The organism is Streptomyces sp. NPDC050145 (assembly GCF_044460245.1).
Classification (GTDB): Bacteria; Actinomycetota; Actinomycetes; order Streptomycetales; family Streptomycetaceae; genus Streptomyces.
Genome location: NZ_JBITJS010000011.1, coordinates 53,647 through 108,567 on the forward strand (window position 1 = coordinate 53,647; position 54,921 = coordinate 108,567).

Here is a 54,921-nt window from a genome sequence, read left to right on the forward strand (position 1 = left end):
GCCGTCCGGGCATGAGGTCAGCCCGCCGACTCGGCCGCGTGCGGGCTCAGGACGCCCAGCGACACGAGGACGAACAGGGCGATGCCGAGCGCGATCCGGTAGTAGACGAACGGCATGAAGCTCTTCGTCGAGATGAACTTCATCAGCCAGGCGATGATCGCGTAGCCGACGCCGAACGCGATGACCGTGGCGAAGATCGTCGGCCCCCACGAGACATGGCCGCTCTCCGTCGCGTCCTTCAGCTCGAAGACGCCGGAGGCGAGCACGGCGGGGATGGCCAGCAGGAACGAGTAGCGGGCCGCGGACTCGCGCGTGTAGCCGAGGAAGAGGCCGCCGCTGATGGTCGCGCCGGAGCGGGAGACGCCCGGGATCAGTGCCATCGCCTGGCACAGGCCGTAGATCAGACCGTCCTTGACCGACAGGTCCTTGAGCTCCTTGCGGGAGCGCACGGCGCGATGCTTGCCGCCCAGCTCGTCACGCGCCGCGAGCCGGTCCGCGATGCCGAGCACGACACCGAGGACGATCAGCGTCGTCGCCGTCAGGCGCAGATCGCGGAACGGGCCCTCGATCTGGTCCTTGAACGCGAGGCCCAGCACGCCGATGGGTATGGAGCCGACGATCACCAGCCAGCCCATCTGGGCGTCGTGGTCGCCGCGCAGCGTCTTGTCGGTGAGCGACCTGAACCACGCCGAGATGATGCGCGCGATGTCCTTGCGGAAGTAGATCACCACCGCGGTCTCGGTGCCGAGCTGGGTGATCGCCGTGAAGGCGGCCCCCGGGTCGTGCCAGCCGGCGAACGCGGCGGTGAGCCGCAGATGGGCGCTCGACGAGATCGGCAGGAACTCTGTCAGCCCCTGGACGAGTCCGAGAATGAATGATTCGAACCAAGACATGGAGGAGAGACGCGATCCAGGTGACGGGACGGAAGACCGGTCCCGCGATCGCGGTCCGGGCACGGCGAGGCGCACCCGCATGGGTCGCGGGCGAACGCGGGGGCAGCGTAGCGCCCGAAAATGACGGGCTTCCCACGGGGTCGTGTCCCCCGTGCGCGGACCCGCCCCGAGTGTCCGGAATGTGCAGTCGGGTGTGGGGGTGCGCGGTCAGGCGGCCTCGGGGCCCGAGGTCGTCCAGCCCGGTGCCTGCGGGTGCGCCCGCAGGTCCTCGTGGCGCACCGCCTCACCGCACTCGGCGCAGGTCACGACGGGCCGCAGGTCGTGCCCGCAGCCGTGCTCGATCACCATCGGGCGGTCGTCGCGCAGATGGCGGTCGCCCCAGGCCATGAGTGTCATCAGTACCGGTTCGAGCTCCAGGCCGGCCCGGGTCGGGCGGTACTCGAAGCGCTGCGGCCGTTCCTGGTAGGCGACCTTCTCCAGGATCCCGGCCTCGACGAGCCGCTTGAGGCGGGCGGCCAGGATGTCGCGCGGCGCCCCGATGTTCCGGACGAGCCGGTCGAAGCGCCCGTTGCCCAGGCACACCTCGCGGAGCACGAGCAGGGAGTGCTTCTCGCCGACCACGGCCAGGGTGTCGGCGATCGAGCAGGGGCGGGGGTCCTTGGCGGCGGCTGGCATGCGCCCAGTGTAGGGGCCGCCCAAGAGAGGGTTTGATTTTCCAACGTGCGGAGCTATGGTGAGTCCGGATTTCCTACTCACGCGTAACCGCACACGCCCCGGAGGCCCGAGCCATGCGTGACGCCGTCATCGTCGAAGCCGTACGCACCCCGATCGGAAAGGGCAGGCCGAGCGGCGCGCTCGCCCACGTCCACCCCGTCGAACTCCTCGCCCACACCCTGCGCGCCCTCGTCGACCGGACCGGGGTCGATCCCGCGCTCGTCGACGACGTCATCGGCGGCACCGTCGACCAGGTCGCCGAGCAGGCCATGAACACCACCCGCTACGCCGTCCTGTCCGCCGGCTTCCCCGAGACCGTGCCCGCCACCACGGTCGACCGGCAGTGCGGCTCCTCCCAGCAGGCGGTCCACTTCGCCGCGCAGGGCGTCCTGTCCGGCGCCTACGACATGGCCATCGCCTGCGGCGTCGAGTCGATGAGCCGCGTACCGATGTGGTCCAACGTGCCCGAAGGCGCCGACCCCTTCGGCCCCGGCGTCGCCGCGCGCTACCCGGAGGGCCTCGTGCCGCAGGGCATCAGCGCCGAACTGATCGCCGCGAAGTGGGGCCTGTCCCGGGAGCGGATGGACGCGTACGCCGTCACGTCCCACGCGAAGGCCGCGGCCGCCTGGGACGCCGGACTGTTCGACGCCGAGGTCGCCCCGCTCGACGGCGTCGCGCGCGACGAGTCCGTCCGGCCCGGCACCTCGCCCGAGGTCCTCGGCGGACTCAAGCCCGCCTACTACGACCCCGCGTTCGAGGAGCGGTTCCCCCAGATCACCTGGAACGTGACCGCGGGCAACGCCAGCCCGGTCAACGACGGGGCCTCCGCCCTGCTGATCACCACCAGCGAGCACGCGGCCCGGCTCGGACTGCGCCCGCTGGCCCGGCTGCACTCCTTCGCCGTCACCGGCTCCGACCCGCTCCTCATGCTGACCGGCGTCGTGCCCGCCACGGAGAAGGTGCTGCGCCGCGCCGGACTCGACCTCGGCGACATCGACCTGTTCGAGGTCAACGAGGCCTTCGCCGCTGTCGTCCTCGCCTGGCTGCGGGAGACCGGCGCCGACCCGGCCCGGCTGAACGTGCACGGCGGCGCCCTCGCGCTCGGCCACCCCCTGGGCGCCAGCGGGGCGCGCCTGATGACCACGATGGTGCACGCGCTGCGCGCCCGCGGCGCCCGCTACGGACTGCAGACCATGTGCGAGGCCGGGGGACTCGCCAACGCCACGATCGTCGAGGCCCTCTGAGCCCGCCGGTTCAGACCCCGGACGGCTCGCCGGCGCGGACCCGGTGACGCAGGGCGTGGCGCTTGCGCCAGGCGACCACCGCGCCCCCCAGCATCGTCACCACGATGAACCCCGTCGACACCAGGAACACGGGGGAGGTGGGCGTCGCGGCGGTGGCGCCCGCGACCACGTACGCCGCCGTGTTCGGGATCGACCCGAGGCCCGTCGCCACCAGGAACGGCGTCCAGCCCATGCGGGACACCGAGGCGCAGTAGTTCGCCGCCCAGAACGGGACACCGGGGAACAGCCGGACCGCCAGCATCGACCGGAAACCGTGCCGGCTGAGCTGGCCGTCCGCCGCCTTGAGCCAGCGCCCGCGGAGCAGCGGCCGCAGCGCGTCCTGCCCGAGGATCCGGCCCAGTCCGAAAGCGATCCCCGCGCCGAGCACCGTCCCGCCGATCGCGCCGACGAGCCCGAGCGCGGACCCGAACAGCGCGCCCGCCGCCAGACTGATGAAGGGCCGCGGCACGAACGCCACCGTGCACAGCCCGTACGCCACCGTGAACAGGACCAGCGCCGCCGCACCGTCCACCTGCGGCGGCCAGCCCCGCTCCAGCAGCCGCTGCGGCTCGAACAGCAGCACCGAGGTCGCCCCCGCCGCGAGCAGCATCACCAGGAGCGACAGCCGTGACCAGGGAGAAAGGAGCACCCTGGTGCAGCGCGTGGTGAACCCGGCGGGACGGGCGGGGACGGTCTCGAACATCCGGGGAGAGTAACCGACCCCTCCGTAAGATCGCCGTAGGGTGAGTCTCATCCGGCACGTCCCACCTGCCGGGTCCCATCGCCCAGGGGGATCGCGATGTCCGTCCTCACGCCGCCGCCCAGCGCGCTCGCCGACACGATCCTGTCCCGGCTGCCCACCGCGTACGAGGCCGTCGCGGACCCCGAGCGCGCGGCCGCGATGCGCGCCTACATGAAGGACGTCGCCCCCTTCCTCGGGCTGCCCCAACCGGTGCGCAAGGAACGGACCCGGGCCGTCCTCGCCGGCACGCCCCGCCCCGACGAAGGCGACCTCACCGCCGTCGCCCTGCGCTGCTGGGCACTGCCCGGGCGCGAGTACGCGTACTTCGCCGTCGACTACCTGCGCCGCCACACCGGCCGCCTCACCTCCGCCTTCCTGCCCGTCGCCCGGCACCTGATCACGACCGACCCGTGGTGGGACACCGTCGACCTGCTCGCCGCCCACGTCGTGGGCGCCCTCGTCGCCGCGGACCCGGCGCTCACCGCCGTGATGGACCGCTGGATCGCCGACGACGACATCTGGCTCGCCCGCACCGCCCTGCTGCACCAGCTCCGCCGCGCGGACACCACCGACACGGAGCGCCTCTTCGCGTACTGCCTGCGCCGGGCGGGCGACACCGAGTTCTTCCTCCGCAAGGCCATCGGCTGGAGCCTGCGGGAGTACGCGAAGACCGACCCCGACGCCGTGCGGGCCTTCGTCGCCGCGCACCGGGACGTGCTCGCGCCCCTGTCCGTGCGCGAGGCGCTCAAGCACACCGGCACGTGACAACTCCCGCGCCCGGCGCGGAAAATCATTCGACGCCCGCAGCCGGGTCGGCGATGATCTGCCTCATGTTCCGGCACGCCTTTCACGCAGCTACGCCCGCAGTCGCGGGCGCTGCTCGGGCTGCCGTCACCCACTTCCTCGCAGCAGCCGTCGACGGCGCGCGAAGCTGACCCTCTCCGGACATTCCGGCGGACCCCGCAGGGGGAGGGTCGGTACCGCTCAGGGGTCCCCGCCTCACCCAGGAGGCTTCACTTTTTCTGTTCCGGAAGGGACCACCCAGTCATGCCCAAGACGGCATACGTGCGCACCAAGCCGCACCTCAACATCGGCACCATGGGCCACGTCGACCACGGCAAGACCACACTGACCGCCGCCATCACCAAGGTCCTCGCCGAGCGCGGCTCCGGCACCTTCGTGCCGTTCGACCGCATCGACAAGGCGCCCGAGGAGGCGCAGCGCGGCATCACCATCAACATCGCGCACGTCGAGTACGAGACCGACACCCGGCACTACGCGCACGTGGACATGCCGGGCCACGCCGACTACGTCAAGAACATGGTCACGGGCGCCGCCCAGCTGGACGGGGCCATCCTCGTCGTCTCCGCGCTCGACGGGATCATGCCGCAGACCGCCGAGCACGTGCTCCTCGCCCGGCAGGTCGGCGTCGACCACATCGTCGTCGCGCTCAACAAGGCGGACGCCGGCGACGACGAGCTCACCGACCTCGTCGAGCTGGAAGTGCGCGAGCTGCTCTCCGCGCACGGGTACGGCGGCGACTCCGTCCCCGTCGTCCGGGTCTCCGGGCTGCGCGCCCTGGAGGGCGACCCGCGCTGGACGGCCGCCGTCGAGGCGCTGCTCGACGCCGTGGACACGTACGTGCCGATGCCCGAGCGGTACGTGGACGCGCCGTTCCTGCTGTCGGTCGAGAACGTGCTGACGATCAGCGGGCGCGGCACCGTCGTCACCGGGGCCGTCGAGCGCGGGCGCGTCCGGGTCGGGGACCGCGTCCGGGTGTACGGGGCCGAGTCCCTCAAGGACGCGGAGACCGTCGTCACCGGCGTCGAGACCTTCGGCAAGCCGATGGAGGAGGCGCAGGCGGGGGACAACGTGGCGCTGCTGCTGCGCGGGGTCCCGCGGGACGCCGTCCGGCGCGGGCACGTCGTCGCCGAGCCGGGCAGCGTCCGGCCGGCGCGGCGCTTCACCGCGCAGGTGTACGTGCTCTCCGCGAAGGAGGGCGGGCGCAGCACGGCGCTCTCCACCGGGTACCGGCCGCAGTTCTATCTGCGGACGGCGGACGTCGTGGGGGACGTCGACCTCGGGGAGGCCGCGGTCGCCCGGCCCGGGGAGACGGTCACGATGACCGTCGAGCTCGGGCGCGACGTGCCCCTCGAGGCGGGGCTCGGCTTCGCGATCCGGGAGGGCGGGCGCACGGTGGGGGCCGGCACCGTGTCGGCCGTACTGATGTAGGGGGCGGCTGTAGAGGGCGACGCCTTCTGGAGGGGGCGTGGGGCGGTGCGGCCCCACGCCTTCGCCCTCCGGGGGACCGGCACAATAGGGGCGTGAGTGAACCTGAGGTCGAGGCCATACCCGTCGGTCGTGCTGTCGAGTACGGCTTCGCCAAGCTGATGCCCGATGTCGACCGGCGGCGGGCCTGGTTGCTCACGGTGGACGGCGCCCCGCAGTCGTACGTCGACCTCGACGAGCCGGCGCATCTGGAGTTCGAGTACGCGCGGCGGCTCGGGCACGTCCTCGACTGTGCCGGTGACGAGGGCCGCGCGCTCGACGTGCTGCACCTCGGCGGCGGCGCCCTCACCCTGCCCCGCTACGTCGCCGCCACCCGGCCGGGCTCCCGGCAGGACGTCGTCGAGGCCGACCGGGGGCTGCTCGCGCTGGTCGCCGAGCAGCTGCCGCTGCCCGCCGGCGCGGGTGTGACCGTGCACGGGGACGACGCCCGCGCCTGGCTCGCCGCGGCGCCCGACGACGCGGCCGACGTGCTCGTCGCCGACGTGTTCGGCGGCTCCCAGGTGCCCGCCCATCTGACGACGCTCGCCTACGCGCGGGAGGCCGACCGGGTGCTCAGGCCCGGAGGGGTCTATGCGGCCAACCTCGCCGACGGCGCCCCGTTCGCGTTCCTGCGGTCCCAACTGGCCACGTTCGCCGAGGTGTTCGCCCACCTCGCGGTGATCGCCGAGCCCGCCGTGCTGCGCGGGCGGCGGTTCGGGAACGCGGTGCTGATCGCCTCGCAGGAGGAGATCGACGTGGCCGAGCTGGCCCGGCGCACGGCACGGGACGCGTTTCCCGCGCGGGTCGAGCACGGCCCCGGGCTGCGCCGCTTCATCGGGGACGCGCGGCCCGTGACGGACGCCGACGCGGTGCCCTCGCCGCTGCCCCCGGGCGGCTCGTTCAGCGTGGGGTGAGCTCGGCGGGGTCCGCGGGCTCGCCGGCCTTGACCGGTTCGGGCTCGCGGCGCCGCAGGTTCCGTACGTCGGGCACGCACAGGACGGCCGCCGTGGCGAGCACCACCAGGGCCGCGCAGCCCCACAGGGCGGGGGAGCGGCCGAAGGCCGACTCGGCGGGGCCGGCCAGCGCGGTGGCCAGCGGCACCATCGCCACCGAGCCGAACCAGTCGTAGGCCGAGACCCGGGACAGCTTCTCCTCGGGTATCTCCTGGTGCAGCGCGGTGATCCAGGAGACGCCGAAGATCTCGATCGTGACCCCGCTGACGAACATGACGGCCACCAGGGCCGGCAGCGGCACGGGGACCGCCAGCGCGGCGGAGGGCAGGGCCAGCGAGAAGACGGCCACGGAGCCGGCGAGCAGGAGGCGCTTCGGTTTCCAGCGCATCATGAGCAGGCCGCCGAGGATCGTGCCGGCGCCGAACGCGCCGAGCGCCAGACCCCAGGGGCCGGCCCCGCCCAGCTCGTCCCGGGCGACCAGGGGACCGAACACCGACTCGGCGGCGCCGACGACGGCGACCACCACCGAGAACTGGGCGATGACCGCCCACAGCCAGGGGCGCCCCACGACCTCCCGCCAGCCGTCGCGGATGTCCGCGAGCAGTCCGCCGCCCGGTGCGCGCGCCGCGATGTGGCCGATGTCGAGGAACGCCCGCAGCCCGCCCGCCACCGCGAACGCCGCCGCGTCGAGCGCGAGCACCCAGCCGGGGCCGAGCGCGGCGACCATCGCCCCGCCGAGCGCGGCCCCGCCGACGGCGGCGCCGGACATGCCCATCCGGAAGAGCGCGAAGGCGCGGGACGCCTGCTCGCCGGAGACGGAGGACATGAGCATGCCCTCGGCCGCCGGGTTGAAGAACGCCTGACCCGTGCCGCCGAGGGCGCTGAGCGCCAGCATCTGCCACAACCGCGGATCGCCCTGGAGGACGAGCAGGGCGAAGGCGCCCTGGGACAGGAAGTTGAGGGCGTTCGCGGCGACCATGACGTGGTGGCGCGGCAGCCGGTCGGCGACCGCGCCGCCCACCAGCAGGAAGACCACCAGGAACAGGGTGCGGGCGGCCGCGACCAGGCCCACGTCACCGGCGTCGCCGCCCGCGTCGAGCACGGCGAACGCGGAGGCGATCAGCGCGCCGTGCGAACCGAGCGTCGTGATGAACGCCGACACCGCGAGCAGCGTGTAGTTGCGCCCCGCCCAGGCGGGCCTGCGCGGACGTCGTGGCTGGTGGGGCGGGGCGGCGGCGGCGTCGGTCACTCAGGGACTATCGCCGCCGCACACCCGTATCGACAAGCCGGTTCCCGGCCGAGCACCGGCCGGGAGCGGTCGTGCTACTGGGCCTCGGGGTCCTCGTAGTAGCGCACGGAGTTGAGGATCTTCGTGATCGTCGCGTCCGACAGCTCGTTCTTGACGCCCTTGGCGGCCCACAGATCCCAGGAGACGAAGTCGCCGACGCCGTTCTGGAAGGCGAAGACCACGGCCTTGCCCTCGCTGGCGCACTTGCCCTTCTTGGGGGAGCCCTCGGAGTGTGCCTTGATCAGGCTGCCCTTGATGCCCTGCGCGTTGGTGAAGTCCTTGGGCTTGTCGACCTTGACCGCCTTGATGGACGGCTCGGTGTAGCCACCGTAGATCCACCACGGGATGCGGTTCTGCGCGGCTTCCTTGGCGGTCTTCGCGCCGTTCTCACCCCGGGTGCCGACGCCGGACAGTGAGGTGTCCTCGTCGCGGCCGTCCTTGTCGGAGTCCTCGGTGCACCACTTGGACTGGAGCTCGGCAGGAGCGGAGACGGTGGTCATCCCGTGCTCCTTCTTGCCGTCCTTGCCCTTGTAGTCGTACTCGAAGCCGATGATCTGGTCCGAGCCGCTGGTGCTGACCTCCCAGCCCTGCGGCACGTCGAACACCGTCTTGTGCTTGGTGTTCACGACGGGCTGCCAGCCGGCGACGACCGGCCGCACCTCGTTGTCCCCGCCGCGCGGGTTCCCCGCGGACGCGCTCGCGCTCGGCTCCTGGCTCTTCGGGGCGGACGCCGAGGCCTTGGGCGACTTCTTCGGACCACCCTTGGCGTCGTCGTCCTTGTCACCGCCGAGGACCAGGAAACCGGTCACACCCGCGGCCACGACGACGGCGGCCGCGGCGACGATGGCGACGATCTTCGTCTGGTTCCCGCCGCCGCCCTTCGGCGCCTGGGGCGGACCCATCGGCGTCGTCGGCGCGTTCCAGGCAGGCTGTTGCTGCTGCTGGTACGGGTTGGGCTGCTGCTGGTACCCCGGCTGCTGATAGGGGTTCGGCTGCTGGTACCCCGGCTGCTGATACGGGTTGGGTCCCGGCTGATTCGGGTCCTGCGGGTTCTGCTCGCCCCCGGGCGGCTGCGTTCCTGGCCACATGGCCGTCAACGATAGAGGGTTCCGGGGCCACGGATGTCCCCACCCGGTACCGGACGTGCAACGTTCCGGCGGACGAAGGTGGCGCGGCTGGGGCATTTGGGGACGCCGGCGAGGGGATGGCCAAGCTGGCTACTCGTGGGTAACCTTCGGGCATGAGCGCAGACCAGATGTCCATCGGCGACATGCTCGCCGCCACCGTGCCGATGGCCCGCACGCTGAACCTCGAGTTCCAGGAGACGACGCCCGACAAGGCCGTCGTCTCGCTGCCCGACCAGGCGGACTACCACAACCACGTCGGCGGCCCGCACGCCGGCGCCATGTTCACGCTGGCCGAGTCCGCGAGCGGGGCCATCGTCCTCGCCGCCTTCGGCGACCAGCTCTCGCGCGCCGTGCCGCTGGCCGTCAGCGCCGAGATCGCCTACAAGAAGCTGGCCATGGGCCCGGTCACCGCGACGGCCACCCTCGGCCGCCCGGCCGCCGACGTCGTCGCCGAGCTGGACGCGGGCGGGCGACCGGAGTTCCCCGTCAGCATCGCCATCACGCGCGCCGACGGTGCCGTGACCGGCGAGATGACGGTGGTGTGGACCCTGCGGCCCAACAGCTGATCCGGACCGAACAGGCCGAACAGGTAGGCTTCCCGAGGCGCGCGGCACAGGGGGCGCGCACCTCGGGGAGACACCGCACCGGCACGGGAGGCGACGGCGTTGCACGTCCAGGAATGGCTCGACACGATCCCGGCGGTCGCCATCTACGCCTTGGTGGCGGGCGTCATCGGCCTGGAGAGCCTCGGCATCCCGCTGCCCGGTGAGATCGTCCTCGTCTCCGCCGCCCTGCTGTCCTCGCAGCACGGCGACGTGAACCCGGTGGTGCTCGGGGTGTGCGCGACGGCCGGCGCCGTGATCGGCGACTCCATCGGCTACGCGATCGGCCGCAAGGGCGGCCGGCCGCTCCTCGCCAAACTCGGCGCCAAGTTCCCGCGGCACTTCGGGCCCGCCCACGTGGCCACCGCGGAGCGGTCGTTCGAGAAGTGGGGCATGTGGGCCGTGTTCTTCGGCCGCTTCATCGCCCTGCTGCGCATCTTCGCCGGCCCGCTGGCCGGCGTCCTGCACATGCCGTACTGGAAGTTCCTCATCGCCAACTTCCTGGGCGGCGTCGTCTGGGCCGGCGGCACCACGGCCGTCATCTACTACATCGGCGTCGTCGCCGAGGACTGGCTCAAGCGCTTCTCGTACCTGGGGCTCGGCGCGGCGGTCCTCATCGGCATCGCCTCGATGCTGATCGTCAAGCGCAAGGCGACGAAGGCCGCCGCCAAGGCCGAGGCCGCCGCCGAGGCGGAGTCCGGGCCGGAGCCGGTGGCCGCGGGCGAGTGACGCCCCGCCGTACCGGGCCCCGGCCCCCTCGGGCCGGTCAGCTCGCGTCCGCCGCCTTCTCGTGGACCTCGCGGTGGGAGCGGGCCAGGTCCACGTAGACCGTGCCGTTGAAGGTCACGCCCTCGCGCTCCTCCTGCGTCAGCTCGCGCCGCACCTTCGCCGGCACGCCCGCGACCAGCGAACCGGGCGGGACGACCATGCCCTGCGGGACCAGCGCCTGCGCCGCGACCAGCGAGCCGGCACCGATCACCGCGCCGTTGAGCACCGTCGCGCCCATGCCGACCAGGCAGTCGTCCTCGATGGCGCAGCCGTGCAGGACCGCGTTGTGCCCCACCGAGACGCGCTCGCCGATCGTCACCGGGAACCCGGCGTCGACGTGCACCGTGCAGTTGTCCTGGATGTTGCTGTCCGCGCCGAGCGTGATCGGTTCGAACTCCGCGCGCAGCACCGCGCCGTACCAGACGCTCGCCCCGGCGTGCAGCGTGACGTCGCCGATCAGCGTGGAGTTGGGCGCCGCGAAGGCGTCCTGGTCCAGCTTCGGTTCCTTGCCGCCGAACCCGGCGATGAGTGCCTCGTGGGCCATGCGATTCTGCTCCTTGCGAGTCGTGCGTGCTCTGCCTGCGTCGCGCCTGGAGCGAACCGTACCCGTGGGGTGAAGATCACAGGCCGTCGAGGTGGGGGAGCGCCGTACGGGTGAGTAACGTGGCGCCGTGCCAAAGAACCGGAACGTGTTCTCGTCGGGCCGGCGGGCCGCCCGGGGCGGGCTCGCCCATCGCGCCGTGCAGGCCGGCTGGCGGTGGGCGCAGCGCCGCGGCGCGGTCACGGCCGAGCAGCCCGGCGGCTACCGGTTCCGCGCCATCGGCCACGGCACCAAGCTCGCCTTCCCGCAGGGCACCGTCTTCGGCGAACCGTGGATCCGGCTCGGCGCGCACTGCATCATCGGCGAGCAGGTCACCCTGACCGCCGGGATGATGCCGGACCTCGACCTCGGACCCGACCCGATCCTGACCCTCGGCGACGGTGTCGTCATCGGCCGCGGCGGCCACGTCGTCGCCGACACGACGGTCACCATCGGCAGCGACGTCTACATGGGCCCGTACGTCTACATCACCTCCACCAATCACTCCTACGACGACCCGCACGAGCCCGTCGGACGCCAGTGGCCCCGCATGGAGCCCGTGGAGATCGGCCCCGGCTGCTGGATCGGCACCGGCGCCGTGATCCTGCCGGGCGCCCGCCTCGGGCGGAACGTGGTCGTCGCCGCCGGAGCCGTCGTGCGCGGCACCGTCCCCGACCACGCCGTCGTCGCCGGGGCGCCGGCCAAGGTCGTACGGACCTGGGACGAGGAGGCCGGCTGGCAGCCGCCGCTGCGCACGCCCGCACCCCGGCCCATCCCCGCCGACATCACCCCGGAACAGCTCCTCGCGCTGTCCGAACTGGAGGACCAGCAGTAGCCCCAGGTAGTAGCGGCGCGGCCTCAGCGGTGCGACCTCAGCGGCGCAGGGCCGTCGCCGCGGTCGCCGCCACCGCGTCGGTCACCGCGGCGAGCGCGGGCGAGTCCAGCTTCCACTGCTGCCAGTACAGCGGGACGTCCACCGGCCGCTCCGGCGCCAGCTCGACGAGCCGGCCCGCGCGCAGCAGCGGCGCCGCCTGCGCCTCGGGCACCAGACCCCAGCCGAGCCCCGCCGCCACCGACGCGGCGAACCCGTCCGACGTCGGCACCGCGTGCCGCACCCCGCCCGCCCCGGCCCCGCCGAGCCCCCGCACGAACGCGTCCTGCAACTCGTCGCTGCGGTCGAACGTCATCACCGGCGCCCGCGCGAGCCCCTCCGCAAGCGGCCCGTCGAGCTGCTCCCGTACGAAGTCCGGGTGCGCCGCCGCCAGATACCGCATCCGGCCCAGCGCCCGCACCGAGCACCCCGCGACCGCGTCCGGCGACGAGGTCACCGCCGCCATCACCAGGCCCTCGCGCAGCAGCTCGGCCGTGCGCGTCTCGTCCTCGCGGTGCAGCTCGAACGCGATCGGCGGACGCTGCGGCACCCGGGCGAGCGCGTCCAGGAACCAGGTCGCCAGCGAGTCCGCGTTCACCGCGGCCGTCACCCGCGTCGCGCCGTCGCCCGGGCCCATCCCGAGCGCCGCGTGCGCGTCCCGCTCCAGGCGCTCCAGCTGACGGGCGTAACGCACCACCACCTGCCCCGACTCGGTCGGCCGCACCGGCTTGGTGCGCACGAGCAGCACCCGGCCCGTGCGCTGCTCCAGCGCCTTCACCCGCTGACTCACCGCCGACGGCGTCACGTGCAGCACGGCCGCCGCCGCGTCGAACGTGCCCTCGTCGACCACGGCCAGCAGGGTCCGCACCTGGTCCAACGGCAGCTCGGAGATCACCGCACACCCATCCTTCCTAAGCTGCGCTAATGCTACGTAAAAATCTTTAGCTGTACGCGCGGTGATCGTCTCCGTAGCGTCGAGGACATGACCGCCTCCCTCACCGCCGCGGCCGCCGGCTTCGGCACCGGCCTCTCGCTCATCGTCGCCATCGGAGCCCAGAACGCGTTCGTCCTGCGCCAGGGCATCCGCCGCGACGCCGTCCTCGCCGTGGTCGGCATCTGCGCCCTGTCGGACGCGGTGCTCATCGCCCTCGGCGTCGGCGGTGTCGGCGCGCTGGTGGTCGCGTGGCCGGGCGCGGTCACCGCCGTCGGCTGGATCGGCGGCGCCTTCCTGCTCTGCTACGGGGCACTCGCCGCCCGGCGCGTGCTGCGCCCCGGCGACGCGGCCCTGCGGACCGAGGGCGACTCCACCGGATCGCGCCGCCGCGCCGTGCTCACCTGCCTCGCCCTGACCTGGCTCAACCCGCACGTCTACCTCGACACCGTGCTGCTGCTCGGCTCCGTCGCCGCCGACCGCGGCCCGCTGCGCTGGACCTTCGGACTCGGCGCCACCCTCGCCAGCCTGGTCTGGTTCGTCGCGCTCGGCTTCGGCGCCCGGCTGCTGAGCCGCTTCCTCGCCCGGCCCGCCGCCTGGCGCGTGCTCGACGGACTCGTCGCCGTCACGATGCTCGCCATGGGAGCCCTGCTCATCGCCGGCACCTGAGACCGCCCGACACCGTCCGCGCCAGGACTGCGACACTGATGCCCGAACGGGTAGATGTAGCGAGCAACCAGGATGAGCGGCGTGGACGGCACAGGCACCAGCGAGAGCAGCACCGGCACCGCGCCGGACGAGACACCGCAACCCCGGCGCCGCTGGGCGATGGACACCCGGCCGCTGCGGATCCCCGCCTACCGCCGCCTGTGGTCCTCCACGATCGTCACCGCCGTCGGCAGCCAGCTCACCGCCGTCGCCGTGCCCAAGCAGATCTACGACATCACCGGATCCTCCGCCTGGGTCGGCGCCGCGAGCCTCGCCGGACTTGTACCGCTCGTCGTGTTCGCCCTGTGGGGCGGCGCCGTCGCCGACACCATGGACCGCCGCAAGCTGCTCCTCATCACCAACTGCGGCATCGCCGGCACCTCGGTCCTGTTCTGGCTCCAGGCCGTCACCGGGCTCGGCTCCGTCGCCGTACTGATGGTGCTGCTCGCGCTGCAACAGGCCTTCTGGGGGCTCAACTCGCCTGCCCGCACGGCCTCCATCGCCCGTCTCGTGCCCAAGGAACAGCTCGCCGCGGCCAACGCGCTCGGCTCCACCGTCATGCAGACCGGCCAGGTCGTCGGCCCGCTGCTCGCCGGCGTCCTGATACCCGTGATCGGCCTGCCGGAGCTCTACCTCATCGACGCGTTCGCCCTCTGCGTCACCGTCTGGGCCGTGTACCGGCTGCCCGCGCTGCCCCCGCTCGGCGCCGTCGCCCGCCGGGCCGGGGTGCGGGAGATCGCCGAGGGCTTCCGGTACATCGCCCTGCACAAGGTGCTGCTGCTGTCCTTCCTCGCCGACATCGTCGCGATGGTCCTCGGCATGCCCCGCGCCCTCTTCCCGCAGCTCGCCGCCGAGACCTACGCGCCCTACGGCGAAGGGCTCGCCCTCGGCCTGCTGTTCGCGGCGATCCCCGTCGGGGCGGTGGCCGGCGGGCTGTTCTCCGGCACGTTCTCGCGGGCGCGGCGGCACGGCTGGATGGTCATCGGCGCGGTCGTCGCGTGGGGGCTCGCGGTCGCCGGGTTCGGGCTCAGCGCCAACCTCTGGCTCGCCGTGGCGTTCCTCGCGCTCGCCGGGATCGCCGACATGGTCTCCATGGTCTTCCGCGGGGCGATCCTGCTGTCCGCCGCGACCGACGAGATGCGCGGCCGGATGCAGGGCGTCTTCACCGTCGTCGTCGCGGGCGGGCCCCGGCTCGCCGACGTGCTGCACGGCTCGGCGGGTTCCGTGTTCGGGCCCCGCGCGGCCGTCGTCGGGGGCGGACTCCTGGTCGTCGTCACGATGCTGGGCCTGGCCTGCGTGATGCCCGCGCTGCGCCGCTACCGGGTCTGAGTACAGTTTGCTGCACGTCGGGGTGCAACCAGGTGTGCCCCTCCAGGCCCCTCGATGGACGGAACGTGTCGGACCTCGACCTCCTGACCCAGTCGCTCGCCCGCAACGTCAGGCACTGGCGCACCGAGCGCGGCTTCACCCTCGACACGCTCGCGTCCCGGGCCGGGGTCAGCCGGGGCATGGTCATCCAGATCGAACAGGCCCGCACCAACCCGAGCATCGGCACGGTCGTCAAGATCGGCGACGCGCTCGGCGTCAGCATCACCACCCTGCTGGACTACGAACAGGGCCCCGAGGTCCGCGTCGTGCCCGGTGACCAGGCCGTGCGGCTGTGGTCCACGGAGGGCGGCAGCCACAACCGGCTGCTCGTCGGAGCGGAGGCGCCCGGCCCGTTCGAGATGTGGGAGTGGCGGCTCGCGCCGGGCGAGGGCAGCCCCTCGGATCCCCACCCGCAGGGGACGGTGGAGCTGCTGCACGTGACCTCCGGCGAGCTGGCCTTGGTCGTCGACGGGGTGGTGCACCGGGTCCCGGCCGGATCCAGCGCGACCTTCGAGGCGTCCGTCTCCCACGAGTACCGGAACGACGGCACGGAGCCGGTCGAAATGATGCTGGCCGTCTCGGTGCCGTTCGAGCGCTGAGGTCCTTTCGGTCTCGTCGCCGGGTGCGGCCCGGCGGGGAACTGCGCGACCAGCCACGACGGACCCGCAGCCGACCGGAGACCACATGAGGCCCGCACGATCCCACCCCGGGCAACTGTTAGCGTGCCGGACATGCGCGCACCCATCGGTACCTTCGACACCGCGAACCCCGCCCCGGACGTCCTGAACCTGCTCACCCGCCCCGTCGCCGACGCCGTCCGGAGCTGGCGCGGCAGCGTCCCCGCGCAGGATCTGATCCACGTCGACACCGAACCGGACTGGGCCGACACCGCCACGTTCGTCGAGCACTACGGCTCCGACCTGCTCGACACCTCCGCGAACTGCGTCGTCGTCAGCGGTAAGCGCGGCGGCGAGGCGACCCTGGCCGCCTGCGTCGTCCTGTCCGCCACCAAGGTCGACGTCAACGGCGTCGTGCGCCGTCACCTCGGCGCCCGCAAGGCCTCCTTCGCGTCGATGGACACCGCCACCGGCGAGACCGGCATGGAGTACGGCGGCATCACCCCCATCGGGCTGCCCGCCGACTGGCCGGTCCTCGTCGACGCGGCCGTCGCCGACCTGCCGTACGTCCTCATCGGCAGCGGCACCCGGCGCGGCAAGCTCATCGTGCCGGGCAAGGCCCTCGCCGAACTCCCCGGCGCCACCGTCGTCGAGGGCCTCGGCATCGCCGTCTAGGACGCCCCGCCCAGCCTCTCCTCGATCCAGGCCCGGCCGAACTCCACGACCGTGCCCGCGTCGAGGAGATGGCACCGCGCCGCTCCGACCCGCCCGCTCCTCCCGAGCCCCGCGGCCAGCAGATCGGCGCCGATGACCTCGAACGGGTCGCGTCCCGGCGGCACCGCGGAGCCGTAGTCGAACGCGCCCCGCTCGGAATCGATGTCGTGGAACCGCCGCCACACCCGCCGGCCCCCGTCCCGCACCGGCTGCTCGTACGACACGAACCGTTTGCCCGGCGCCTCGGCCAGGGCCTCCGCGTGATGCAGCAGGGTCAGCGTGTCCAGCGGCGCGCCCAGCATCAGGACCCGGCCGCCGCGCGCCACCAACCGGGCGAGCGGGCTGTCCGGCCCGTGCGGGTCGTCCCAGGGCTGATCCACCGTCAACTCCCGGGCGCCCGCGCCCAGCGCGGCGAAACTCGCGTCCGGATGCCGGCTCCGCAGCGCGCCGGGCCGGTGCCGCAGGGCCTCCGGCAGCCGCCCGTTCGCGTGGTCGCACTCGCTCGACTCCGGGTCGAACGCCGGGTGTTCGTCCCGCACCGCATCCCGCCAGGCGGCGGGCCAGGTGTCGAAGTCGTAGGGCAGGGCGTCGTTCCAGCCGCACGTCACCATCAGCGTGCCGGACGCGCCCACCACGTCGAGCAGCGCGTCGAGCACCGTGCCGGCGCCGCCCGCCACGTAGCCGAGCGCGGACATCCTGGTGTGGAACATGACGGTGTCGCCGGGGCCGAGCCCCAGCGTGGTCAGGTCGCGGGCGAGACGGCGCCGGGTGACGGGGCCGCCGGAACGGGCGAGCAGGGTGCGTTCGTCCACCCGGCCGACCGTACGCGCCCGGAGCGCGGCACGGCCGCGCCTCATGAGATCTTGAACCGGACAGCCGAAGAGGAGAGTTGAGGGAGAGTCGACGACATGACAGAGCAGCTGACCGTCGGTGTTCTCGGCACCGGCATCATGGGCGCCGCCATGGCCCGCAACATCGCGCGCGCCGGACACACCGTCCGCGCCTGGAACCGCAGCCGCGCCAAGGCCGAGCCGCTCGCCGCCGACGGCGTCCAGGTCAGCGACACCCCGGCCGAGGCCGTCGCCGACGCCGACGTCGTCCTCACGATGCTCTACGACGGACCCGCCGCGCTCGACGTCATGCGGCAGGCCGCGGCGGGGCTGAAGCCGGGTGCGGCCTGGCTGCAGTCGACGACGGCCGGGATCGACGGTGTCGCCGCGCTGGCCGACTTCGCCGCCGAGCACGGCCTCGTCTTCTTCGACACCCCGGTCCTCGGCACCCGCCAGCCCGCCGAGGCCGGCCAGCTCCTCGTCCTTGCGGCCGGGCCCGCCGACCGGCGCGACGCCGTCGCCCCGGTCCTCGAAGCCGTCGGGTCCCGCACCGTGTGGATCGGCGAGGACGGCGGCGCGGGCGGCGCCACCCGGCTCAAGCTCGTCGCCAACAGCTGGGTGCTCGCCGCGACCAACGCGGTGGGGGAGGCCCTGGCCCTCTCCAAGGCGCTCGGCGTCGACCCGCAGTCCTTCCTCGACGCCATCGCGGGCGGCGGGCTCGACATGCCGTACCTGCACGCCAAGTCGGCGATGATCCTGGAGGACCGGCTGACCCCGGCCCAGTTCGCGGTGGACACCGCGGCGAAGGACGCGCGGCTCATCGCCGAGGCCGGGCGGGCGCACGGTGTCCGTCTGGACGTGGCGGAGGCGGCGGCGGCCCGCTTCAGCCGCGCGGCGGAGCAGGGCCACGGCCACGAGGACATGGCCGCCGCGTATTTCGCCTCTTTCGACACGCCCTGAGCCGGGCTGCGGCATCGCTGCCGCCTAGGGGCAGAGGGGCGTCGTCAGGTGTCGCCCGGTGGGGCTTCTCGCGCCCCTGCGACGGAGTCGCTGATCGGGTACAGCCCCGCGCCCCTGAAGGCACGCTCCGCGTACCCCAGGGGCCGGACGGTCGCGCCCCAGGGGCTGGCCGGGGTCAGGGCAGTCGGGGGATCTCGATCGCGGGGCAGCGGTCCATCACCATCTCCAGGCCCTCCCCGCGCGTCCGCGCATGCGCCTCCTCGTCGACCACCCCGAGCTGGAACCACACCGCCTTCGCCCCGATCGTCACCGCCTCGTCCGCCACCGGACCGGCCAGCTCGCTGTTCACGAAGACGTCCACCACGTCCACCGGGAACGGGATGTCGGCGAGCGAGGCGTACCCCCGCTCCCCGTGCACCGTCTCGGCCTTCGGATGGACGGGGACGATCCGCTTGCCGAACTGCTGCAGGACCCGCGCGACGCCGTACGCGGCCCGCGACCGGTTCGAGGAGAGCCCCACCACGGCCCAGGTGTCCCCGGTACCGGTGAGGATCTTGCGGACGGTCTCCTGGTCGCCGTACATCGGCGCCTCCAAGCATGGTCGGGCGGAAGGCTGACCTCGGGCTAACCACCCGCGCCGCCCGCCGATTCCGCGCGGGCGCATAGGCTGGCCGGATGCAGGACGAGTACCGCACGGTGGCCCACGAGGGCGTGCACGAGACAGAGATCAACCGCTCCCGGTTCCTGTGCGCGCTCGCGCCCGCCGCCACCGAGGAGGAGGCCCAGGCCTTCGTCGCCCGCATCCGCAAGGAGCACCCGACCGCCACCCACAACTGCTACGCGTACGTCATCGGCGCCGACGCCTCCGTACAGAAGGCCAGCGACGACGGCGAGCCCGGCGGCACCGCGGGCGTCCCGATGCTGCAGATGCTCACCCGCCGCGAGATGCGGTACGTCGTCGCTGTCGTGACGCGCTACTACGGAGGCGTGAAACTCGGCGCGGGCGGCCTCATCCGCGCCTACGGAGGCGCGGTCGGCGAGGCGCTCGACACGCTCGGCACCGTCACCCGCCGCCGCTACCGGCTCGCCACGGTCACCGTCGACCACGCGCGCGCGGGCAAGATGGAGAACGACCTGCGCTCCACCGGGCGCAGCGTGCGCGACGTCCACTACGGGGAGAACGTCGCCATCGAGATCGGGCTCCCCGAGTCGGACCTCGAGAGGTTCCGGGCGTGGCTCGCGGACGTGTCGGCGGGGGAGGCCGGGTTCGAGCTCGGCGGCGAGGCCTACGGATAGCGAAGGCCGGCGCCGGCGCCGAGCCGGTGTGAGGCCTGTCACCCGCGAGCCGGGGGAGCCGGGGCGGCCCCGGTGTTTCTGCCGTGCTGTCAGACCCAGCGGTTAGCCTCGTGTGTCATGAGGCTGCTGCACACGTCCGACTGGCATCTTGGCCGCGCGTTCCACCGCGTGAGCATGCTCGACGCCCAGTCCGCGTTCATAGGCCACCTCGTCGAGACCGTGCGCGAGCGGGAGGTCGACGCGGTGGTCGTGTCGGGCGACGTGTACGACCGGGCGGTGCCCCCGCTGTCCGCCGTCGAGCTGTACGACGACGCCCTGCACCGCCTCGCCGACCTCGGCGTGCCCACGGTGATGATCTCCGGGAACCACGACTCGGCCCGCCGCCTCGGCGTCGGCGCCGGGCTCCTCGGCCGCGCCGGCATCCACCTCCGTACGGCGGCGAGCCGAGTCGCCGAGCCCGTCGTACTGAGCGACGCGCACGGCGACGTCGCCTTCTACGGACTGCCCTACCTGGAGCCCGCCCTCGTCAAGGCCGAGTTCGGGGTCGAGCGCGCCGGGCACGAGCAGGTGCTCGGGGCCGCCATGGAGCGGGTGCGCGCCGACCTCGCCGCGCGTGCCCCCGGCACCCGGTCCGTGGTCCTCGCCCACGCCTTCGTCACCGGCGGCGCCCCCAGCGACAGCGAGCGGGACATCACCGTCGGCGGCGTCGCGGCCGTCCCCGCGGGCGTCTTCGACGGGGTCGACTACGTGGCCCTCGGCCATCTGCACGGCAGCCAGACCCTCACCGAGCGCGTCCGCTACTCGGGCTCCCCGCTGCCCTACTCCTTCTCCGAGGCCGACCACCGCAAGAGCATGTGGCTCGTCGACCTGGACGCCGAGGGCGCCGTCACCGCAGAGCGGATCGACTGCCCGGTGCCCCGGCCGCTCGCCCGGATCCGCGGCGACCTGGACGACCTCCTCGCCGACCCGGACCTCACCGTCCACGAGGAGTCCTGGGTCGAGGCCACCCTCACCGACGAGGTGCGGCCCGACGACCCCATGGCCCGCCTCACCGACCGTTTCCCGCACACCCTCAGCCTGCTGTTCGACCCGCGCCGCACCGACGCGCGCCCCGAGGCCAGCTACGCGGAGCGCCTCAGCGGGCGCGACGACCACGAGATCGCGGAGGACTTCGTGACCCATGTCCGCGGCGCCGGGCCCGACCCGGAAGAGCGCGCCGTGCTGCGCGCCGCCTTCGACGCCGTACGGACCGACGACGTGGTGCGCGAGGTCGCCCGGTGAGACTGCACACCCTGAAGATCACCGCGTTCGGCCCCTTCGGCGGCACGCAGGAGATCGACTTCGACGCGCTGTCCTCCGCCGGACTCTTCCTGCTGCACGGCCCGACCGGCGCCGGCAAGACCTCCGTCCTCGACGCGGTCTGCTACGCGCTGTACGGGTCGGTCCCCGGCGCCCGGCAGAACGGCGGCTCCCAGGGCCAGCACCTGCGCAGCGACCACGCCGAGCCCGGTGTGCGCACCGAGGTCGTCCTCGATCTGACCGTCGCGGGCCGCCGACTGGAGCTCACCCGCCAGCCCCCGTACGCGCGCCCCAAGAAGCGCGGCACCGGCTTCACCACGGAGAAGGCACAGAGCTGGCTGCGTGAGCACGACGCCGAGGCCGCCGGCTGGAAGGACCTCAGCCGCTCCCACCAGGAGATCGGCGAGGAGATCACCCAGCTGCTCGGCATGAGCAAGGACCAGTTCTGCCAGGTCGTGCTGCTGCCGCAGGGCGACTTCGCGCGGTTCCTGCGCGCCGACGCGGAGGCCCGCGGCAAGCTCCTCGGCCGGCTCTTCGACACGCACCGGTTCGCCGCCGTCGAGCAGCGGCTCGCCGAGGACCGGCGCGCCGCCGAGAAGCAGGTCAAGGCGGGCGACACCGAGCTCCTCGCCGACGCGCACCGCATGCAGCAGGCCGCGGGCGACACCGCCGAACTCGAGCCCGCCGACGCCGAGCCGGGCGAGCCGGGTCTCGCCGACGCCGTGCTGACCTGGGCCGCCGTCGCCCGGAGCGGCGCCCGTGAGCGCTTCACCCACGCCCATCTCGCCCTGGGCGCCGCCGACTCCGCCCGCAAGGCCGCGCAGGACGCCCTCGCCGCCGAGCAGGACACGGCCCGGCTCCAGCGGCGCTTCGCCGAGGCACGCGCGCGTGCCGCCGCGCTCGACGAGCGCGCCGACGAGCACCTCGCCCTCCAGCAGCGCATGGACCGCGGCCGCAAGGCCGAGACCGTCGCCCCCGCGCTCGCCCTGCGCGACGCGGCCGACACCGAGCACCGCACGGCCCTGCGCGAAGAGGCAAGCACCCGTGCCGCGCTGGCCGCCGCCCCCGAGCTCAGCGCCTGCGCCCCGGGCGGGCACCTCGCCGACGACGCGGGCCCCGGCGCCCTCGCCGAGGCCGCCCGGCGCCTCGCCCACGAGCTCGGCGGACTCGACGCCGCCCGCCGCGCCGAGCAGCGCCTGACCCGCATCGCCGACGACCGCGCCCGGCTCGACCGCGAGGAGCGCGCCGACGCCGAGCTGCTCACCGAGACCGACGGCTGGCTCGATGCCTGGGACACCCGCAGGGCCGGACTCCAGGCCCGGGTCGAGCGCGCCCAGGAGGCGGCGACCCACGCCGAGCACCTCGCCGGACAGCTCGAACCGGTACGGCAGCGGGCCGCGGCCGCCGTCGAGCGGGACCGCCTGGCCGAGCGGGCCGGCACGGCGCAGGAGGCGACCCTGCGCGCCCGCGAGGACGCCGCCACCGCGCACGAGCACTGGCTCGGGCTCAAGGAGCGGCGGCTGCGCGGCGTCGCCGCCGAGCTCGCCGAGGCCCTCGTCAGCGGCGAACCCTGCGCCGTCTGCGGCTCCGTCGAGCACCCGGCGCCGAGCGCCAGATCCGAGGGACACGTGGACCAGGCGGCCGAGGAGCGCGCGCTCGCCGCCCACCGCACGGCCGAGGACCACCGGGCCGACACCGAGCGGCGACTCGCCCGCGTCCGAGAGGATCTGGCCGCGGCGAAGGCGGCGGCCGGTGACGCACCGGCCGGTCAACTCGCCGACGCGGCACGGGAACTGGAGGCGCGACACGCCGAGGCCCGCGCCGAGGCGTCCACCCTGCGCGCCGCCCGCGAGACGCTCGACCACGCCGAGCGCGAGCACGGCCGCAGGACCGCCGCCCGCCAGGAGGCCGCCACCCGCACCGCGAGCCGGGCCTCCCTGCGCGAGGCACTCGACAGTGAACGGGACGGCCTGGTCGGGGAGTTGGAGCAGGCCCGCGGCGGCGCCGCGAGCGTCGAGGTGCGCGCCGCACAGCTGGAGCGGCTCGTCACCCTGCTGGACACCGCCGCCGACGCCGCCCGGGCCGTCGAGGACACCGCGCAGCGCCTCAAGGACGCCGACGCGCGACTCGCCGACGCCGCCTTCCGCGCCGGGTTCGACACGCCGGAGGCCGCGGCGGGCGCGCTGCTCGACGACGCCGCCCACCGGGAGCTCCAGCACCGGCTCGACGCACGGCAGGCCGAGGAGGCCGCCGTGCGCGCGGTCCTCGCCGAGGAGGACACCGCGGCCGCCGCCCACCGGCCTGCCGCCGACGTCGCCGCCGCACGGGCCGTCGCCGACGCCGCCGACACCCGGGTGCGCGTCGCCGCCTCCGCACGCGACGCCGCCGCCCGCCGCTGCGACGCGCTCGACCGGCTGTCCCGCAGCGCGGCCAAGGAGGCCCGCCGGCTCGGCCCGCTGCGCGCCACGTACAACCGGATCGCCCGGCTCGCCTCCCTCGCCGCCGGCACCTCGGCGGACAACGAGCGCAAGATGCGCCTGGAGTCCTACGTCCTGGCCGCGCGCCTCGAGCAGGTCGCGGCCGCCGCGACGGCACGCCTGCGCCGCATGTCGTCCGGCCGCTACACGCTCGTCCACTCCGACTCGCTGTCCGGACGCGGCCGTTCGGGCCTCGGGCTGCACGTGGTCGACGCGTGGACCGGCCGGGAGCGGGACACGGCCACGCTGTCCGGCGGCGAGACGTTCTTCGCGTCGCTCGCGCTCGCGCTCGGCCTCGCGGACGTCGTCACCGACGAGGCGGGCGGGGTCCGGCTCGACACCCTGTTCATCGACGAGGGCTTCGGCAGCCTCGACGACCAGACCCTCGACGAGGTCCTGGACGTCCTGGACACGCTGCGCGAGCGGGACCGCAGCGTCGGCATCGTCAGCCACGTCGGCGACCTGCGGCGCCGGGTGCACGCCCAACTGGAGGTCGTGAAGGGGCGGGAGGGGTCCGAGGTGCGCCAGCGCGGCGGGGTCTGAGGGTCTGCTGTGCCCCGCCGCGGCGGGGTCCGAAGGCGGGCCGCAGGGATGTGGGGCTCAGTGACCGATCGGGCGGCGCGGCAGCGGTGACGAGTACACGACGCTCGTCGTCACCGACCCCAGCGCGCCGAGCTTGCCCGACACCTCCTCCAGGTGCCCCATGGAGCGCGCCGCGACCTTGATGACGAAGCAGTCGTCGCCGGTCACGTGGTGTGCCTCCAGGATCTCCGGGGTCACCGCGACCAGATCGTGGAACGGCTTGTAGTTCCCGTTCGGGTACCGCAGCCGGACGAACGCCAGGATCGGCAGCCCGAGCCGCTCCGGCACGACCACCGCCGTGTACCCGGCGATCACCCCGGCCTCCTCCAGCCGGCGTACCCGCTCGGTCACCGCGCTCGCGGACATCGACACGGCGCGCGCCAGCTCGGCGTAGCTCGCGCGGCCCTCGCGCTGCAGGGCCTCCAGAATGCGCCAGTCGGTGGCGTCGGGCGTGTGCACGGACCCGGTCTGGGCTGCGGTTGTGGAATCAGCGGTCATGTTCGAGGAATAGCAGGAGAATCCCCGGCCGATCAAGAGATGTGCCGGGGATCGCCCCTTCAAGGAAGGTGATCACCGGCCGTAGATTTCCAGTGTCTTCAGATGCCGGGGCGGTCGCCGAGCGCGGGCCGTCCCCCGTCCCAGGAGTTGCGCCATGACCACGACGACCAGCGCCCACCCCGTCCTGCGGGTGGCCCCCGCCTCGCCCGCCGCGGCGGCCGCCTACTTCGGCGTGAGCCTCGCCTTCCACGCCGACGTGACCGACGTCGCCGCCGCGCTCGCCCTGCCCGAGGGCCCCGGTTTCGTCCTGCTCGACTCCCGCTCCACGGCCTCCTGGGACCAGGGCCACGTCCCCGGCGCCCTCCACCTGCCCACGGCCCGGATCCCCGAGCAGGCCGAAGAGCTCCTCGACCGGTCGGTCCCCGTCGTCGTGTACTGCTGGGGCCCGGCGTGCAACGGCGCGACCCGCGCCGCCCTCGCCCTCGCCGAACTCGGCTTCCAGGTCAAGGAGATGCTCGGCGGCTTCGAGTACTGGGTCCGCGAGGGCTTCGCCTACGAGACCTGGGAGGGCCCCGCGCAGAAGGCCGCGGACCCGCTCACCTCGCCCGTCGACGCGGAGGACTGCGGCTGCTGAACCCGGCGGCTGCCCGGCCCCGTCACACCCGGTGCGGGGTCGCCCGCAGGAACGGGACGTCGCGGGTTCTGACGGCGCCGGCCGGGGCCGCCGCGCGCAGCACCACGTCGAGGGCGCCGTCCGGGTCGCAGGCGTAATGCCCGCTGGCCCAGGCCGCGTTGGCCTCGACGACCGCCCAGTCGCCGCCCGGCGCGAGCCGTCCCACGTCCACGACGATCGCGCTCGGCAGCTCCTCGGCGGGCAGCCGCGCGGCGAACTCCAGCACCTCGTCGCGCAGCGGGTCGGCGCCGTCCAGCGGCGCCACGTCGAGGGCGCCCCGGCGCGCGTAACGGCTCCCGGAGCGTACGGCGCCGTCGAGCAGGAACAGCCGGTACTCGACCTCGAACGCCACGATGTCGCTGACCAGCACGGGAGTGGCGTCGTCCACCGCGTCCGGGCCGGGCAGGCGGCTGCCGTCCGGGTAGACGCGGGCCGGGAAACTCTTGTCGTTGGGCGGCTTCACGAACGCCGGGCGACGCAGCCGACGGGCCTCGGCGACGGTCGTCAACTCCACGTCCCGCCTCGCGAGTTCGACCGGAAGTCCCGCCAGCCACCCCGGCGCCGCCTCCAGCAGCCCGACCCCGAGCTCCCGCCCCACCGCGTCCGCGAACAATGGCCCCGCGTACAGCGAGGCCCCCGGCGCCCCGAGCCACTCCGAGGGCGTGCGCCAGTCCCCGTACGTCTCCACGGCGATGCCGCGCCGGCGTGCGGCGGCGGCCAGCGCGTGACCGGTGGCGGTGACGCGAGGAGAGAGGAAGAGCGTGCGGGGCGCGGTGTTCATGGGGTCGAGGATGTGGCCGCGGGCGCCTGAACGCCACGCAATTTCGCGGGCCGTGCGGCCGGCTCGGGGCGTAAACGTCGTGCGAGCGGCGCGGTGTCTTGGCATCATCGGCGCCCATGCCGAGACTTCCCGCTCCCACCCCGGAAGAACTCCGTCGAGACCCGCTGCCCCTGCGCGGCCGTACCGCCCTGGTCACCGGGGCCAGCCGGCGGGGCGGGATCGGGTGTGCCGTGGCGCGGCGGCTCGCCGCGTACGGGGCCGCCGTCTATCTGCACCATCACGTACCGCACGACGAGGCGATGCCCTGGGGCGCCGACCGGCCCGAGGAGGTGGCCGACGCCGTGCGCGCGGCGCGGGGTGAGCCGGACGCCGTCGTCGCGCACGGACCCGCCGATCTCGGCGAACCCGACGCCCCGGCCCGGCTGATCGACGACGCCGCGCGGGCGCTCGGCGGCCGGCTCGACATCCTGATCGCCAACCACGCCCTCAGCGGCAGCGACGGCACCCTCGACACGATCGACGCCGCGATGCTCGACGCGCACTGGGCCGTCGACGCACGCTCCGTCGTCCTGCTCGTCCAGGCCTTCGCCCGGCACCGCCCGGTCGGACCCGGAGGCCGCGTCGTCATGATGACCTCGGGACAGGACATCGCCGACGGCATGCCCGGCGAGATCGCGTACGCCCTCCAGAAGGGCGCGCTCGCCTCGGCCACCCGCTCCCTCGCGACCGCCCTCGCCGACCGGGGGATCACGGTCAACACGGTCAACCCCGGCCCCGTCGACACCGATTACCTCGACGGCGACGCGTACGAAGCGATCGCCGGACTGTTCCCCGCCGGGCGCTGGGGGATGCCCGACGACCCGGCCCGGCTGATCTCCTGGCTGGCGACCGACGAGGCCGCGTGGATCACCGGGCAGGTCATCGACTCCGAGGGCGGCTTCCGGCGGACCGGGGGCTGAGGCCCGTACGGGATCCCGGTCCGCCGGAGGCAGGCCCGGCTAGAGCTTGGACAGCTCGTCCACCAGGTCGTCCAGGCCCAGCGAACCCTGCGAAAGGGCCGCCATGTGCCAGGCCTTCGCGTCGAACGCGTCGCCGTGCGCCGCCTGCGCGTTGGCCCGGCCGAGCAGCCACGCCCGCTCGCCCAGCTTGTAACCGATCGCCTGGCCCGGGATCGACAGATAGCGGGTCAGCTCGCTCTCCACGAAGTCCGCCGGCCGGCTGCTGTGCGACCCGAAGAACTCCTGCGCCAGCTCCGGCGTCCACCGCTCGCCCGGGTGGAACGGCGAGTCAGCCGGGATCTCCAGCTCCAGGTGCATGCCGATGTCGACGATGACCCGCGCCGCGCGCATCATCTGCGCGTCGAGATAGCCGAGGCGCGTCTCCGCGTCCTTGAGGAAGCCCAGCTCGTCCATCAGACGCTCCGCGTACAGCGCCCAGCCCTCCGCGTTCGCCGAGACCCCGCCCAGCGTCGCCTGGTAGCGCGACAGGTCACCGGCCACGTGCGCCCACTGCGCGAGCTGCAGGTGATGCCCTGGGACACCCTCGTGGTACCAGGTCGACACCAGGTCGTACACGGGGAAACGGGTCTGGCCCATCGTCGGCAGCCAGGTGCGCCCGGGCCGCGAGAAGTCCTCCGACGGCGCCGTGTAGTAGGGGGCCGCAGCGCTGCCGGGCGGCGCGATGCGGGACTCCACCTTCCGTACCCGCTCCGCCAGTTCGAAGTGCGTGCCGTCGAGCGCGGCGATGGCCTCGTCCATCAGGTTCTGCAGCCAGTCGCGGACCTCGTCGACCCCCTCGATGTGCCGCCCGTGCTCGTCGAGGTGCGCGAGCGCCACCCACGGCGTCTCGGCGCCGGGCAGGATCTTCTCCGCCTCCGCCCGCATCTCGCCGAGCAGCCGGTGGAACTCGCTCCACCCGTACGCGTAGGCCTCGTCCAGGTCGAGATCCGTGCCGTTGTAATAGCGCGACCAGCGCGCGTACCGCTCGCGGCCCACCGCGTTCGGCGCGCCCTCGATCGCCGGGGCGTACACGTCCCGCATCCAGTCGCGCAGCGCGACCGTCGCGGCATCCGCCGCGCGCGCCGCCTCGGTCAGCTCGCCGCGCAGCGCCTCGGGCCCCGTGACCGTGAACTCCTCGAACCAGCCCCGCCCCTGCGCCTCGCCCGCCCACTCGGTGAGCTGCTCGACGAAGGTGGCGGCGGGCCGCGGCGGACCGTACAGCTTCCGCTCGAGCCCCGCCTCCAGCGTCTCCCGGTACCCGGCGAACGCGGCCGGGACCGCGCGCAGCCGCTCGGCGATCGCCGCCCAGTCCTCGTCGGTCTCGGTCGGGGTGATGGTGAACACCTCGCGCACATTGTGCACCGGGCCGCCCAGGTTGGTGACGACGCGCAGGTGCTCCTCCGCGTCGTGCACGGCCAGTTCGGCCGTCAGGCGCTCGCGCAGCAGCCGGGCGCAGCGGCGCTCGACGTCGCTGTCGGCGCCGGGCCTGCGCTCGGCCTCGTCGAGCCGGGCGAGCGTGTCCCGCGCCTGCGCCGCGACCGCGTCGAGCCCGGCGGGCGACAGATCGGGCAACTTGCCGTGGGAGGCGCGGTCGCCGAGATACGTACCGGTGAGCGGGTCGAGGGCGACCACGGCGTCGACATGGGCGTCGGCGACCTGACGGGGCAGCGGGCCGGGGGACAGCTGGGTGCTCGAGGTGTCTGACATGCGGACATCCTCGTACGAGTCAGGGGGCGCCGTCACCATGATTCGCTGTGGGCGTGCCGGGCGCGGCCGGGGTCCCGGCCGGAAGCAGCGGTCCGCACTCCCACTGCTGGAAGATCAGCCGCGTCTCGACCCGCGCCACCTCCCGGTGCGCCGTGAACTCGTCGAGCACGAGCCGCTGCAGATCGGCCATGTCCCGCACCGCGACCTGCACCAAGTAGTCGTCGGGGCCGGTCAGATGGAAGACGGTGCGTGCCTCGGGCAGTGCCCGGATCCGCTCGACGAACGGGCCCACCAGCTCCCGCCGGTGCGGGCGCACCTGCACGGACAGCAGCGCCTGCAGCCCGCGCCCCAGCTTGGCCGGATCGAGCCGCAGCACATGTCCGAGGATCACCCCCGAGCGCCGCAGCCGCGCCACCCGGTCGAGACAGGTCGACGGAGCGACCCCGACCTGCGCGGCGAGGTCCCGGTACGTGGTGCGGGCGTCGTTCTGCAACAGCCGCAGAATCTCCAGATCAACCGGATCCAGTACGACAGAATCAGCCATTCGTCGAACGTAGCACGGAAGATACGTACCGGACCTCGGTCGGTGTTCAGCCTGGCCCCATGGATACCGACGAGGCTGTGACGTACCCCCGGCCGTACCCCGCGCCCCGGGCCCTCGCCACCGAAGCCGTGCACGCCGGACGCGACGATCTCGCGGCCCTGGGCCTGCATGCCCCGCCCATCGACCTCTCCACCACCTACCCGTCCGCCGACAGCCGCGGCGAGGCCGCGCGCATCGACGCGTTCGCCGCCGACGGCGTCCTCGACGACGGACCGCCCGTCTACGGCCGCCTCGCCAATCCGACGGTCGCCCGCTTCGAGACCGCCCTCGCCCGGCTCGAAGGCACCGAGAGCGCCGTCGCGTTCGCCAGTGGCATGGCGGCCCTCACCGCCGTCCTCCTCGTCCGGCTCGGCGCGGGCCTGCGCCACGTCGTCGCCGTCCGGCCGCTGTACGGGTGCAGCGACCACCTCCTCACCGCGGGCGCGCTCGGCTCCGAGGTGACCTGGGTCGACCCGGCCGGGATCGCCGACGCGATCCGGCCCGACACCGGCCTCGTCATGGTCGAGTCGCCCGCCAACCCGACCCTCGCCGAGGTCGACCTGCGGGCCGTCGCGCACGCCTGTGGCTCCGTGCCGCTGCTCGTGGACAACACCTTCGCGACGCCCGTCCTGCAGCGCCCCGTCGAACACGGCGCCCGGCTCGTGCTGCACAGCGCGACCAAGTACCTGGGCGGCCACGGCGACGTCCTGGGCGGCGTCGTCGCCTGCGACGAGGCCTTCGCCCGCGAACTGCGCAAGGTCCGCTTCGCCACCGGCGGCGTCCTGCACCCGCTCGCCGGCTACCTGCTGCTGCGCGGCCTCGCGACCCTGCCCGTGCGGGTCCGGGCCGCGTCCGCGACCGCCGCCGATCTGGTCGCCCGGCTCGCCGCCGACCCGCGCGTCACCCGCGTCCACTACCCGCGCATCGGCGGCGCCATGGTCTCCTTCGAGGTCGCGGGCGACCCGCACGCCGTCATCGGCGGCGTACGGCTGATCACCCCCGCGGTGAGCCTCGGCAGCGTCGACTCCCTGATCCAGCACCCGGCCTCCATCAGCCACCGCATCGTCGACGCCGACGACCGCAGGGCCTCCGGCGTCAGCGACCGGCTGCTGCGCCTGTCGGTCGGCCTGGAGGACGTCGAGGACCTGTGGGGCGACCTGGACCGGGCGCTCGACGCCTCCGTCTCCGCAGTGGTCCCGGCCTCCGCCGCAGCGGCGGCCGGACCGGCGGCTGGACCCGCGGCCGTCAGCGCCGCTCGGCCTGCTCGTACGGCGGCCGTGACGCCACTGGCGTCGCGTCCAGCCGCGCGGTGACGACCAGGGTGCCCTCCTCGATCTGGTAGTCGAGAGGCAGCCCGAGGCCGCGCATCGCGGCGACCATGCCGGTGTTGGACGCCTGCGTCACCGCGTACACGCTCGCGCAGCCGGCCTCGACCGCCATCGTGACCAGACGGCCGAGCAGGTCGGCGCCGATGCCGCGGCGCTGCCAGTCGTCCTCGACGAGCAGCGCCACCTCGGTCTCGTCGCCGTCCCACAGCAGATGGCCGAGGGCCACGATCCGGCCCGAGGCCGTCTGCGCGGCCAGCGTCCGCCCGAAGCGCGGGCCGAGCAGATGGTTGAGGTACCGGTCCACGTCCGCGACCGGACCGTGGTACCGCATGCTCAACGTCCGCTGCGAGCACCGCTCGTGCATCGCCTTCGCCGCCGCCACGTCCGACAGGTCGGCGCGGCGCACCTTCACCTCGTTGCCCTGCGGCAGCGTCAGCATGTCGTGGGCGCGCGGCACGCGCGGGCCCAGCCGCGTGTCCAGTTCCACCAGCGCCCGCGCCCGCGCGAACTCCGTCGGTGTGAACGGCAGATACGGCCGCTCCACCGTGATCACCCCGCCCTCGGGCGTACGCAGCCGCATCGCCGTCCCGTCGTATCCGCCCTCCACCGGTGTCCCGTCGTCGTCCGCCCGCGCCGCCGGCGACGAGGCGGGCAGCGACCGGATCGTGCACCGGCCCAGCAACTGGCGCAGCGACAACGGCAGTTCCGCCGCGTCCAGCGCCGTACGGGTCGCGAGGCCCAGGATCCGGGTGGGCGCGTCCACCAGGTCGTGGGCGTCGGCCCGCTCGACCCAGGTCCCCGAACCACCGGCCCCGGCCACCCCGCGCGACAGCTCCGCGGCGGGCAGCTCCTGCGGCGCGCGCAGCAGGAACTCGTCCACCGTGCCGTCCGCCAGCGGATGCGTCTGCAGGCTCAGGATGTCGACCCGCAGCCGGGCCAGCGCCGTGCACAGGACGGCGAGCGAACCCGGCTCGTCCCGCACCGTCGTCCGCATCCGCCACAGCGTGCCGTGCGCGGGATCGACCGACCCCTCGTCCACCACCGCGCCCTGGACCGGGCCCCCGCCCTGTTCCTGTCGCCCGGGTGCCGTCCCGCCGGTGTGCGGGGCGGCGTCCCGGGCGCCGGTATCCGAGGTCGGGGGAGCATGACCGTGGCGGCGTGCCCACCACACGTGGAACCCCGCCGTGGCCAGCAGCACCACGGCCGAGATCACGAGCAGTGCCGGACCGCCGGGGCCGTGCCCGATCAGGTTCGCCACCGCGTCCGCGACCGTGACCGCCGTGAACAGCGCGGCCAGTTCGACCAGATCCCGTCGCCAGTGGTGGACCGGCCGACCGTGCTTCACTCGCGTCACATCAGACATGTCTGGACTCATGCATCCACTGTGAAGGAACGGTGTTGCGTGATCACGAACGATGTGTGACCGATGAGTAAAGCCGTCTTATGGCTGCTTTGTCCTCCCTTCGAGCGCGGTCCGCAGCCGCCGTGCCTGGATCACCATCTGGGACGAACTCCGGCGCGCCGCCACCTCGGTGAGCCCGGGGATCGGTTCGTGCGCCCCGGTCCGTTCCGCGCAGTCCGCCGCCACGGCGAGCAGCTCGCCGAGCCCGCGCAGCGCGGTCGGCGGCTCACCGCTCGCGAGCAGCGTCGGCAGCAGCCCCCGCACCACCCGCAGCACCGTCGCGTACGCCCCGGTCGACGCGGCCGTGCCCAACGCGTCGGCGAGCCGGGTCAGCCGGACGGCGCCCGCCTCCCACAGCCGCGCCGTCAAGGAGCCCAGCAGCCCCGCGTCGAGCTCGTCCCGGGCCGCCAGGATCAGCAGGGCGTCCACTCCGGCGAGCCGGTCCTCCGCATGCCGCGCCGCGAGCCCGTACGCCACCGACAGATGCACGGCCGGACCGGCCGCGCCCGGGGCCTCCGCGAGCAGCGGCAGAAACGCGGACGTGCCTCTCGCCCCCTCGACCGCGCAGCTGGACAACTCGCTCAGCAGCCGCGCCGCCACGACTTCCCGGCGCCCCGGCAGCGCCGCCAGCAGGTGGCCGGCCGTGGCGGCGGCCCCGGACTCGCCCCACCAGTACGCCGGTATGTCGTCGAGGACCACCAAAGGCCGGCCGAGCTGCGTGAACGGCGCGGGGAACTCCCTCTGCAACTCCTGGTCCTCCGCCCTCTCGGCCAGGACCCGGTCGACCACGGGCCGGAGCACCGTCTCCGGGCCGGGCGAGGGCGGCGTGGCCAGCCACGCCGCGAGCCGGTCGCCCTCCCGGGTGCCGAGCGCCGCCGCCCGCGTCGCCGCGTCAGCCGCCGCCCGCGCGTCCGAACGGTCCACGCGCAGCAGGGCCTGAGCCAGGTCGGCCGCACCGGCCCGCGCGCCCAGGTCCCGGTACGTCCGCAGCCGTTCCACCAGTTCGCCCGGCTCGACGAAGCCCGTGCTCCAGGTCGGCGTCGCCAGAAGGAACGGCACCGGCCTCGTCCGGATCCGGTACGCCACCTCCCACAACCGCGCGTCGTAGCAGCGGCGCAGCGACCGGTCCGGCCTGCCGGGCCGCACGTCGTGCCCGTGCTCGGCTCCGTAGCGCAGTGTGCGCAGGTGCAGCACCTCGACGGCGCTCGCCGCCACGACCTCCAGGCCGTACGTCGCCTCCCGGAACGCGCCCTGCACCCGGCCGTACGTGTCCGGGCCGGACCACCAGCAGCGCGCGACGACCGGGGCCAGCGCCGCCGCGAGGCCCTCGCGGTCCCGGAAGGCGTGGCGCACCAGCCCGTCCAGCGTCCGCTCGAACGCCGCCAGATCACCGCCGGACGCCAGGATCGCCCCCACCTCCTCGGCGACCTCCGCCGCCGAGTCGGGCGCGGCCGCCAGCCGGAACGGCTCCTGCATCAGCGGCAGCAGCTCCGTGTACGGCTCCTCCGGAGCGAGCTCGACGCCGAGCGCCTCCTCGGCCAGGGGACGCAGGCCCGGCGTCAACTGTGCCGCCGCCTCGACCAGACGCTCCCGGGTGGCCGCGCCCGCGGTGCCCATGTGCCGTGCCACGAGCTTCAGCGCCCGCTCCTGCACCTCCGTGTCCGCGTGCCCGAACGCCTCGCCCACCGCGGGCAGCAGCTCGTCCGCGACCGGCGGATCCCCCTCGCCCTCCCGCGACCTGAGCACCTTGCCCAGCAGCGCCAACTGCGCCCGCACCAGCTTCTTCTCCGTGCGGAACAGCACCGCGCCCGACACCTCGGCCAGCGTGCGCACCGGCAGCAAGCCCGCAAGGGCGAGCCCGCCGAGCACCTTCTGCGCGTGCGCCGCCACCGGCGACGGCCCGTCCGCGCACATCGCCGCCCAGTCGGCGACCCGCTCGCTCTCCTCGTCCTGACCCGGCGCGAGCGCCTCCAGCACCTTCAGGAACAGCCGCAGATCGGAAGGGCGCCCGCCGCGCAGCAGCCGCGCCACACACCCGTCGAGCAGCACCTTCCGCTCCAGCACCTCAGCCCGCGCCAGCTCCGCCAGGGCCCCGGGCCAGCTCTGCGCGCTGTCGGACGGGAACCAGTCGAGCCGTCCCCCGATGTCCTCGGTCTCGAACAGCGCCGCCGTCAGCTCCGCCACGTGGGGCTCCGCCCGCAGCCGGTCCGCGAGCGAACGGCCGCTCGTGCGCCCGGCGTTGAGGCCCCCCACCCACCCGACCACGTACGACTCGGTCACCGGCACCGGGCATCCGGCCAGCTCGACCAGCCCCGCCATCAGCTCGTACGACACCCCGCGCGACGTCGGCAGCGCCGCCAGACGGTGCGCCACGTCGGCCAGCCACTCCGGCTCCCGGCCGGCCAGTAGATGCAGCAGCACGCGCGGTGCCACATGGCGCTGCCACACCCACTCGCTCGCCCCGAGCCAGGCCGCGGCGGCCGCCGCGCCCGTGTGGCAGGCCGCCCCCGCGAGCTGGAGCGCCGGATAGGCCTTGCGCGCCTCCGAGTCCCAGGGCCCCTCCCGCAACTCCTTGCGCAGCTCCTTCAGGCCGGGCAGGCAGGCCCGGCGCTCCGCGTCCGACAGCCCGTCGAGCAGATCCGTCACCTCGGCCACCCGCCCCGCGCGCACGGCCGCCAGCAGCGTCCCGGCACCCATCACGCCCCCAGCGCGGTCGTCGCGCGCGGGTCCACCGCGCCCCAGGCCGTGTCCCCGTCGGCCGCGCTCCTCCGTGCCATCCGCACCGCGAGCGCGTGCTTGCAGGGCCCGCGCCCACCGCGATACCTGGCCCACCACAGACACGTACACCTCGACGTCCCCCCGTCCTCGCGGACCCGGTGCACATGACCGTCGTCCGCCATCACCGTCCCCGCCCCGTCCTCGACCGTCACCGCGCCCGCGCTCACCAGCGCCCGCGCGTCCCGCAGCCGCGGATTGTGCCGCTCCACGCGGTCCGCGTCGTACGGCAGTTCACGGTGGAAGTAGGCCGCCTCCGCCGTGTCGTAGCCGACCCGCCCCGACGTGCCCAGGCGCACGAGCGCCGCGCGCACCCGCTCCAGCGGCAGGCCCGAGGACGCCGCCAGGTCCGCGAGGTCGATGCGCGGCTCCCACGCGAGCAGCACCGCTATCAGTTCCGCGTCCTCGGCCGCCCGGTCGGTGGCCAGTGCGTCCAGTACCCCGCCCTCGCCGGAGAACCCGCGTGCCGCGTCGGGGGAGAGCGTCAGAGTCAGCCGCATCCCGGGGAGTACCGCCTCCCACGCGCCGGCCACCGCGGTCCGGGTGGCGGCGGCCGGGCCGTACACGCGCAGCGCCGTCGCGTGCCGCAGCACCCGCTGCAGCGCGACCAGACGCTCGGGGCCCGGCAGGCACACCGCCCCCGGAACCGGCCGCGAGGTCGGGCGCAGTCCGCGCCCCGCCGGCACCACCCAACGAGCTTCCCGGCCCGACGCGCGCGGCAGCGACCGCAGGAACCGCACCGCCTCCGCCGCGTCGAGCTCGGCCCGCAGCTCGAACCCGGCGGATATGACCTGCGCCTCGGCGAAGCCGCGCAGCCAGCGGTCGGGCAGCGGCACCTTCTTCTCCACCACGGGCCCGTCGAGCGTGGTGACCGCCAACTCCTCCGGGCCCACCCGCAGATGCAGCGGATCGTCGCCGCCGATCCGCGAAAGGGCCTCCCGCAGCGGGTTGTTCACATCGACATTGGTCGTGCCGTGCCCCACCTCGTCGCCGTCGAGCCCCCCGGCCAGGACGTCGAGCCGCGCGTACACCCCGCCGCAGCCCGAGAAGGACTCGAAACGCAGCCGGTCGCCGCTGCCGGTCACCACCGGGTCGAGCGAGGCGGTGAACCGCTGCTGGTGGTAGCGGGCGGCCGCCACGTCGGCGACCGCCAGCAGCCCCGCCGCCGCGACCTGAGGCGAGGTCAGGAACCCGCTGAAGAACCGCGGATGATCTCGCGGTCCCGCGGGCGTCGCGCCCCGTGACGTCTCGAGTCCCAACTGCCCCACACCCCCCGCGGACTCGAGCACGGAGGGTCGACGATAGGTCACGGCCTGTGTTGATCGCGTCATGGGTGAAACCGTAGAGCCGACCACTGACAATCGCGCTGACCTGCGGTTTCGCTCGCGTGGGCGGGGCCGTCAGCCCCCGGCTCTCACTGCCCGACGCGCCCCGGCTGCAGCGTCTTCGAGAACAGCACGTCGCCGCCCTCCTGCCGCAGCCGCACCGTCAGCGCACCGCTGTCGCCGTCGATGTCGACCTCGCCGAAGTACGGCGGGGTCTCGGCCGGTGACGTGTTCGCCCGCGACGGAGCCTTGAGGAAGACCTGCTGCGGGCCGAACGTCCCGTCCAGCTTCAGCGCCGGGAAACCGCCCGCGGCCAGCGGCCCGGACACGAACTCCCAGAACGGCTCGAAGTCCTGGAACGCTGCCTTGTCCGGCTCGTAGTGCTGGGCCGAGGTGTAGTGCACGTCCGCCGTGAGCCACAGCGTGCCCGTGATCCGCTGGTGCTTGATGTGCCGCAGCAGCTCCGCGATCTGGAGTTCACGGCCGAGCGGCGCGCCCGGGTCGCCCTGCGCCACCGCCTCGAACCGTGTCGCGCCGTCGGGCACGACCAGGCCCAGCGGCATGTCCGAGGCGATCACCTTCCAGGTGGCCCGGGAGCGCGACAACTCACGCTTGAGCCACGCGAGTTGCTCGGCGCCGAGGATCCCGGTGGTGTCGTCGGCCTGCCGGTTCGACGAGTTCGCGTTCCGGTACGTGCGCATGTCCAGCACGAAGACGTCGAGCAGCGGCCCCTGGTGCAGCACCCGGTACACCCGGCCGTCCGGGTTGCCGACGGGCAGGGACGAGACCGGGAAGTACTCGCTGAACGCGCGCAGCGAACGGGCCGAGAGCACGTCCGCGTTCTTCTCCGTGTACCGGTCGTCGGCCAGCAGCTGGCCCGGGTACCAGTTGTTGTGCACCTCGTGGTCGTCCCACTGCGTGATCGTGGGGACCTGGGCGTTGAACCGGCGCACGTTCTCGTCGAGGAGGTTGTACCGGAACGCACCGCGGAACTCGGCGAGACTCTCGGCGACCTTGGACTTCTCCTCGGTCGTGACGTTGCGCCACACCCGTCCGTCCGGGAGCGTGACGCTGGGCAGGATCGGGCCGTCCGCGTAGATGTTGTCGCCGCTGCACAGGAAGAAGTCCGGGTCCAGGGCGCGCATGTCCTCGTAGACGCGGTAGCCGCCGCGGTCCGGGTTGATGCCCCAGCCCTGGCCCGCGATGTCCGCCGACCACAGGAAGCGCACCCCGTCGCGCCGGGCCACGGAGGCCGTGCGGAACGTGCCCTCGACCGGCTCGCCCGTACGGCGCGGGTCGTCCGGGTCGGCGAGCAGCACCCGGTAGTGGATCTGCTCGCCGGGCGGCAGTCCGCGCAGCCGGGTCGTGCCCGTGAAGTCGGTGCCGGGGTCGAGCAGCGGGCCCTGCCACCGGGTCACATTGCGGAACGACTCGGTGGGCGAGGTCTCCACGACCATCCGCGCGGGCCGGTCGGAGCGCACCCACACCAGACCCGAGTGCGCCGTCACGTCACCGGCCTGCACACCCCAGCCGGCCTTCGGCCGGCCCGAGAGCGCGAAGGCGGGGGCGGTGGCGCCGATCGTCGGCAGGGCGAGCGCCGCCGACGCGGCGAGCGCCCCGCGCAGGACTCCACGACGGCCGGGCAGCGGACTCGGGGGACGGTGTGACATGGGCGCCTCCAATGACGGTTCCGACGACGGGTGCGGTGCCATGGACTGCGCGCGGCGCCGCGAAGCCACACATACGGTTTCACCACGGCGCGCACACGAACCTCAAGTGAACAACCACCCCTGCCGTCGTGGGAACAGGCCCCGGGGGATCGGCCTACTCCTGCGACGTCTGCTTCCAGTCGTCGGCGAGCAGTCCGAGCAGCACCTCGTCGAGGAACTCGCCCATCACCCACGCGGAGGAGCGCAGCACGCCCTCCCGGACGAACCCGTTGCGCTCGGCGCAGCGCAGCATCGCCGCGTTGTCCGCCAGCGTCTCGATCTGCAGCCGGTGCAGGCCGCGGACCACGAAGCCGTAGTGGCACAGGACCGCGACCACGTCCGTCGCGTAGCCCTGACCGCGGGCTGAGGGGCGCAGGCCCATGCCGATGTGCGCCGTCCGGTTGTGCGGGTCGATGCCCCACAACTGCGCGCTGCCGACCAGGGTGCCGTGCTCCAGCTCGACGACCGAGAACTGGGTGTTGACCTCGTCCTCGTCGTCCACCAGGAACTGGGTCCTCTTGGAGCCGGGCGTGATCGGCCGCCACGGCCTCCCGTTGGCCCGTGAGGTCGTGACCACGTCGCCGTAGAGCTCGTCCTGCAGGATCGGGACGTCGTCCTCGTGGCGGGCCCTCAGCCCGACCTTGCTGCCCTTCAACATGCGGTCTTCCTATCGGGCCGCGCGGCGGGACGGCAACCGAAAAATGGCCGTTCAGGGCAGCCGCCCGTCCGGGGGCCGCGCCGCCCGCGCCAGGAGACGCACTCCCTCGGTGATCCGCGCGGGCGGCAGATGGGCGTAGCCGAGCACCAGGGACACGCCGGCGGAGTCCGCGTGCCCGTAGGCGCTGAGCGGACGGACCGTCACGCCCGCCTCGGTGCAGCGCTCCAGGAGGCGCGGCTCGGGTCCATAGCGCTCGGGGAGCGTCGCGATGGCGTGCAGGCCGGCTGCGATGCCCGACACCCGGGTACCGGGAAGGTGCGTCTCCAGGGCGGACAGCAGCACGTCCCGTCGCTCCTTGTAGGCGCGCTGGCAGCGGCGCAACTGACGGTCGTAGTCGCCGCGCTCGACGAAGCGCGCGAGAACGGCCTGGTCGAGCGTAGGGTTGCCGAGGTCCATGTACTGCTTGCGGGCGACGACCTCGTCGGCGAGGCCGTCGGGAACGACGAGCCAGCCCAGGCGCAGGCCCGGTACGAGGGACTTGCTCACCGAACCGGTGTAGGCGACGCGGTCCGGATCCAGCCCCTGCAGAGCGCCCACGGGAGCCCGGTCGTAGCGGAAGTCGCCGTCGTAGTCGTCCTCCACGACGATTCCGCCCGCCTCGCGCGCCCACGCGAGCAGCCGCGCCCTGCGGTCGGCCGAGTACGCGATGCCGGACGGGAAGTGGTGCCCCGGAGTGGTCACCACGGCGCGCACGCCCGAGGCCCGCAGCGGGGCGAGAGCGAGCCCCTCGTCGTCCATCGGCAGACGCACCACGCGCGGCCCCGCCGTCGCGAACAGTTCCTCGTACTGGGGGCTGCCGGGATCCTCGACGCCGACGGCGCTTTCCCCGCGCGCGTGGAGGGCCACGCCGAGCAGCGTCACCGCCTGGGTCACTCCGGAGCACACGACGATCCGCTCCGGGTCCGCCACGACGCCGCGCCGCCGGGCCAGCAGCTCCGCCAGCGCCGTGCGCAGCCGGGGCAGGCCGCGCGGATCGGGATAGCCGAGCTCCTCGTGCGGCAGGTCCGCGAGAACGGCCCGCTGCGCTGCCGACCACGCCGTCCTGGGGAACAGCGACAGATCGGGGCGGCCCGCCACGAAGTCCACCCGGCTGTCGGCGGGCCGCCGCGGCGACAGGTCCCGGGCGGCGGGCGCCGCGGCCCGCACCGCGTCGCCCACCCAGGTGCCGGCGCCCCGTCCGCTGCGCAGATAGCCCTCCGCGGCCAACTGCTCGTAGGCGTCCGTGACCAGCCCCCGGGACACGCCCAGGTCGCGCGCCAGGTCCCGGCTGGAGGGCAGCCGGGTGCCCGGGGCGAGCCGGCCCGAACGCACCGCCTCCCGCAGAGCGCTCTGGAGGGAGCGGCCACGCGCGCGTGCGGGGGCGGCGGCCGCCGGCAGGAGCAACTCCCAGGCGGCGGACGCCTCCTGGGGGAGCGAGGACGAGATCATGAGCGCGCACCCTACTGGCCCCAGAAGGGCTCCTCCGATTGGTCCCCGAGAACGCGCGTCGATTGGACCCCGAACCGGACCACCGTGCCTCCTAGCGTCGAGACCATGAACGCCACCACCTTGCGCGGCTCCGCCCTCGCCGCCCTCGCCTGCGTCCTCGTAGGAGGCTCGTTCACCGCGAACAGCGTCCTGGGCCACTACCCGTACGCGGGCGGTCAGTTCCTGCGCTACGGACTCGCCTTCCTGCTGCTGCTCCCCCTGGTGGCGCGCAGGGACGGTCTCGCGCCTCTGAAGCGGCTCACCGGACGCCAGTGGGGACGGCTCGCCCTCCTCGCGGCGGTCGGGATGGTCGGCTTCAACCTCGCCGTGCTCGCCGCCGAACGCACGGCGGAACCCGCCGTTCCCGGCGTCTTCGTCGGGTGCGCGCCGGTGATCGTGGCCGTGCTCGTCCCTCTGCTGGACGGGCGGCGCCCGCGACGGCCGGTGCTTCAGGGCGCGTTGCTGGTCGCGGCCGGGGCCTTCACCGTCCAGGGGTGGGGGCGCACGGACCTCCCGGGGCTGCTGTGGTCCGTGGGAGCGCTCGCCGGAGAGGTGGGCTTCGCGGTGCTCGCGGTCCCGGTGCTGCGCCCGCTCGGTCCGCGCCTGCTGTCCTGCACGGTGTGCGCGGTCGCCGCGGCCGAGTCGGTGCTCGCCGGGCTCGTCCTCGACGGCACCGCCTGGCTGCGGGTCCCGGAACCGGCCGAGACCGCCGCCCTGGTGTGGCAGGCCGTCGTCGTCACCGTGATCGGCTTCGTGTGCTGGTACGCGGGCATGCAGCGGATCGGCGCGGAGCGGGCCACGCTGTTCTCCGGGCTCATCCCTGTGGCGGCGGCCTGCACGGCGCCCCTGGTGGGCGCGGGGACGTACGGCCTCGCCCAGGGCGCGGGCAGCGCGCTCGTCGCGGGCGGGGTCGCCCTGGGCTCCGGGGTGTTCGGCGCCCGGTCAGCGGCTGGTGTCGAGGATGACGCGGGCGACGAGCGCCGGGGCGTCGTTCATCGGGACGTGACCGCAGCCGGGCAGCCGGACCAGACGCGCGCCCGGCAGGACCTGCTTGGCGCGCACCCCCTGGCGGCGCAGGAGCAGCCGGTCCCGCGTGCCCCAGGCGACGGTCACCGGGATCTCGGGAACGTCGTCGCGGAACTGGACGGTGCGGCCCGCGCGGAGCGTCTCGCGGAAGCCGGGGGCCTCGCGCAGCGCCAGGGTCTCGGCCACGACGGCCTCGGGTGAACGGCGGCCGGGCCGCGCGTAGATGGTGCTGGTGAGCGCGGTGCGCCCGGCCGCCGAGCGGGACAGCCGCTCGATCGCGGGGACCGGCAGCGCCCGCGCGCCCTGACGCATCGCCAGGAGCGTGCCGAACGCGTAGCGGCGCTCCGCCTCGGTCCAGAAGCCGGCCGGGGAGAGCGCCGTGACCGACCGCACGCGCTTCTCGCGACCCAGGTCGAGGGCGAGCAGACCGCCCAGCGAGTTCCCGGCCACGTGGGGGCGTTCGATGCCGATGTGGCGGCAGAACGCGTCCAGCACCGGGACGACCGTCGACAGGTCGTAGGCGAGCCCCTCGGGCAGCGCCGGAGACGCGCCGAAGCCCGGCAGGTCGAGGGCGACGACGTCGCGCTCGGCGGCCAGGATCGGCAGCACCGGCTGCCAGGCCTGCCAGTGGTGCCCGATCCCGTGCAGCAGGAGCAGCGGCTCCCCGGATCCGGTGCGCTCGTACGTGACGGTCACCTCGCGGGGTCCGCCGTGGCTGTCGATGGTGAAGGTCGCCCGTGCCATGTCGCTCGCTCCCTGTCCCCGCCACGCCTCGACGGTTCCTTAGACTCCTTGTCAGCAACAATTACCGCCGAGTAGGCCCGAGTTCAAGAGGGGCGGCGCCCGACATCGGCCGGTCCGCCGGGCCGGCCTGGACAGCGCGTCGTTCGTCGGTTGGGATGGAGACGTGGCCACCGATACCGTGATCGACCTCTTCGAAGAGCACCGGCCCGTCCTCATGGGCGTGGCCTACCGCATGCTGGGCCGCGTCGCCGACGCCGAGGACGTGGTGCAGGACGCCTGGCTGCGCTGGTCCCAGGCGGACCGCGCCGACGTCCGCGAACCCCGCGCCTACCTGGTGCGCATCACGACCCGGCTCGCCGTCGACCGGCTGCGCCAGGCCCAGTCCCGCCGCGAGTCCTACGTGGGCCCCTGGCTGCCCGAACCGCTCGTGACCGACTTCGGCCCCCGGGTCCCCGACACCGCCGAACAGGCCGTGCTCGCCGACTCGGTGTCCCTGGCCGTGCTCGTCGTCCTGGAGTCGCTCTCGCCGCTGGAGCGTGCCGTCTTCGTCCTGCGCGAGGCCTTCGGGCTGCCCTTCGCCGAGATCGCGACCACCCTGGAGCGCGGCGAGGCCGCCGTGCGCCAACTCGCCGCTCGCGCGCGCAAGCACGTGGAGGAGCGCAGGCCCCGCTTCGACGTCGACCCCGCGCAGCAGCGCGACCTCACCGAGCGGTTCCTCGCCGCGGCCGCCGACGGGGACCTCGAGGGGCTGATGAAGATGCTCGCGCCCGACGTCGCCCTCGTCGGCGACAGTGGCGGCAAGTCGAAGGCGCCCGTCCGCGTCATCGAGTCCGCCGACAAGGTGGGCCGCTTCGTGCACGGGGCCGCGCGCCAGGGGGCGGGGCAGGCCGACACCTCGTACCGCTTCCTGGAGCTCAACGGCGCGCCGGCCGTCGCCTTCCTGGTGGGCGGCAAGATCGACGCCGTCATCCAGCTCGGCGTCGCCGACGGGAAGATCCAGCAGGTCTACATCGTGCGCAACCCCGACAAGCTGCAGTCGCTCCTGTGAGTCGCCTCCTGTAGCCGCTGTCCGGACGAAGGCCCGTCCCGCTGCCGCGGGGCGGGCCTTCGCGTGTGCGCGGCCACGCGCGCGAACGCCGTGCGAACGGTGTGCGGCCCTCCATGAACGCTCTGCGGCAGGGCCCCGGCACGGGCCGTACCCGATCGAGCATTGGTCTTGACCAAGTCAGGGGCGGGTCATACGCTCGCAGGGATAGTGCAGGAACCTTTAATAAACAAGGGCGCTAAATAGCCGCCGGGACATGGCTGTTGCGGAGGACAGGGTGGGGACCACGCAGTTGGAAGCGGCTCCGGAGCCGAAGTACTGGCATCTGCGGACCGTGCTGAGCGAGGCGCTGGACTCGGAGTTCTCCGTCGGCGAGATCCTTCCGAACGAGCGTGACCTCGCCGCCCGGTTCGGCGTCGCCCGCGCCACGCTCCGCCAGGCTCTCGAGCAGCTGGAGCTGGAAGGCCGCCTCCAGCGCCGCCGCGGCGTTGGCACCACTGTGGCGCCGCCCCGCGTGGGCGTGGCCGTGGCCTCCACCGACGAGGACCGGCCCGGTGCCAGCGGTGACGCGTGGCAGGTCGTCGACTCCACCCTCGACGTGGCCCCGGCCGCCGTCGCGGGCATGCTCGGCGTCCGCGCGGGCGAGAGCGTGCACGTGCTGCGCCGCCGCCGCGTCTCGCACGGCCAGACGGTCGCCGCCGAGCTGCTCTACGTTCCCGCCGCCTCCGTGCCCGACCTGACCGCCATAGACGCCCCGTCCGGCCCCGCCCGCGGCCGCGCCGTGCTGCGCGAGCTCCAGCGGCAGGGCCTCGACGGCCAGGACCGCGCGGTGGAGCTCGGCTCCGTGCGCGCGGAGGACGCCAAGGAGCTCGACCGGCTGCCCGGCGCCCCGGTCCTCGTGGTGACGACGCGCTACTTCAGCAAGGGCGCGACGGCGGCGGCCGCCGTGGCCACGTACCGCGCGGACACCTGCCGCCTCACCTTCGGCGACACCCCCAGCGTGGAGATCCACCACACCCCGGAGGCCCACGCGTCCTGAGCGGCGGGCCGCCCGCCCATCCATGGAGCGAGCGGCACCTGAATCCCGGTCGGCGGCGTTCCCGCGCGAGCGCTCAGGTGGGCCGAGCCTGAGGTCGGCCTGCCCGTCTGCGGGGTCATACCTGGGCGGCTGGGCGCCCAGCGAGCGGCTCCAGCTGTCGAGGCGCGCCGGGCGCATCGTGCGGGCCTCCCGCCCCCGACACGCAGCCCACCCGGTGGCCAGCCCCGTCGGCCCGCTTCACAGGCCGCGTACGCATCGGTCCAGCCTCATGGTTCGGCCCCGCCCGCAAAACCTCAGCGGCGAGCCGACACCGTGCTCTCCGTCGCGAACAGTTGCGCCTCCACATGGTCGAGCGCCAGGCGCAACGCGCCCGTGGCCACCGCCGCCTCGCCGAGCAGCGACAGGGCGACCCGCGGCGGACGCAGGCAGTAGCGCTCCAGCTCCCGGCGCAGCGGATCGAGCACGCCGTCCAGCCCGGCCGCCCAGCCGCCGACGACCACCAGCTCCGGATCGAGGGCGAGGACCAGCGCCGCGACATCGTGCACCAGCCGCTGGATGAACCGCTCGACGGCGGCACCGGCCCGCTCGTCGCCCTCCTTGGCCAGCGCGAACACCTTCGCCACGGCCTGCTCGTCCAGCGGATGCAGCGGCTCGTCCGTCGTCGACAGCAGCGTCTCGGGGCGCACCTCGCGGCCCAGCAGATGCAGAGCCCCGATCTCGCCGGCCGCGCCCCCGAAACCACGGTGCAGCCGCCCGCCGATCAGCGAACCGGCGCCCGGGCTCAGCCCCGCGAGCACCATCACCATGTCGTCGGTGTCGACGCCGGCGCCCTTCCAGTGCTCGGCGACCGCCGCCGTGTTCGCGTCGTTCTCGACGATCACGGGGCACCTGAAGGAACGCCGGAGCCGGTCGCCGAGCGGCAGCCCCGTCCACTCCGGAAGCGCCGTGCCGAGCCGTACCGTGCCGTCGGCCTCCACGATCCCCGGGCTGCCCACGCCGACCGCGCGCAGCGAGTCACGGGCCACGCCCGCCCGGCGCAGCAGATCGGCGACCGTGCCCCGCAGCCGCTCCAGGCGCTCGTCCGCCGGGGCGGTCTCCGACACGTCCTTGGACGCCGAGCCGAGGATGCGCCCGTCGAGCGCGGACAGCACGGCGGCGACCCGGTGCGGCCCGATCTCCAGGCCGAGCAGGTGACCCGCCTCGGCCCGGAAGCGGAACTTGCGCGCGGGACGACCCTGCCGACGGGCACTCGGCGCCGTGCCGTCCGTCTCGACGACGAGTCCGGCCTCCATGAGCCCTTCCACGACGCCCTCGACGGTGGGCCGGGACAGTCCGGTCACCCCGGTGATCTCGGTGAGCGTCGCGAAATCCGTGGCGCGCAGCGCGTGCAGCACCACCGCGGAATTGATCCGCCTGAGCAGAGAGGGATCCCCGCCGGTCAGCCGCCCCAACGTCCGTCCTCCCAGCTAGTGCGCGTGTCCGCCGGATGCTACTCGCCGCGCGGCGCCGCGGCGAGACGCGGGGTGCGCCGATGTGGAACGCATCGCTCACCCGCGCGGGACGCGATCCGGGAGGATCCGGACGTCAGCTCGGGGTGACGAAACCGGATTCGTAGGCGGCGATCACGGCCTGGGTCCTGTCCCGCGCCCCGAGCTTCGCGAGGACGGCGCTCACGTGCGACTTCACCGTCTCCGTGCCGACGACGAGATCCGTGGCGATCTCCGCGTTCGACAACCCCCGCGCCATGCGCCGCAGCACCTCGCCCTCCCGCTCGGTCAGCGCCGCCCGCTCCAGCGCGGTCCGCGCCTTCGACGTGCCGTACTCCGCGGCGAGCCGCCGCACCGCCGCCGGGAACAGGAGCGAGTCGCCCGCCGCGACGAGCCGCACCGCGTGCACGATCTCCGCCGGCCGCGCCCGCTTCAGCAGGAACCCGTCGGCACCCGCGCGCAGCGCCCCGTACACGTACTCGTCGTTCTCGAAGGTGGTGATCACGAGGATCTTCGGCGGTCGGTCGACCGTGCGCAGCACCGCGCGGGTGGCCTCGATCCCGTCGAGCAGCGGCATCCGTACGTCCATGGCGACCACGTCGGGCCGCAGCTCCCGCACCAGCGGGACGACGGCCGCGCCGTCCGCGGCCTCGCCCACCACCTCGATGTCGGGCTGCGCCTCCAGCACGGCGCGCAGACCGGCGCGGACCAGGGGTTCGTCGTCTACGAGAAGCACGGTGAGCGGCACCGCGCCAGCCTAGATCACCCCGCCGGCAGGTCCACGTGTACCTGCCACTCCTCGCCCAGGGGGCCGGTCCGTGCCCGGCCGCCCAACAGCGCGGCCCGCTCCCGTACCCCGCGCAGCCCGCTCCCCGTGCCGCCCGGCGCGGCCCGGCCGCCCGAAGGCAGCGGGTTGCGCACCTCCAGCGAGAGCCGCCCGTCGGCGACGGCGAGCTCCACCCGGACCGGCACCGCGCCACAGTGACGCAGGACGTTCGTGAGCGCCTCCTGAAGGATGCGGTACCCCTCGCGGGACACCGGCCCCGGCACCGCGTCCAGCGGGCCGCGCACCTCCACGTCCACCTTCGCGCCGGACGCCCGCGCCGAGTCGAGGAGCCGGTCCGCCTCCTGGAGCGTCGGACGGCGGCTCGCGGGCCGCTCCGCCTCCCGCAGCACCCTCAGGACCCGGTCCAGATCCTCCAGGGCGGCCCGGCCCGTCTCCTCGATGGCGTCGAGCGCCCGGTCCGTGAACGCCGGATCGCCCGCCGCCCGCGCCGCCCCCGCCTGCACCACCGCGACGGTCAGCGCGTGCCCGATGGAGTCGTGCAACTCCCGCGCGATGCGGTTTCGTTCCAGCAGCTGCTCGGTGCGCTCCTCAAGGGCGGTGAGGCGCTCCGCCGCCGACGGGCCCAGCAACAGGAGGGCGGCGCGCGCCGTCAGCCAGCCCGCACCCGCCACCACGTAGAGGAGCACCAACAGGGGGAGCGGGATCAGTGCGGCGCACCACCAACCGGGGCCGGGAGTGGGCAGGGCGGAGACGGTCTCCGGTGTGTTCCCCGCCGCGGCGCCCGTCAATTCCAGGGAGACCGCCACCAGTTGCCCCGAGAGCAGTGCGACGGACAGGCCCAGGACCAGTCGCAGGAGCAGCCAGCCGCTGGTCCTGGCCCGGTCCCGCCAGGACGCCGACGGTGCCACAGAGACGCCGCCCTCCTCCCCGTCGCCCGCCACGCGCGTGTGCCCGCCCGGAAACAGCAGCAGCCGCGCCTGCAGCCCCTCCGCCCTCCGGGTCGCGGGAAACAGTCCCGCCACCAACAGAAGGGGAACCGGCACCGCGTACACGAGCAGCCAGTCCGTGAGCGACGGCCGCGACAGGCCCGGGTACACCGTGGCGCACACGAAGGCGAGAACCGCCGCAGACAACAGGTGCAGCCAACGGGTGTACGTGACCGCGCGGAACAGCGGTCTCACAAGGCGGGGCATGCGCCCATCGTGCCAGCAGCCCCGCGCCCCACGGCTCCCCCGCACGGGGGAGACGATCTCCACCGGCGGGGGAGGACCCGCACCCTGTCGCCGGGCCAGGCTGAAGTCATGACCAGCATCGACGTCTTGGACCTCACCAAGGAGTACGGCACGAAGCGCGCCGTCGACGGACTGACCTTCAGTGTCGAGCCCGGCCGCGTCACCGGCTTCCTCGGCCCGAACGGCGCCGGCAAGTCCACCACCCTGCGCCTCGCCCTCGGACTCGACCGCCCCACCTCCGGAAGCGCGCTCATCGGCGGCCGCGCCTACGGCACGTACGCGGAACCGCTGCGCACCGTGGGCGCGCTCCTCGACCCGCAGGCCGCCCACGGCGCCCGCACCGCACGCGACCACCTGCTCGCGCTCGCCGTCAGCAACCGCATCCCGGCCCGCCGCGTCGAGGAGGTCCTGGAACAGGCCGGCATCGCCGCCGTCGCCAAGCGCCGCATCAAGACGTTCTCCCTCGGCATGCGCCAGCGCCTCGGCATCGCGGCGGCCCTCCTCGGCGACCCCGAGGTCGTGATGCTCGACGAGCCGTCCAACGGACTCGACCCCGAAGGCATCATCTGGATCCGTGAGTTGATGCGCGACCTCGCCCGCGCGGGACGCACGGTGCTGGTCTCCAGCCACCTCATGAACGAGACCGCGACCTTCGCCGACCACCTCGTCGTCCTCGGCCGAGGCCGGCTCCTCGCCGACACCGCGATGCCGGACTTCATCGCCGCGCACAGCGCACGCCGCGTCCACGTGCGCACCACCGACCCGGGCCGGCTGCGGGACGCGCTCGTCCGCGCGGGACACACGGTCACGCTCGACGACGACGGCCGGCTCCTCGTCGACGGAGCGACCGCCGCCGACGTCGGCGCCCTCGCCGCGACCGAAGCCGTCCCCGTCCTCCAACTCGCCGACGAAGAAGCCTCCTTGGAAGAGGCCTACCTCGCCCTGACCGCCCGCGACGCCGAGTTCACCGGCACGCCCCTCCAGGAGGCCTGACCATGTCCACCACCGCTGTGCTGCACTCCGAGTGGATCAAGATCAGATCGCTGCGCGGCAGCTTCGGCTCGCTCGTCAGCGTGTTCGCCGCCACCGTCGCCATCACCCTTCTGGTGATGGCGAGCATCGGCCAGGAGGAGGCCCGCGGCGAGGGCGGCAGCGGCAGCGACCACCTGTTCTTCGCCTTCTACGCCCTGAACTTCGGCCAGATCGCCGCCCTCGCCTTCGGCGCCACCGCCGTGTCGTGCGAGTTCCTCAACGGCGCGCTGCGCGTCTCCCTGACCGCTGTCCCCGACCGTAACCGCCTGTACCTGTCGAAGCTCGCGGTGATCGGCGCGAGCGCGTTCGCCGTCGGCACCCTGACCACCTTCACGGCCTTCCTCGGCGGCCAGGCCTTCATGGGCTCCTACGCGCTCGGTCTCGGCGACGCCGGAGCCCTCCGGGCCTGCCTCGGCGGTGGTGCCTACCTCGCGCTCATGGCGCTGTCGGCCGCCGGGCTCACGGCCGTACTGCGCAGCGCCGTCGCCGTGCTGAGCATCCTGGTGCCGTTCCTCCTCATCGTGTCCTTCGTCGTCGGGGACGTGGCGGGCAACGTCGCCGACTTCCTCCCGGACCGGGCGGGCCAGCAGGTGCTGCGCCAGCAGGCGGTCGGCTCGCTCGGCCCGTGGGCGGGGCTCGCGGTGTGCGCGCTGTGGGCCGCGGTCGCCGTGCTCGCCGGGTGGTGGGCGCTGCGCCGCCGGGACGCCTGACGCGGGGGCTCCCGTTGTCGGTGCCCGTTGTCGGCGGGAGGAACTACCCTGCGTGCAGGGGATCTTGAGCGCCGGTCCGCACGGGCCGGCGCGACGGTCGAGCAGCAGCCAGGGCAGCCACGGCACGAAGGGAAGCACATGAGCGACGACAGCGCGCAGCAGCCGGGAGAGCGGATCGCCAGCCACATCGCGCACAACGCCCGTGTGTGGAACTACTGGCTGGGCGGCAAGGACCACTACCAGGTCGACGAGCAGGTCGGCGACATGGTCACGTCCATGTACCCGAGCATCGGCGAGGTCGCGCGCGCCGACCGCGCCTTCCTCGGCCGAGCCGTCGCCTTCCTCGCCGGGGAGGCGGGCGTCCGCCAGTTCCTCGACATCGGCACGGGCCTGCCGACGGTGGACAACACGCACGAGGTCGCCCAGCGCATCGCCCCCGACGCGCGCATCGTCTACGTGGACAACGACCCGATCGTGCTGACCCACGCCCGGGCGCTGCTCACCAGCACGGCCGAGGGCGCGACCAACTACGTGGACGCGGACGCCCACGACCCGCGCGCCATCGTCGAGGCCGCCTCCACCACCCTCGACTTCGACCGCCCCGTCGCGATCATGCTGCTCGGCATCCTGAACTTCGTCCTGGACACGGAGGAGGCCGCGGCGATCGTGCGCCGCCTCGTCGACGCCGTCCCGTCCGGCAGCTACGTCGTCCTCACGCACCCCACCCTGGAGCTGGGCGGCGAGGGCAACGAGGCGGCGATGAAGTTCTGGAACGAGAACGCGACCCCGCCGATCACCGCCCGCACCGGCGCCGAGGTGCTCGGCTTCCTGGACGGCCTGGAGCTCGTCGAGCCCGGCCTCGTCTCCTGCGCCCGCTGGCGCTCCGAAGCCGGCGAGGAGGGGCCGCTGGTCGCCCAGTTCGGCGTCGTGGCCCGCAAGCCGTAGCGGGGCGGTGCGGCGGGGGAGGGGAGCTACTCCGGCACGGGGGCGGCTGCTTTGCGCAGTCGCGCGTACTCCTCCGCCATCGTCGCGGCCGTCCAGTGCGCGTTCAGGCCGCTGGGATTGGGCAGCGCCCACACCCGGGCGCCCCCGATCTCCCGCTCCTGCGGCCCGATCCGGGCCTTCGGCTCGCCGAACGCCGACCGGTACGCGGTCACGCCGACGACAGCCAGCCAGCGCGGGCGCAGCCGCGTGACCTTCTCCGTGAGGATCCGGCCGCCCTCGCGGAACTCCTCGGCGCTCAGCTCGTCCGCGCGCGCCGTGGCCCGCGCCACCACATTGGTGATCCCCAGCCCGTACGACAACAGCTCGTCCTGCTCGGATGGCTTCAGCAGGCGCGGGGTGAAGCCGGACAGATGCAGCACCGGCCAGAAGCGGTTGCCGGGCCGCGCGAAGTGGTGGCCGGTCGCCGCCGTCATCAGGCCCGGATTGATCCCGCAGAACAGCACGGAGAGGCCGCTCGCGACGACGTCCGGAACGAGACGGTCACGAGCGGCCTCCAGGTCCGCGGGGGTGAGCCGGGTCAGAGGATCGCTCCGGGCGTGTACCCGGCGGCCTCCGGGTGCTGCTTGACGATCTCCTCGACGCGCGCGACGACCTGGGCGACCTGGCCGGCGGCGGCGCCCGTGAACGACAGCTTGTCGGCCATCAGCTCGTCGAGCTGCGCGCGGTCCAGCGGGATGCGGGAGTCGGCGGCGAGCTTGTCGAGCAGCTCGTTGCGCTCGGCGCCCTGCTCGCGCATCGCCAGCGCGGACGCGACGGCGTTCTCCTTGATCGCCTCGTGGGCCTCCTCGCGGCCCACGCCCGCGCGCACCGACGCCATGAGGACCTTCGTGGTGGCGAGGAACGGCAGGTAGCGGTCCAGCTCACGGGCGACGACGGCCGGGAAGGCGCCGAACTCGTCGAGCACCGTCAGGAAGGTCTCGAGCAGGCCGTCGAGCGCGAAGAACGCGTCCGGCAGGGCCACGCGGCGGACCACGGAGCAGGACACGTCGCCCTCGTTCCACTGGTCGCCCGCCAGCTCGCCCGTCATCGACGCGTAGCCGCGCAGGATGACCATGAGGCCGTTGACGCGCTCGCAGGAGCGGGTGTTCATCTTGTGCGGCATCGCCGACGAGCCGACCTGGCCCGGCTTGAAGCCCTCGGTGACCAGCTCGTGGCCGGCCATCAGACGGATCGTCTTGGCCAGCGACGACGGGGCCGCGGCGAGCTGCACCAGCGCGGTGACGACCTCGTAGTCGAGCGAGCGCGGGTAGACCTGGCCGACGGAGGTGAAGGCCTGCGAGAAGCCCAGGTGCGTGGCGATCCGCTGCTCCAGGTCGGCCAGCTTGTCGGCGTCGCCGCCCAGCAGGTCGAGCATGTCCTGCGCGGTGCCGACCGGGCCCTTGATGCCGCGCAGCGGGTAGCGGGTGAGCAGCTCCTCGACCCGGCCGTACGCGACGAGCAGCTCGTCGGTGGCGGTCGCGAAGCGCTTGCCGAGGGTCGTGGCCTGCGCCGCGACGTTGTGCGAGCGGCCCGCCATGACCAGCTCGGCGTACTCGCCCGACAGCTTGCCCAGACGCGCCAGGACGGCGACGGTACGGTCCCGGACCAGTTCGAGCGAGAGCCGGATCTGGAGCTGCTCGACGTTCTCCGTCAGGTCGCGGGACGTCATGCCCTTGTGGACCTGCTCGTGCCCGGCGAGCGCGTTGAACTCCTCGATGCGGGCCTTCACGTCGTGCCGCGTGACCTTCTCACGCTCGGCGATGGAGGCCAGGTCGACCTGGTCGAGCACGCGCTCGTAGTCCGCGATCGCGGCGTCCGGCACCTCGATCCCCAGGTCCTTCTGGGCCTTCAGGACGGCGAGCCAGAGCCGACGCTCCAGCTTCACCTTCTCCTCCGGGGACCAGAGGGTGGCGAGCTCGGCGGAGGCGTAGCGTCCGGCGAGAACGTTCGGGATACGGGGCTTGGCAGGCGCAGTCACGTGTACGGAGTTTACCGGGCGTCCCTACAGGCTCCGAACCACCGCCGACCTGGAGGAACGTACAGGCCGACCGGGGGCCGGTCCTCCTCACGGTACGCGTCGGGGATGCTGTCCGGAAGCGGGAAGGAGCGGGGGATGGACGAGCAGGTGGTGCGGGCCGGGTTCGACGGGCGGGGGCGGGTCGAGGTCGTCCTGCATTCCGGGAGCCAGGACGAGCGGGAGCGGGCGGAGCGGATCGCGCACGCGCTGGGCTATCGGCTGAGCGAGGTGCAGGGGCTCGGCCGGATGGGCGTCCGGCTCGGCTTCGTGCGGGACGACGACCCACGGGCCCGGCGCCGGGCCGGGGAATCCGTGAGCCGGCTGCGCGCGGGTGTCCCGCTGCTGCCCGCATCGGACGCCCCGCCGCCCCCACCACCCGGCCCGCCACCGGCGGCGGCCCCGGAGCCCCGGCCCAGGCCCCGTACCGCGGTCCCGGACGAGCCCCCGCCCCCGCCGGCCGTCGTGCGTCCCCCCGCACCGCGCGTGCCGCCGCGCCCGTCCTACCCGCCGCCCCCGTCCCCGCCTCCCGCGTCGGCCTGACCGGTCAGGCCGGGCGCCGGGCCGTGAGGAGTTCGAAGGGCGGGTTGGCCTCGTAGTCGTCCCAGAAGCCGGCGGCGAACGCCGCGCGGCCCTCGGGCGAGACGGCCAGCGGCGACCACGTGACGTCGGTGAAGCCCGCCCGGGTCAGCGCCTCGGCGTACACCTCGCGGCGCGGCAGGTTCGCCGTGAAGGAGACGGGCTGCGGGTCGAGGAACGCGGTGATGCGTACCCGGGGACCGACCTCCGAGCGGCCGCCCTCCAGCTCGCTGAGGAACCCGTACGGGCGCGGGCTCGGCCCCTCGAAGTCGTAGTCCGGGCTCTGGTTGAGGGCGTAGAAGGTGCCGCCCGGCGTCAGCGCGGCGTGGACGGTGCGGCACATGGACGTCATCGTGTCGGTGGTGTCCGCGTAATTGAGGAGGTTCACGGCGGTGGCGAGGTCGTAGCGGCCCGGGCCGAGAGAGCCGGCGCGTGCCACGTCGCCGACCGCGTAACGCACGCCCAGCGGATCGGCCTCCTCGAGGCGCAGCGCGGCGTTGATCATCTCGCCGGAGACGTCGACGCCCAGCACGTCGTCCGCCCCGCGCCGCTTGAACTCGCGACTGTAGAAGCCGGTCCCGCAGGCCAGGTCGAGGACGGACCGGCCGCGCACGTCGCCGACCAGCTCCAGGAAGCCCGGCACCTCGGCGTAGCGGCACAGGGTCAGTGCCTTGAACCCTTCGAACGCCTCGCCGATCCGGTCGTACTGCTGCTCCGCGCTCGTGCTCACGATGCCTCCCGCAGGGGTCGGTGGTGTCTGGCGCGTCGCAGTCTTCCGGCGCGGCGGAGCGAACACCGACTGACAGGAAGCACAAAGATCGGCGCCCGCTCTCGGGCGCGTGCACAAGTCAGCCCTCGTCGGCCGGCCCCGTCCCCGCGAGGGCGCGCACGGCCCGCTCCAGCCGCGTCCTGCGCGCCTGCGGCGTCGTCGCCTGGAGGAGGGGCAGCAGGGTCAGGTAGCGGGCGGTGCGGTCGAGGGCGTCGAACGCCTTGCGGGCGGCCGGCTCCGCGTCGAGCGCCGCCGCGAGATCGTCGGGGACCTTGGCCGTCGCCTGCGACGCGTACGCGCGGTCCCAGCGGCCGTCCTCCTGCGCCCGGCGGACCTCGGCGAGCCCCGGCTCCCGCATCCGGCCCGCGGCCGCGAGGTCCGCGACCTTGTCGACGTTCACCCGCGACCACAGGCTGCGGGGCCGTCGCGGCACGTACTTCTGCAGGTAGTACCGGTCGTCCAGGCCGCGCCGCTGCCCGGAGATCCAGCCCCAGCACAGCCCCACGTCGACCAGCTCGTCGTCCGTGACCGACGCGATTCCCGAGGCCCGCTTCGCCACCTTGACCCACAGGCCCGCCCCGCGCGTGTGGTGCTCGGCGAGCCAGTCGTCGAAGGCCGCCGCGTCCGGGAACGTGCGCACCTCGACCCCGTTGAACTCCTCGGGCCCCTCGGCCCCCGCGAACCCCTCGGACTGCGTCATGCGGGCAGAATAGGGCGCCCGTCCGGGCCCTGGAGGGCGTTACGAGTCGGAGGGTGCCGGGGCCTCGGAGGCAGCCGCGTACGGCGCGAGCTCCCCGCGCTTGGGCGCCAGCCCGTCACCCGACGAGCGGCCCGTGAGGCGCCGCCCGATCCACGGCACGAGGTGCTGCTTCGCGAACCGGGCGTCGGCGACCCGCCGCGCGGCCCAGTTCGGCCGGGCCGCCGCGGCCGGCGGGGCACGCCAGTCGGACTCCGGCGGATACCCGAGCGCCTGCCACACGGCCTCGGCGACCCGCTCGTGCCCCTCGGCGGTCAGATGCAGCCGGTCCACGTCCCACATGCGCTGCTCGCCGAGGACCGGCGCCCCGTACAGGTCGACGACCACGGCGCCGTGCCGCGCCGCGAGCTCGTCGATGTGCGTGAACAGCTCCTCCATGCGCGGCCGGAACCGCTCCATGACCGGGCCGTTGCGGCCGGGGCTGCGCATCAGCACGAGCTGTTCGCAGGAGGGGGCGAGCCGCTCCACGGCCTCGGTGAGCAGCCCGCGCACCCGGCCCATGTCGCACTTGGGACGCAGGGTGTCGTTCAGGCCGCCCACGAGGGTGACCACGTCGGCCCGCATACCGGCGGCGACCTCGACCTGCTCGTCGACGATCTGCCCGATGAGCTTGCCGCGCACGGCGAGGTTGGCGTACCGGAACCCCGGGTCCCGGGCGGCCATCCGGCCGGCCAGGAGGTCGGCCCAGCCGCGGTACGAGCCGTCCGGCAGCCGGTCCGACATGCCCTCGGTGAAGGAGTCGCCGAGCGCGACGAGGCTGGTGTACTTGACGTTCATCTGCATGGCGCCAGAGATCGTATCCCGGTGCGGGGGGGGGGGGGGGGGGGCGGGGGGCGGGCGGCGCGGGCGGGGGGGGGGGGGGGGGGGGGGGGGGAGCACAC

Annotated in this window: 53 protein-coding genes and 1 pseudogene (1 of these 54 only partly in view); 26 read left to right on the plus strand and 28 right to left on the minus strand. The window is 74.0% G+C overall.

Annotated features, from left to right (window positions below):
- Window positions 1-15: the end of a methyltransferase gene (locus tag ACIBTU_RS22585; protein ID WP_399128134.1), read on the plus strand. Its footprint begins 1,029 nt before the window's first position; the window shows 15 of its 1,044 coding nt (coding positions 1,030-1,044); its start codon lies off the left edge, out of view; it ends in the stop codon at window positions 13-15.
- Window positions 16-17: 2 nt separating this feature from the next.
- On the opposite strand, the gene ACIBTU_RS22590 is transcribed toward ACIBTU_RS22585, so the two are convergent.
- Complete coding sequence (locus ACIBTU_RS22590; RefSeq protein WP_399128135.1) at window positions 18-893, minus strand: undecaprenyl-diphosphate phosphatase; 876 nt, start codon at window positions 891-893, stop codon at window positions 18-20.
- Window positions 894-1,100: 207 nt separating this feature from the next.
- A complete protein-coding gene (locus ACIBTU_RS22595; protein WP_399128136.1) occupies window positions 1,101-1,568 on the minus strand; it encodes a winged helix-turn-helix transcriptional regulator in 468 nt (155 codons plus the stop codon).
- Between the two features lie 113 nt (window positions 1,569-1,681).
- Here ACIBTU_RS22595 and ACIBTU_RS22600 point away from each other — a divergent pair, with 113 nt between their 5' ends.
- The gene (locus ACIBTU_RS22600; RefSeq protein WP_399128137.1) at window positions 1,682-2,851 is read left to right on the plus strand and encodes a thiolase family protein; all 1,170 of its coding nucleotides are present in this window, start codon (window positions 1,682-1,684) and stop codon (window positions 2,849-2,851) included.
- Between the two features lie 10 nt (window positions 2,852-2,861).
- Here ACIBTU_RS22600 and ACIBTU_RS22605 read toward each other — a convergent pair whose 3' ends face one another.
- A complete protein-coding gene (locus ACIBTU_RS22605) occupies window positions 2,862-3,593 on the minus strand; it encodes a TVP38/TMEM64 family protein (protein ID WP_399128138.1) in 732 nt (243 codons plus the stop codon).
- A gap of 96 nt (window positions 3,594-3,689) precedes the next feature.
- Between ACIBTU_RS22605 and ACIBTU_RS22610 the strand changes: the two genes are divergently transcribed.
- From ACIBTU_RS22610 to ACIBTU_RS22620, 3 genes are all read left to right on the plus strand, one after another.
- Complete coding sequence (locus ACIBTU_RS22610; protein WP_399128139.1) at window positions 3,690-4,397, plus strand: DNA alkylation repair protein; 708 nt, start codon at window positions 3,690-3,692, stop codon at window positions 4,395-4,397.
- Between the two features lie 282 nt (window positions 4,398-4,679).
- A complete protein-coding gene (gene tuf / locus ACIBTU_RS22615; RefSeq protein ID WP_399128140.1) occupies window positions 4,680-5,864 on the plus strand; it encodes an elongation factor Tu in 1,185 nt (394 codons plus the stop codon).
- Between the two features lie 158 nt (window positions 5,865-6,022).
- Window positions 6,023-6,814, plus strand: coding sequence for a spermidine synthase (locus ACIBTU_RS22620; RefSeq protein WP_399128398.1), 792 nt, complete (start codon window positions 6,023-6,025; stop codon window positions 6,812-6,814).
- Here ACIBTU_RS22620 and ACIBTU_RS22625 read toward each other — a convergent pair.
- Together ACIBTU_RS22625 and ACIBTU_RS22630 are read right to left on the minus strand one after the other, a co-directional pair.
- Window positions 6,801-8,102, minus strand: coding sequence for an MFS transporter (locus ACIBTU_RS22625; protein ID WP_399128142.1), 1,302 nt, complete (start codon window positions 8,100-8,102; stop codon window positions 6,801-6,803). The genes ACIBTU_RS22620 and ACIBTU_RS22625 overlap by 14 nt on opposite strands.
- A gap of 74 nt (window positions 8,103-8,176) precedes the next feature.
- Window positions 8,177-9,229, minus strand: coding sequence for a hypothetical protein (locus ACIBTU_RS22630; RefSeq protein WP_399128143.1), 1,053 nt, complete (start codon window positions 9,227-9,229; stop codon window positions 8,177-8,179).
- 152 nt (window positions 9,230-9,381) lie between these two features.
- Here ACIBTU_RS22630 and ACIBTU_RS22635 point away from each other — a divergent pair, with 152 nt between their 5' ends.
- Both ACIBTU_RS22635 and ACIBTU_RS22640 read left to right on the plus strand, forming a co-directional pair.
- The gene (locus ACIBTU_RS22635) at window positions 9,382-9,834 is read left to right on the plus strand and encodes a DUF4442 domain-containing protein (protein WP_399128144.1); all 453 of its coding nucleotides are present in this window, start codon (window positions 9,382-9,384) and stop codon (window positions 9,832-9,834) included.
- A gap of 99 nt (window positions 9,835-9,933) precedes the next feature.
- Window positions 9,934-10,599: a DedA family protein gene (locus ACIBTU_RS22640; protein ID WP_399128145.1), complete on the plus strand. Its 666-nt coding sequence runs from the start codon at window positions 9,934-9,936 to the stop codon at window positions 10,597-10,599.
- 37 nt (window positions 10,600-10,636) lie between these two features.
- On the opposite strand, the gene ACIBTU_RS22645 is transcribed toward ACIBTU_RS22640, so the two are convergent.
- Complete coding sequence (locus ACIBTU_RS22645) at window positions 10,637-11,182, minus strand: gamma carbonic anhydrase family protein (protein WP_399128146.1); 546 nt, start codon at window positions 11,180-11,182, stop codon at window positions 10,637-10,639.
- Window positions 11,183-11,309: 127 nt separating this feature from the next.
- Here ACIBTU_RS22645 and ACIBTU_RS22650 point away from each other — a divergent pair, with 127 nt between their 5' ends.
- Window positions 11,310-12,053 carry an acyltransferase gene (locus tag ACIBTU_RS22650; protein WP_399128147.1) on the plus strand — a complete coding sequence of 248 codons (744 nt, stop codon included), beginning with the start codon at window positions 11,310-11,312 and terminating at the stop codon, window positions 12,051-12,053.
- Window positions 12,054-12,090: 37 nt separating this feature from the next.
- Here the strand turns inward: ACIBTU_RS22650 and ACIBTU_RS22655 are convergent, their stop codons facing one another.
- Complete coding sequence (locus tag ACIBTU_RS22655; RefSeq protein ID WP_399128148.1) at window positions 12,091-12,984, minus strand: LysR family transcriptional regulator ArgP; 894 nt, start codon at window positions 12,982-12,984, stop codon at window positions 12,091-12,093.
- 87 nt (window positions 12,985-13,071) lie between these two features.
- Between ACIBTU_RS22655 and ACIBTU_RS22660 the strand changes: the two genes are divergently transcribed.
- The 4 genes from ACIBTU_RS22660 (at window position 13,072) to ACIBTU_RS22675 (ending at window position 16,388) form a co-directional block, all read left to right on the plus strand.
- On the plus strand, window positions 13,072-13,689 hold the full coding sequence (locus tag ACIBTU_RS22660) for a LysE/ArgO family amino acid transporter (RefSeq protein WP_399128149.1): 618 nt from the start codon (window positions 13,072-13,074) through the stop codon (window positions 13,687-13,689).
- Window positions 13,690-13,761: 72 nt separating this feature from the next.
- Window positions 13,762-15,057 (plus strand): MFS transporter, encoded by a 1,296-nt coding sequence (locus tag ACIBTU_RS22665; RefSeq protein ID WP_399128150.1) that lies wholly within the window; start codon window positions 13,762-13,764, stop codon window positions 15,055-15,057.
- Between the two features lie 65 nt (window positions 15,058-15,122).
- The gene (locus ACIBTU_RS22670; protein ID WP_399128151.1) at window positions 15,123-15,695 is read left to right on the plus strand and encodes a helix-turn-helix domain-containing protein; all 573 of its coding nucleotides are present in this window, start codon (window positions 15,123-15,125) and stop codon (window positions 15,693-15,695) included.
- 132 nt (window positions 15,696-15,827) lie between these two features.
- Window positions 15,828-16,388 (plus strand): YbaK/EbsC family protein, encoded by a 561-nt coding sequence (locus ACIBTU_RS22675; protein WP_399128153.1) that lies wholly within the window; start codon window positions 15,828-15,830, stop codon window positions 16,386-16,388.
- On the opposite strand, the gene aac(3) is transcribed toward ACIBTU_RS22675, so the two are convergent.
- Window positions 16,385-17,239: an aminoglycoside 3-N-acetyltransferase gene (gene aac(3), locus ACIBTU_RS22680; protein ID WP_399128154.1), complete on the minus strand. Its 855-nt coding sequence runs from the start codon at window positions 17,237-17,239 to the stop codon at window positions 16,385-16,387. The genes ACIBTU_RS22675 and aac(3) overlap by 4 nt on opposite strands.
- A gap of 96 nt (window positions 17,240-17,335) precedes the next feature.
- Between aac(3) and ACIBTU_RS22685 the strand changes: the two genes are divergently transcribed.
- Entirely contained in the window at window positions 17,336-18,217 is an 882-nt protein-coding gene (locus ACIBTU_RS22685; protein ID WP_399128155.1) for an NAD(P)-dependent oxidoreductase, read from the plus strand.
- A 175-nt stretch (window positions 18,218-18,392) separates the two neighbouring features.
- On the opposite strand, the gene ACIBTU_RS22690 is transcribed toward ACIBTU_RS22685, so the two are convergent.
- Window positions 18,393-18,800: a CoA-binding protein gene (locus ACIBTU_RS22690; RefSeq protein WP_399128156.1), complete on the minus strand. Its 408-nt coding sequence runs from the start codon at window positions 18,798-18,800 to the stop codon at window positions 18,393-18,395.
- Between the two features lie 92 nt (window positions 18,801-18,892).
- Between ACIBTU_RS22690 and ACIBTU_RS22695 the strand changes: the two genes are divergently transcribed.
- From ACIBTU_RS22695 to ACIBTU_RS22705, 3 genes are all read left to right on the plus strand, one after another.
- Window positions 18,893-19,513, plus strand: a complete 621-nt coding sequence (locus ACIBTU_RS22695) for a YigZ family protein (RefSeq protein WP_399128157.1) — start codon at window positions 18,893-18,895, stop codon at window positions 19,511-19,513.
- A gap of 117 nt (window positions 19,514-19,630) precedes the next feature.
- Entirely contained in the window at window positions 19,631-20,794 is a 1,164-nt protein-coding gene (locus tag ACIBTU_RS22700) for an exonuclease SbcCD subunit D (RefSeq protein WP_399128158.1), read from the plus strand.
- Window positions 20,791-23,832, plus strand: coding sequence for an AAA family ATPase (locus ACIBTU_RS22705; protein ID WP_399128159.1), 3,042 nt, complete (start codon window positions 20,791-20,793; stop codon window positions 23,830-23,832). The genes ACIBTU_RS22700 and ACIBTU_RS22705 overlap by 4 nt, the downstream gene beginning before the upstream one ends.
- A 57-nt stretch (window positions 23,833-23,889) precedes the next feature.
- On the opposite strand, the gene ACIBTU_RS22710 is transcribed toward ACIBTU_RS22705, so the two are convergent.
- The gene (locus tag ACIBTU_RS22710; RefSeq protein ID WP_399128160.1) at window positions 23,890-24,369 is read right to left on the minus strand and encodes an Lrp/AsnC family transcriptional regulator; all 480 of its coding nucleotides are present in this window, start codon (window positions 24,367-24,369) and stop codon (window positions 23,890-23,892) included.
- Window positions 24,370-24,523: 154 nt separating this feature from the next.
- Here ACIBTU_RS22710 and ACIBTU_RS22715 point away from each other — a divergent pair, with 154 nt between their 5' ends.
- Window positions 24,524-25,003, plus strand: coding sequence for a rhodanese-like domain-containing protein (locus ACIBTU_RS22715; RefSeq protein ID WP_399128161.1), 480 nt, complete (start codon window positions 24,524-24,526; stop codon window positions 25,001-25,003).
- A 22-nt stretch (window positions 25,004-25,025) separates the two neighbouring features.
- Here the strand turns inward: ACIBTU_RS22715 and ACIBTU_RS22720 are convergent, their stop codons facing one another.
- Complete coding sequence (locus tag ACIBTU_RS22720) at window positions 25,026-25,823, minus strand: ATP-grasp domain-containing protein (RefSeq protein ID WP_399128162.1); 798 nt, start codon at window positions 25,821-25,823, stop codon at window positions 25,026-25,028.
- A 116-nt stretch (window positions 25,824-25,939) separates the two neighbouring features.
- Between ACIBTU_RS22720 and ACIBTU_RS22725 the strand changes: the two genes are divergently transcribed.
- The gene (locus ACIBTU_RS22725; protein WP_399128163.1) at window positions 25,940-26,782 is read left to right on the plus strand and encodes an SDR family oxidoreductase; all 843 of its coding nucleotides are present in this window, start codon (window positions 25,940-25,942) and stop codon (window positions 26,780-26,782) included.
- 39 nt (window positions 26,783-26,821) lie between these two features.
- Here ACIBTU_RS22725 and ACIBTU_RS22730 read toward each other — a convergent pair whose 3' ends face one another.
- Together ACIBTU_RS22730 and ACIBTU_RS22735 are read right to left on the minus strand one after the other, a co-directional pair.
- On the minus strand, window positions 26,822-28,528 hold the full coding sequence (locus tag ACIBTU_RS22730; protein ID WP_399128164.1) for a DUF885 domain-containing protein: 1,707 nt from the start codon (window positions 28,526-28,528) through the stop codon (window positions 26,822-26,824).
- Between the two features lie 19 nt (window positions 28,529-28,547).
- Window positions 28,548-29,072: an Lrp/AsnC family transcriptional regulator gene (locus ACIBTU_RS22735; protein ID WP_399128165.1), complete on the minus strand. Its 525-nt coding sequence runs from the start codon at window positions 29,070-29,072 to the stop codon at window positions 28,548-28,550.
- Window positions 29,073-29,131: 59 nt separating this feature from the next.
- On the opposite strand from ACIBTU_RS22735, the gene ACIBTU_RS22740 reads away from it, so the two are divergent.
- Entirely contained in the window at window positions 29,132-30,424 is a 1,293-nt protein-coding gene (locus ACIBTU_RS22740; protein ID WP_399128166.1) for a trans-sulfuration enzyme family protein, read from the plus strand.
- Here ACIBTU_RS22740 and ACIBTU_RS22745 read toward each other — a convergent pair.
- The 6 genes from ACIBTU_RS22745 to ACIBTU_RS22770 form a co-directional block, all read right to left on the minus strand.
- The gene (locus ACIBTU_RS22745) at window positions 30,357-31,802 is read right to left on the minus strand and encodes a GNAT family N-acetyltransferase (protein ID WP_399128167.1); all 1,446 of its coding nucleotides are present in this window, start codon (window positions 31,800-31,802) and stop codon (window positions 30,357-30,359) included. The genes ACIBTU_RS22740 and ACIBTU_RS22745 overlap by 68 nt on opposite strands.
- A 78-nt stretch (window positions 31,803-31,880) precedes the next feature.
- Entirely contained in the window at window positions 31,881-34,538 is a 2,658-nt protein-coding gene (locus tag ACIBTU_RS22750) for a DUF6493 family protein (protein WP_399128168.1), read from the minus strand.
- Window positions 34,538-35,947: an SWIM zinc finger family protein gene (locus ACIBTU_RS22755; RefSeq protein WP_399128169.1), complete on the minus strand. Its 1,410-nt coding sequence runs from the start codon at window positions 35,945-35,947 to the stop codon at window positions 34,538-34,540. Before ACIBTU_RS22755 ends, ACIBTU_RS22750 begins: the two co-directional genes overlap by 1 nt.
- An 83-nt stretch (window positions 35,948-36,030) precedes the next feature.
- The gene (locus tag ACIBTU_RS22760; RefSeq protein ID WP_399128170.1) at window positions 36,031-37,611 is read right to left on the minus strand and encodes an alkaline phosphatase D family protein; all 1,581 of its coding nucleotides are present in this window, start codon (window positions 37,609-37,611) and stop codon (window positions 36,031-36,033) included.
- 154 nt (window positions 37,612-37,765) lie between these two features.
- Window positions 37,766-38,308, minus strand: a complete 543-nt coding sequence (locus ACIBTU_RS22765) for a GNAT family N-acetyltransferase (protein WP_399128172.1) — start codon at window positions 38,306-38,308, stop codon at window positions 37,766-37,768.
- A gap of 51 nt (window positions 38,309-38,359) precedes the next feature.
- Window positions 38,360-39,796, minus strand: a complete 1,437-nt coding sequence (locus ACIBTU_RS22770; protein WP_399128173.1) for a PLP-dependent aminotransferase family protein — start codon at window positions 39,794-39,796, stop codon at window positions 38,360-38,362.
- A 105-nt stretch (window positions 39,797-39,901) separates the two neighbouring features.
- Between ACIBTU_RS22770 and ACIBTU_RS22775 the strand changes: the two are divergent.
- Window positions 39,902-40,741, plus strand: a pseudogene (locus tag ACIBTU_RS22775) (DMT family transporter); the annotation flags it as partial.
- 36 nt (window positions 40,742-40,777) lie between these two features.
- Here ACIBTU_RS22775 and ACIBTU_RS22780 read toward each other — a convergent pair.
- Complete coding sequence (locus tag ACIBTU_RS22780; RefSeq protein ID WP_399128174.1) at window positions 40,778-41,605, minus strand: alpha/beta fold hydrolase; 828 nt, start codon at window positions 41,603-41,605, stop codon at window positions 40,778-40,780.
- A gap of 163 nt (window positions 41,606-41,768) precedes the next feature.
- On the opposite strand from ACIBTU_RS22780, the gene sigJ reads away from it, so the two are divergent.
- Both sigJ and ACIBTU_RS22790 read left to right on the plus strand, forming a co-directional pair.
- On the plus strand, window positions 41,769-42,653 hold the full coding sequence (gene sigJ / locus ACIBTU_RS22785) for an RNA polymerase sigma factor SigJ (protein ID WP_399128175.1): 885 nt from the start codon (window positions 41,769-41,771) through the stop codon (window positions 42,651-42,653).
- Between the two features lie 274 nt (window positions 42,654-42,927).
- Window positions 42,928-43,689: a GntR family transcriptional regulator gene (locus tag ACIBTU_RS22790; protein ID WP_399128399.1), complete on the plus strand. Its 762-nt coding sequence runs from the start codon at window positions 42,928-42,930 to the stop codon at window positions 43,687-43,689.
- A gap of 293 nt (window positions 43,690-43,982) precedes the next feature.
- Here the strand turns inward: ACIBTU_RS22790 and ACIBTU_RS22795 are convergent, their stop codons facing one another.
- The 3 genes from ACIBTU_RS22795 to ACIBTU_RS22805 all read right to left on the minus strand — a co-directional run bounded on the left by ACIBTU_RS22795 (window position 43,983) and on the right by ACIBTU_RS22805 (window position 47,156).
- A complete protein-coding gene (locus ACIBTU_RS22795; RefSeq protein WP_399128177.1) occupies window positions 43,983-45,140 on the minus strand; it encodes an ROK family protein in 1,158 nt (385 codons plus the stop codon).
- A 133-nt stretch (window positions 45,141-45,273) separates the two neighbouring features.
- The gene (locus tag ACIBTU_RS22800) at window positions 45,274-45,924 is read right to left on the minus strand and encodes a response regulator (protein WP_399128178.1); all 651 of its coding nucleotides are present in this window, start codon (window positions 45,922-45,924) and stop codon (window positions 45,274-45,276) included.
- A 14-nt stretch (window positions 45,925-45,938) separates the two neighbouring features.
- Window positions 45,939-47,156, minus strand: a complete 1,218-nt coding sequence (locus ACIBTU_RS22805) for a sensor histidine kinase (RefSeq protein ID WP_399128179.1) — start codon at window positions 47,154-47,156, stop codon at window positions 45,939-45,941.
- 108 nt (window positions 47,157-47,264) lie between these two features.
- Between ACIBTU_RS22805 and ACIBTU_RS22810 the strand changes: the two genes are divergently transcribed.
- From ACIBTU_RS22810 to ACIBTU_RS22820, 3 genes are all read left to right on the plus strand, one after another.
- Window positions 47,265-48,188 (plus strand): ATP-binding cassette domain-containing protein, encoded by a 924-nt coding sequence (locus tag ACIBTU_RS22810; RefSeq protein ID WP_399128180.1) that lies wholly within the window; start codon window positions 47,265-47,267, stop codon window positions 48,186-48,188.
- Window positions 48,189-48,190: 2 nt separating this feature from the next.
- Window positions 48,191-48,937: an ABC transporter permease gene (locus ACIBTU_RS22815; protein WP_399128181.1), complete on the plus strand. Its 747-nt coding sequence runs from the start codon at window positions 48,191-48,193 to the stop codon at window positions 48,935-48,937.
- Window positions 48,938-49,075: 138 nt separating this feature from the next.
- A complete protein-coding gene (locus ACIBTU_RS22820; RefSeq protein ID WP_399128182.1) occupies window positions 49,076-49,882 on the plus strand; it encodes an SAM-dependent methyltransferase in 807 nt (268 codons plus the stop codon).
- 26 nt (window positions 49,883-49,908) lie between these two features.
- Here the strand turns inward: ACIBTU_RS22820 and mug are convergent, their stop codons facing one another.
- Window positions 49,909-50,463 carry a G/U mismatch-specific DNA glycosylase gene (mug, locus tag ACIBTU_RS22825; RefSeq protein WP_399128400.1) on the minus strand — a complete coding sequence of 185 codons (555 nt, stop codon included), beginning with the start codon at window positions 50,461-50,463 and terminating at the stop codon, window positions 49,909-49,911.
- The gene (purB, locus tag ACIBTU_RS22830) at window positions 50,460-51,899 is read right to left on the minus strand and encodes an adenylosuccinate lyase (RefSeq protein ID WP_399128183.1); all 1,440 of its coding nucleotides are present in this window, start codon (window positions 51,897-51,899) and stop codon (window positions 50,460-50,462) included. The genes mug and purB overlap by 4 nt, the downstream gene beginning before the upstream one ends.
- 135 nt (window positions 51,900-52,034) lie before the next feature.
- Here purB and ACIBTU_RS22835 point away from each other — a divergent pair, with 135 nt between their 5' ends.
- Window positions 52,035-52,478, plus strand: coding sequence for a hypothetical protein (locus tag ACIBTU_RS22835; RefSeq protein ID WP_399128185.1), 444 nt, complete (start codon window positions 52,035-52,037; stop codon window positions 52,476-52,478).
- A gap of 4 nt (window positions 52,479-52,482) precedes the next feature.
- On the opposite strand, the gene ACIBTU_RS22840 is transcribed toward ACIBTU_RS22835, so the two are convergent.
- From ACIBTU_RS22840 to ACIBTU_RS22850, 3 genes are all read right to left on the minus strand, one after another.
- Window positions 52,483-53,244 (minus strand): class I SAM-dependent methyltransferase, encoded by a 762-nt coding sequence (locus tag ACIBTU_RS22840; protein ID WP_399128186.1) that lies wholly within the window; start codon window positions 53,242-53,244, stop codon window positions 52,483-52,485.
- Between the two features lie 118 nt (window positions 53,245-53,362).
- Window positions 53,363-53,983: a YdeI family protein gene (locus ACIBTU_RS22845; protein ID WP_399128188.1), complete on the minus strand. Its 621-nt coding sequence runs from the start codon at window positions 53,981-53,983 to the stop codon at window positions 53,363-53,365.
- Between the two features lie 39 nt (window positions 53,984-54,022).
- A complete protein-coding gene (locus ACIBTU_RS22850) occupies window positions 54,023-54,823 on the minus strand; it encodes an SGNH/GDSL hydrolase family protein (protein ID WP_399128189.1) in 801 nt (266 codons plus the stop codon).
- Between the last annotated feature and the right edge of the window lie 98 nt (window positions 54,824-54,921).

Bases quoted from the DNA above. Each gene is read 5' to 3' on its own strand.
- ACIBTU_RS22760 (WP_399128170.1), bottom strand. From the start codon at position 37,611: ATGTCACACCGTCCCCCGAGTCCGCTGCCCGGCCGTCGTGGAGTCCTG.
- ACIBTU_RS22685 (WP_399128155.1), top strand. From the start codon at position 17,336: ATGACAGAGCAGCTGACCGTCGGTGTTCTCGGCACCGGCATCATGGGC.
- ACIBTU_RS22635 (WP_399128144.1), top strand. From the start codon at position 9,382: ATGAGCGCAGACCAGATGTCCATCGGCGACATGCTCGCCGCCACCGTG.
- ACIBTU_RS22815 (WP_399128181.1), top strand. From the start codon at position 48,191: ATGTCCACCACCGCTGTGCTGCACTCCGAGTGGATCAAGATCAGATCG.
- ACIBTU_RS22730 (WP_399128164.1), bottom strand. From the start codon at position 28,528: ATGTCAGACACCTCGAGCACCCAGCTGTCCCCCGGCCCGCTGCCCCGT.
- tuf (WP_399128140.1), top strand. From the start codon at position 4,680: ATGCCCAAGACGGCATACGTGCGCACCAAGCCGCACCTCAACATCGGC.
- ACIBTU_RS22610 (WP_399128139.1), top strand. From the start codon at position 3,690: ATGTCCGTCCTCACGCCGCCGCCCAGCGCGCTCGCCGACACGATCCTG.
- ACIBTU_RS22805 (WP_399128179.1), bottom strand. From the start codon at position 47,156: ATGCCCCGCCTTGTGAGACCGCTGTTCCGCGCGGTCACGTACACCCGT.
- ACIBTU_RS22675 (WP_399128153.1), top strand. From the start codon at position 15,828: ATGCGCGCACCCATCGGTACCTTCGACACCGCGAACCCCGCCCCGGAC.
- ACIBTU_RS22750 (WP_399128168.1), bottom strand. From the start codon at position 34,538: ATGGGTGCCGGGACGCTGCTGGCGGCCGTGCGCGCGGGGCGGGTGGCC.
- ACIBTU_RS22660 (WP_399128149.1), top strand. From the start codon at position 13,072: ATGACCGCCTCCCTCACCGCCGCGGCCGCCGGCTTCGGCACCGGCCTC.
- ACIBTU_RS22665 (WP_399128150.1), top strand. From the start codon at position 13,762: ATGAGCGGCGTGGACGGCACAGGCACCAGCGAGAGCAGCACCGGCACC.
- ACIBTU_RS22765 (WP_399128172.1), bottom strand. From the start codon at position 38,308: ATGTTGAAGGGCAGCAAGGTCGGGCTGAGGGCCCGCCACGAGGACGAC.
- ACIBTU_RS22690 (WP_399128156.1), bottom strand. From the start codon at position 18,800: ATGTACGGCGACCAGGAGACCGTCCGCAAGATCCTCACCGGTACCGGG.
- ACIBTU_RS22715 (WP_399128161.1), top strand. From the start codon at position 24,524: ATGACCACGACGACCAGCGCCCACCCCGTCCTGCGGGTGGCCCCCGCC.
- ACIBTU_RS22720 (WP_399128162.1), bottom strand. From the start codon at position 25,823: ATGAACACCGCGCCCCGCACGCTCTTCCTCTCTCCTCGCGTCACCGCC.
- ACIBTU_RS22700 (WP_399128158.1), top strand. From the start codon at position 19,631: ATGAGGCTGCTGCACACGTCCGACTGGCATCTTGGCCGCGCGTTCCAC.
- ACIBTU_RS22735 (WP_399128165.1), bottom strand. From the start codon at position 29,072: ATGGCTGATTCTGTCGTACTGGATCCGGTTGATCTGGAGATTCTGCGG.
- ACIBTU_RS22630 (WP_399128143.1), bottom strand. From the start codon at position 9,229: ATGTGGCCAGGAACGCAGCCGCCCGGGGGCGAGCAGAACCCGCAGGAC.
- ACIBTU_RS22780 (WP_399128174.1), bottom strand. From the start codon at position 41,605: ATGGCACGGGCGACCTTCACCATCGACAGCCACGGCGGACCCCGCGAG.
- ACIBTU_RS22745 (WP_399128167.1), bottom strand. From the start codon at position 31,802: ATGTCTGATGTGACGCGAGTGAAGCACGGTCGGCCGGTCCACCACTGG.
- ACIBTU_RS22755 (WP_399128169.1), bottom strand. From the start codon at position 35,947: ATGACGCGATCAACACAGGCCGTGACCTATCGTCGACCCTCCGTGCTC.
- ACIBTU_RS22845 (WP_399128188.1), bottom strand. From the start codon at position 53,983: ATGACGCAGTCCGAGGGGTTCGCGGGGGCCGAGGGGCCCGAGGAGTTC.
- ACIBTU_RS22835 (WP_399128185.1), top strand. From the start codon at position 52,035: ATGGACGAGCAGGTGGTGCGGGCCGGGTTCGACGGGCGGGGGCGGGTC.
- ACIBTU_RS22770 (WP_399128173.1), bottom strand. From the start codon at position 39,796: ATGATCTCGTCCTCGCTCCCCCAGGAGGCGTCCGCCGCCTGGGAGTTG.
- ACIBTU_RS22595 (WP_399128136.1), bottom strand. From the start codon at position 1,568: ATGCCAGCCGCCGCCAAGGACCCCCGCCCCTGCTCGATCGCCGACACC.
- ACIBTU_RS22710 (WP_399128160.1), bottom strand. From the start codon at position 24,369: ATGACCGCTGATTCCACAACCGCAGCCCAGACCGGGTCCGTGCACACG.
- ACIBTU_RS22695 (WP_399128157.1), top strand. From the start codon at position 18,893: ATGCAGGACGAGTACCGCACGGTGGCCCACGAGGGCGTGCACGAGACA.
- ACIBTU_RS22620 (WP_399128398.1), top strand. From the start codon at position 6,023: ATGCCCGATGTCGACCGGCGGCGGGCCTGGTTGCTCACGGTGGACGGC.
- ACIBTU_RS22645 (WP_399128146.1), bottom strand. From the start codon at position 11,182: ATGGCCCACGAGGCACTCATCGCCGGGTTCGGCGGCAAGGAACCGAAG.
- ACIBTU_RS22810 (WP_399128180.1), top strand. From the start codon at position 47,265: ATGACCAGCATCGACGTCTTGGACCTCACCAAGGAGTACGGCACGAAG.
- ACIBTU_RS22850 (WP_399128189.1), bottom strand. From the start codon at position 54,823: ATGCAGATGAACGTCAAGTACACCAGCCTCGTCGCGCTCGGCGACTCC.
- ACIBTU_RS22740 (WP_399128166.1), top strand. From the start codon at position 29,132: ATGGATACCGACGAGGCTGTGACGTACCCCCGGCCGTACCCCGCGCCC.
- ACIBTU_RS22600 (WP_399128137.1), top strand. From the start codon at position 1,682: ATGCGTGACGCCGTCATCGTCGAAGCCGTACGCACCCCGATCGGAAAG.
- ACIBTU_RS22820 (WP_399128182.1), top strand. From the start codon at position 49,076: ATGAGCGACGACAGCGCGCAGCAGCCGGGAGAGCGGATCGCCAGCCAC.
- ACIBTU_RS22725 (WP_399128163.1), top strand. From the start codon at position 25,940: ATGCCGAGACTTCCCGCTCCCACCCCGGAAGAACTCCGTCGAGACCCG.
- ACIBTU_RS22590 (WP_399128135.1), bottom strand. From the start codon at position 893: ATGTCTTGGTTCGAATCATTCATTCTCGGACTCGTCCAGGGGCTGACA.
- ACIBTU_RS22605 (WP_399128138.1), bottom strand. From the start codon at position 3,593: ATGTTCGAGACCGTCCCCGCCCGTCCCGCCGGGTTCACCACGCGCTGC.